This window comes from Ruegeria meonggei, from assembly GCF_042768335.1.
Lineage (GTDB): Bacteria > Pseudomonadota > Alphaproteobacteria > Rhodobacterales > Rhodobacteraceae > Ruegeria > Ruegeria meonggei.
On the sequence record NZ_JAXHBT010000001.1, the window covers coordinates 2937672 to 2993625 of the forward strand.

At 57.6% G+C, this 55954-nt stretch carries 57 protein-coding genes (1 of these 57 running past the window's edge); 19 read left to right on the forward strand and 38 right to left on the reverse strand.

The features are described from left to right. Positions 1-152: 152 nt before the first annotated feature. A complete protein-coding gene (locus tag SJY13_RS14500; protein ID WP_377191746.1) occupies positions 153-758 on the forward strand; it encodes a hypothetical protein in 606 nt (201 codons plus the stop codon). A gap of 573 nt (positions 759-1331) precedes the next feature. Then, on the forward strand, positions 1332-1913 hold the full coding sequence (locus SJY13_RS14505; protein ID WP_377191748.1) for a hypothetical protein: 582 nt from the start codon (positions 1332-1334) through the stop codon (positions 1911-1913). 242 nt (positions 1914-2155) lie between these two features. On the opposite strand, the gene SJY13_RS14510 is transcribed toward SJY13_RS14505, so the two are convergent. After that, positions 2156-2401: a helix-turn-helix transcriptional regulator gene (locus SJY13_RS14510; protein WP_377191750.1), complete on the reverse strand. Its 246-nt coding sequence runs from the start codon at positions 2399-2401 to the stop codon at positions 2156-2158. Between the two features lie 649 nt (positions 2402-3050). On the opposite strand from SJY13_RS14510, the gene SJY13_RS14515 reads away from it, so the two are divergent. Beyond that, entirely contained in the window at positions 3051-3233 is a 183-nt protein-coding gene (locus SJY13_RS14515) for a hypothetical protein (RefSeq protein ID WP_085822406.1), read from the forward strand. 32 nt (positions 3234-3265) lie between these two features. On the opposite strand, the gene SJY13_RS14520 is transcribed toward SJY13_RS14515, so the two are convergent. From SJY13_RS14520 to SJY13_RS14590, 15 genes are all read right to left on the reverse strand, one after another. Next, positions 3266-3961, reverse strand: coding sequence for an RraA family protein (locus SJY13_RS14520; RefSeq protein ID WP_377191752.1), 696 nt, complete (start codon positions 3959-3961; stop codon positions 3266-3268). Then, on the reverse strand, positions 3958-4653 hold the full coding sequence (locus SJY13_RS14525) for an alpha/beta fold hydrolase (protein ID WP_377191754.1): 696 nt from the start codon (positions 4651-4653) through the stop codon (positions 3958-3960). Before SJY13_RS14525 ends, SJY13_RS14520 begins: the two co-directional genes overlap by 4 nt. Then, positions 4650-5774 (reverse strand): cobalamin-independent methionine synthase II family protein, encoded by a 1125-nt coding sequence (locus SJY13_RS14530; protein ID WP_377191756.1) that lies wholly within the window; start codon positions 5772-5774, stop codon positions 4650-4652. Before SJY13_RS14530 ends, SJY13_RS14525 begins: the two co-directional genes overlap by 4 nt. Before the next feature lie 9 nt (positions 5775-5783). Beyond that, entirely contained in the window at positions 5784-6386 is a 603-nt protein-coding gene (locus tag SJY13_RS14535; protein ID WP_085822410.1) for a class I SAM-dependent DNA methyltransferase, read from the reverse strand. Further along, positions 6383-7342 carry a cupin gene (locus SJY13_RS14540; RefSeq protein ID WP_377191758.1) on the reverse strand — a complete coding sequence of 320 codons (960 nt, stop codon included), beginning with the start codon at positions 7340-7342 and terminating at the stop codon, positions 6383-6385. Before SJY13_RS14540 ends, SJY13_RS14535 begins: the two co-directional genes overlap by 4 nt. A 154-nt stretch (positions 7343-7496) precedes the next feature. Next, a complete protein-coding gene (locus tag SJY13_RS14545) occupies positions 7497-8486 on the reverse strand; it encodes a nuclear transport factor 2 family protein (RefSeq protein ID WP_377191760.1) in 990 nt (329 codons plus the stop codon). Continuing rightward, positions 8483-9526 (reverse strand): LacI family DNA-binding transcriptional regulator, encoded by a 1044-nt coding sequence (locus SJY13_RS14550; RefSeq protein ID WP_377191762.1) that lies wholly within the window; start codon positions 9524-9526, stop codon positions 8483-8485. The genes SJY13_RS14545 and SJY13_RS14550 overlap by 4 nt, the downstream gene beginning before the upstream one ends. Next, complete coding sequence (locus SJY13_RS14555; protein WP_377191764.1) at positions 9526-10290, reverse strand: SDR family NAD(P)-dependent oxidoreductase; 765 nt, start codon at positions 10288-10290, stop codon at positions 9526-9528. The genes SJY13_RS14550 and SJY13_RS14555 overlap by 1 nt, the downstream gene beginning before the upstream one ends. After that, positions 10290-11342, reverse strand: coding sequence for an ester cyclase (locus tag SJY13_RS14560; RefSeq protein WP_377191766.1), 1053 nt, complete (start codon positions 11340-11342; stop codon positions 10290-10292). Before SJY13_RS14560 ends, SJY13_RS14555 begins: the two co-directional genes overlap by 1 nt. Next, the gene (hisD, locus tag SJY13_RS14565; protein WP_377191768.1) at positions 11339-12670 is read right to left on the reverse strand and encodes a histidinol dehydrogenase; all 1332 of its coding nucleotides are present in this window, start codon (positions 12668-12670) and stop codon (positions 11339-11341) included. Before hisD ends, SJY13_RS14560 begins: the two co-directional genes overlap by 4 nt. Positions 12671-12674: 4 nt before the next feature. Then, positions 12675-13211 (reverse strand): ester cyclase, encoded by a 537-nt coding sequence (locus SJY13_RS14570; RefSeq protein WP_377191770.1) that lies wholly within the window; start codon positions 13209-13211, stop codon positions 12675-12677. A gap of 4 nt (positions 13212-13215) precedes the next feature. Next, the gene (locus SJY13_RS14575) at positions 13216-14370 is read right to left on the reverse strand and encodes a carbohydrate ABC transporter permease (protein WP_377191772.1); all 1155 of its coding nucleotides are present in this window, start codon (positions 14368-14370) and stop codon (positions 13216-13218) included. A gap of 1 nt (position 14371) precedes the next feature. Then, positions 14372-15349: a carbohydrate ABC transporter permease gene (locus SJY13_RS14580; protein ID WP_377191774.1), complete on the reverse strand. Its 978-nt coding sequence runs from the start codon at positions 15347-15349 to the stop codon at positions 14372-14374. Positions 15350-15460: 111 nt separating this feature from the next. Then, positions 15461-16672: an ABC transporter substrate-binding protein gene (locus tag SJY13_RS14585; RefSeq protein WP_377191776.1), complete on the reverse strand. Its 1212-nt coding sequence runs from the start codon at positions 16670-16672 to the stop codon at positions 15461-15463. Between the two features lie 74 nt (positions 16673-16746). Then, positions 16747-17793, reverse strand: coding sequence for an ABC transporter ATP-binding protein (locus SJY13_RS14590; RefSeq protein WP_377191778.1), 1047 nt, complete (start codon positions 17791-17793; stop codon positions 16747-16749). 159 nt (positions 17794-17952) lie between these two features. Here SJY13_RS14590 and SJY13_RS14595 point away from each other — a divergent pair, with 159 nt between their 5' ends. After that, positions 17953-18957, forward strand: a complete 1005-nt coding sequence (locus SJY13_RS14595; RefSeq protein ID WP_377193661.1) for a nuclear transport factor 2 family protein — start codon at positions 17953-17955, stop codon at positions 18955-18957. 27 nt (positions 18958-18984) lie between these two features. Here the strand turns inward: SJY13_RS14595 and SJY13_RS14600 are convergent, their stop codons facing one another. The 12 genes from SJY13_RS14600 to SJY13_RS14655 form a co-directional block, all read right to left on the reverse strand. Next, on the reverse strand, positions 18985-19965 hold the full coding sequence (locus SJY13_RS14600; RefSeq protein WP_377191780.1) for a hypothetical protein: 981 nt from the start codon (positions 19963-19965) through the stop codon (positions 18985-18987). Positions 19966-20073: 108 nt separating this feature from the next. Then, positions 20074-20526 carry an SRPBCC family protein gene (locus SJY13_RS14605; protein ID WP_085822422.1) on the reverse strand — a complete coding sequence of 151 codons (453 nt, stop codon included), beginning with the start codon at positions 20524-20526 and terminating at the stop codon, positions 20074-20076. 106 nt (positions 20527-20632) lie between these two features. After that, a complete protein-coding gene (locus tag SJY13_RS14610; RefSeq protein WP_377191782.1) occupies positions 20633-21445 on the reverse strand; it encodes an XdhC family protein in 813 nt (270 codons plus the stop codon). Between the two features lie 12 nt (positions 21446-21457). Beyond that, positions 21458-22597 carry a vWA domain-containing protein gene (locus tag SJY13_RS14615; protein ID WP_377191784.1) on the reverse strand — a complete coding sequence of 380 codons (1140 nt, stop codon included), beginning with the start codon at positions 22595-22597 and terminating at the stop codon, positions 21458-21460. 47 nt (positions 22598-22644) lie between these two features. After that, on the reverse strand, positions 22645-23511 hold the full coding sequence (locus SJY13_RS14620) for an AAA family ATPase (RefSeq protein ID WP_377191786.1): 867 nt from the start codon (positions 23509-23511) through the stop codon (positions 22645-22647). Between the two features lie 105 nt (positions 23512-23616). Next, positions 23617-26034, reverse strand: coding sequence for an aerobic carbon-monoxide dehydrogenase large subunit (locus SJY13_RS14625; protein WP_377191788.1), 2418 nt, complete (start codon positions 26032-26034; stop codon positions 23617-23619). Further along, the gene (locus SJY13_RS14630; RefSeq protein WP_085822426.1) at positions 26031-26564 is read right to left on the reverse strand and encodes a (2Fe-2S)-binding protein; all 534 of its coding nucleotides are present in this window, start codon (positions 26562-26564) and stop codon (positions 26031-26033) included. The genes SJY13_RS14625 and SJY13_RS14630 overlap by 4 nt, the downstream gene beginning before the upstream one ends. A 15-nt stretch (positions 26565-26579) precedes the next feature. Next, a complete protein-coding gene (locus SJY13_RS14635) occupies positions 26580-27413 on the reverse strand; it encodes an FAD binding domain-containing protein (RefSeq protein WP_377191790.1) in 834 nt (277 codons plus the stop codon). A gap of 139 nt (positions 27414-27552) precedes the next feature. Further along, entirely contained in the window at positions 27553-28644 is a 1092-nt protein-coding gene (locus tag SJY13_RS14640; protein WP_377191792.1) for an MHYT domain-containing protein, read from the reverse strand. A 101-nt stretch (positions 28645-28745) separates the two neighbouring features. Beyond that, the gene (locus tag SJY13_RS14645; RefSeq protein ID WP_377191794.1) at positions 28746-29750 is read right to left on the reverse strand and encodes an ABC transporter substrate-binding protein; all 1005 of its coding nucleotides are present in this window, start codon (positions 29748-29750) and stop codon (positions 28746-28748) included. Beyond that, the gene (locus tag SJY13_RS14650; protein ID WP_377191796.1) at positions 29729-31096 is read right to left on the reverse strand and encodes a sensor histidine kinase; all 1368 of its coding nucleotides are present in this window, start codon (positions 31094-31096) and stop codon (positions 29729-29731) included. The genes SJY13_RS14645 and SJY13_RS14650 overlap by 22 nt, the downstream gene beginning before the upstream one ends. Beyond that, positions 31086-31754: a response regulator transcription factor gene (locus SJY13_RS14655; RefSeq protein ID WP_377191798.1), complete on the reverse strand. Its 669-nt coding sequence runs from the start codon at positions 31752-31754 to the stop codon at positions 31086-31088. Before SJY13_RS14655 ends, SJY13_RS14650 begins: the two co-directional genes overlap by 11 nt. A gap of 108 nt (positions 31755-31862) precedes the next feature. On the opposite strand from SJY13_RS14655, the gene SJY13_RS14660 reads away from it, so the two are divergent. The 5 genes from SJY13_RS14660 (at position 31863) to SJY13_RS14680 (ending at position 36859) form a co-directional block, all read left to right on the forward strand. Continuing rightward, the gene (locus SJY13_RS14660; RefSeq protein WP_085822432.1) at positions 31863-32843 is read left to right on the forward strand and encodes a Bug family tripartite tricarboxylate transporter substrate binding protein; all 981 of its coding nucleotides are present in this window, start codon (positions 31863-31865) and stop codon (positions 32841-32843) included. 67 nt (positions 32844-32910) lie between these two features. Next, complete coding sequence (locus SJY13_RS14665) at positions 32911-33393, forward strand: tripartite tricarboxylate transporter TctB family protein (RefSeq protein ID WP_377191800.1); 483 nt, start codon at positions 32911-32913, stop codon at positions 33391-33393. A 1-nt stretch (position 33394) separates the two neighbouring features. Continuing rightward, the gene (locus tag SJY13_RS14670) at positions 33395-34906 is read left to right on the forward strand and encodes a tripartite tricarboxylate transporter permease (RefSeq protein ID WP_085822434.1); all 1512 of its coding nucleotides are present in this window, start codon (positions 33395-33397) and stop codon (positions 34904-34906) included. Next, entirely contained in the window at positions 34896-36083 is a 1188-nt protein-coding gene (locus SJY13_RS14675) for a CaiB/BaiF CoA transferase family protein (RefSeq protein WP_377191802.1), read from the forward strand. The genes SJY13_RS14670 and SJY13_RS14675 overlap by 11 nt, the downstream gene beginning before the upstream one ends. Beyond that, complete coding sequence (locus SJY13_RS14680; RefSeq protein WP_377191804.1) at positions 36080-36859, forward strand: citryl-CoA lyase; 780 nt, start codon at positions 36080-36082, stop codon at positions 36857-36859. The genes SJY13_RS14675 and SJY13_RS14680 overlap by 4 nt, the downstream gene beginning before the upstream one ends. 36 nt (positions 36860-36895) lie before the next feature. Here the strand turns inward: SJY13_RS14680 and SJY13_RS14685 are convergent, their stop codons facing one another. From SJY13_RS14685 to SJY13_RS14695, 3 genes are read right to left on the reverse strand one after another with little or no spacing between them, the layout of a single operon-like run. Beyond that, on the reverse strand, positions 36896-38404 hold the full coding sequence (locus SJY13_RS14685; RefSeq protein WP_377191806.1) for a heme biosynthesis protein HemY: 1509 nt from the start codon (positions 38402-38404) through the stop codon (positions 36896-36898). A gap of 10 nt (positions 38405-38414) precedes the next feature. Further along, the gene (locus tag SJY13_RS14690) at positions 38415-39905 is read right to left on the reverse strand and encodes a COG4223 family protein (protein WP_377191808.1); all 1491 of its coding nucleotides are present in this window, start codon (positions 39903-39905) and stop codon (positions 38415-38417) included. 54 nt (positions 39906-39959) lie between these two features. Then, entirely contained in the window at positions 39960-40673 is a 714-nt protein-coding gene (locus tag SJY13_RS14695) for a uroporphyrinogen-III synthase (RefSeq protein WP_377191810.1), read from the reverse strand. 97 nt (positions 40674-40770) lie between these two features. On the opposite strand from SJY13_RS14695, the gene tsaD reads away from it, so the two are divergent. From tsaD to SJY13_RS14720, 5 genes are all read left to right on the forward strand, one after another. Next, a complete protein-coding gene (gene tsaD, locus SJY13_RS14700; protein WP_377191812.1) occupies positions 40771-41868 on the forward strand; it encodes a tRNA (adenosine(37)-N6)-threonylcarbamoyltransferase complex transferase subunit TsaD in 1098 nt (365 codons plus the stop codon). Further along, complete coding sequence (locus tag SJY13_RS14705) at positions 41865-42827, forward strand: NAD(P)H-dependent glycerol-3-phosphate dehydrogenase (protein WP_377191814.1); 963 nt, start codon at positions 41865-41867, stop codon at positions 42825-42827. Before tsaD ends, SJY13_RS14705 begins: the two co-directional genes overlap by 4 nt. A gap of 1 nt (position 42828) precedes the next feature. Further along, a complete protein-coding gene (locus SJY13_RS14710; protein ID WP_377191816.1) occupies positions 42829-43098 on the forward strand; it encodes a YciI family protein in 270 nt (89 codons plus the stop codon). Continuing rightward, a complete protein-coding gene (locus SJY13_RS14715; RefSeq protein ID WP_377191818.1) occupies positions 43098-43520 on the forward strand; it encodes an EVE domain-containing protein in 423 nt (140 codons plus the stop codon). The genes SJY13_RS14710 and SJY13_RS14715 overlap by 1 nt, the downstream gene beginning before the upstream one ends. Positions 43521-43682: 162 nt before the next feature. Then, a complete protein-coding gene (locus SJY13_RS14720) occupies positions 43683-44867 on the forward strand; it encodes a hypothetical protein (RefSeq protein ID WP_377191820.1) in 1185 nt (394 codons plus the stop codon). A gap of 224 nt (positions 44868-45091) precedes the next feature. Here the strand turns inward: SJY13_RS14720 and SJY13_RS14725 are convergent, their stop codons facing one another. Continuing rightward, positions 45092-45433, reverse strand: a complete 342-nt coding sequence (locus tag SJY13_RS14725) for a DUF2853 family protein (RefSeq protein ID WP_085822444.1) — start codon at positions 45431-45433, stop codon at positions 45092-45094. A 187-nt stretch (positions 45434-45620) separates the two neighbouring features. Between SJY13_RS14725 and SJY13_RS14730 the strand changes: the two genes are divergently transcribed. Then, on the forward strand, positions 45621-46268 hold the full coding sequence (locus SJY13_RS14730; protein WP_377191822.1) for a DUF899 family protein: 648 nt from the start codon (positions 45621-45623) through the stop codon (positions 46266-46268). Positions 46269-46326: 58 nt separating this feature from the next. On the opposite strand, the gene ahcY is transcribed toward SJY13_RS14730, so the two are convergent. Next, positions 46327-47715 (reverse strand): adenosylhomocysteinase, encoded by a 1389-nt coding sequence (gene ahcY, locus SJY13_RS14735; RefSeq protein WP_377193663.1) that lies wholly within the window; start codon positions 47713-47715, stop codon positions 46327-46329. Positions 47716-47816: 101 nt separating this feature from the next. Beyond that, a complete protein-coding gene (locus SJY13_RS14740; RefSeq protein WP_377191824.1) occupies positions 47817-48131 on the reverse strand; it encodes a hypothetical protein in 315 nt (104 codons plus the stop codon). A gap of 205 nt (positions 48132-48336) precedes the next feature. Here SJY13_RS14740 and SJY13_RS14745 point away from each other — a divergent pair, with 205 nt between their 5' ends. Next, the gene (locus SJY13_RS14745; protein ID WP_377193665.1) at positions 48337-48930 is read left to right on the forward strand and encodes an HD domain-containing protein; all 594 of its coding nucleotides are present in this window, start codon (positions 48337-48339) and stop codon (positions 48928-48930) included. Here the strand turns inward: SJY13_RS14745 and SJY13_RS14750 are convergent. Both SJY13_RS14750 and SJY13_RS14755 read right to left on the reverse strand, forming a co-directional pair. Then, on the reverse strand, positions 48927-49298 hold the full coding sequence (locus SJY13_RS14750; RefSeq protein WP_377191826.1) for a VOC family protein: 372 nt from the start codon (positions 49296-49298) through the stop codon (positions 48927-48929). The two genes, SJY13_RS14745 and SJY13_RS14750, sit on opposite strands and share 4 nt — an antisense overlap. A 426-nt stretch (positions 49299-49724) precedes the next feature. Further along, entirely contained in the window at positions 49725-50444 is a 720-nt protein-coding gene (locus SJY13_RS14755; RefSeq protein ID WP_377191828.1) for an NYN domain-containing protein, read from the reverse strand. Between the two features lie 268 nt (positions 50445-50712). On the opposite strand from SJY13_RS14755, the gene SJY13_RS14760 reads away from it, so the two are divergent. Continuing rightward, on the forward strand, positions 50713-51897 hold the full coding sequence (locus SJY13_RS14760) for a formylglycine-generating enzyme family protein (protein ID WP_377191830.1): 1185 nt from the start codon (positions 50713-50715) through the stop codon (positions 51895-51897). Between the two features lie 109 nt (positions 51898-52006). Here SJY13_RS14760 and SJY13_RS14765 read toward each other — a convergent pair whose 3' ends face one another. Continuing rightward, positions 52007-52561, reverse strand: a complete 555-nt coding sequence (locus SJY13_RS14765) for an ActR/PrrA/RegA family redox response regulator transcription factor (RefSeq protein ID WP_377191832.1) — start codon at positions 52559-52561, stop codon at positions 52007-52009. 87 nt (positions 52562-52648) lie between these two features. Further along, entirely contained in the window at positions 52649-53269 is a 621-nt protein-coding gene (locus tag SJY13_RS14770; RefSeq protein WP_377191834.1) for an SCO family protein, read from the reverse strand. Between the two features lie 92 nt (positions 53270-53361). Here SJY13_RS14770 and regB point away from each other — a divergent pair, with 92 nt between their 5' ends. Next, a complete protein-coding gene (gene regB, locus SJY13_RS14775) occupies positions 53362-54759 on the forward strand; it encodes a sensor histidine kinase RegB (RefSeq protein WP_377191836.1) in 1398 nt (465 codons plus the stop codon). Positions 54760-54823: 64 nt separating this feature from the next. Continuing rightward, positions 54824-55954, forward strand: the 5' portion of a protein-coding gene (locus SJY13_RS14780) for a PAS-domain containing protein (RefSeq protein WP_377191838.1). The gene runs 378 nt beyond the window's last position; only the first 1131 of its 1509 coding nucleotides appear in the window; its start codon is at positions 54824-54826; its stop codon lies beyond the right edge, outside the window.

A 55954-nucleotide genomic window follows, 5' to 3' on the forward strand; every position in this document is an offset into this window, starting at 1 on the left:
CCATTTCTTTCATTGGGTGGGGACATGATCAATTATTTTAAGTACATGAAGGCACTATCTGATGAGATGAAAGTGTTTGGTGGCCCGGAGGCGCAGTCAAGCTGGGTGACTATGGTGAAATTCAGAAGAAGGAATGGGTTCGCAAGGGGAACGTGTTTGATGACTTGGGCCTCCCAACTGGTGATCTCTTAAAAACCTCAGTCGCAAAGCGGGATCTGGTAGAAGTCGGAGGAGTAGTCTCAAAGGCGCAACATGCGCAGGCGAGCGGTGAAGCAGCAGGTAATAGAATTGAGCTCGAGATCCAGTTTAGTTCCAAGGGCAATCTCTATCTATATGCTGCAGACACAAAAACAACCACGCTGACAAACTTGAGAAAGCTTGGAGCGCATCTTTCGGATCATCAAGATTGGAAGCGTAGTTTTCGCTTTGTCTATCAGATTGAAAAGGCCAAAGAATTTACTGTTCTAGTTGGAAATCAAAAGACTGCAAGAGTGGTCGCCTCACTGGATGCGAGCACTTTTCCAATCACAAACAACATAGCAGAAATCCTAGCTGGTGGTCATTGGGAGTCCAGCTCCGACTTTCCAGTCAATTTCGTTGGTTCGTCCGGTAATTTTGCCATGAAGTTGGGCTATGTGAAGGCACCTTTGATTCCTTATTCCAAGGGCGGGATCCGCACCGCCAAATTCTTTGAGGGGAATAAATCTGGGGAGAGAATTGAAGTAGAGGAAGTGGATCCATGCGAGGTCTTCGCGTAATGGAGCAGTGGCAAAGTGATTTAGTAGATAGCTTCAAGCCGCCCCGAAAATTCATAAGCACCCTCGCTGAAAGAGGGCTTCTACCTGACTGGCACACAACTCAACTCCAATCTGAAGAAGACTGGGCAAGACAATTTCATCGCAACTTTTCCGCATCTGGATGGCCAGACGAGATCAAGTACGCATTTGTTGCAACCTTGGACCACTCACTTGATTTGGCGAGTACCTGCTCCGTCGACATCGATGGCCAAGAACAGACATGCGTTTTTCTCGCCGCGAATACTGGAAATTTGCTGCAGCAAGTTCGAGCTCTGCAGAACGTTGTGGCAGTACCCAGCCCTGCTCCCGAAAGGCAAGGCAACATGAGCATTACGCACAGCTCACTACGCGAGGGATTAGCCTACTTCCATACGATGTGTTGGGAATAAGCTGCAACTGGTTACATGCCAACTGATACCCTTGGAGGCGGGCCTCCAACGGAGGTCGATAACTTTGCGTTGCGTTTCATTTTGTACCACGAGATTGCTCACTTTTTTAGAAGAGAGATATGGAAAAGGCACAGGTACATGGGACTTGGACGATATTCAAAAAGAAGTCGAAGAAGAGAGATATACGGATCAAGCGGCTTTTAGCATGTCGTATCTCGAGGTGCGGCAACACCCGAAACTAATACCCGTGGTATTTTCCGGGATCGCTCTGGCGTTCAGTCTTTTGACAATAAGAGAGTTTGCTAGAAGTCGTGGTACGTCAAATACAACTAGCCGCTTCGAATTTCTTCAGAAGTGGATAGAAGGCGCTGCGGCTAAGGATAACCTACCGCCAGAATACCTCGAGATGCCGAAGCTGATCTGGACTGCAACATCCGCCTTAATCCAAAACGCTTCTGACTTTACATCGCCTGTTCCAGCACTTTTACTAAATGCGTGTAGATCGAACAGGACAAATTGGTCAGATGTTTCTGGGCAGTTACTTCTGTGGCGCACTTTTGGGGATGCCGAATTGCTGATCGCCGAAGTCGGCGCCTTCTTCAACAGTCTTGAAGAGTTTAATCAGCAACTACAATCTAGCGCGCAGAAAGAAGAGTTACGCAAATTCCTGATATCTGATTTGGAAGACTTAGAGCCAAACCTTGGACTTGCAGTTGCATTAGCATGATCCCCAGCATCAAACACCATAACGTTCTGATCCGCCGACAATCCATATGATGAGGCGAGCGCTGTGCCAGGCTGCAACCGTCATGATGAACCGAGGACGCTCGACATGGTTGCGAATAGGCACGGGCTTTGGGCAGGCGACCCAGTGCATAGCGGATAGCCTTTGTCAACGGTGGGTGAAGACCGACGGCGACCCGAACTGTGCACGTCCGAGCCGCCAAGTTCCAAATGGAGCATCAGTGGTTACTCTCGAGCGAGTAAGCGCTCTTCAAGCCAATCCAGCACTTCACCTTCAACCCATCCCACCCGGTTTGAGCCCAGCTGTACCCGCTTGGGGAATTTGCCTTCTTTCTCCAGTCTGGCGATGTGTTGGGGCGAATACAAAACCAACTCTTTGAGCGCCTTCTTCGATAGTATCCTCATCACGATAACTCCTTTGATAAGGAGCATCGCGATGCCCCGGTTGCGGTTGCCCGGTTCCAGGTTCATCAAGAATAGCTATAGATTGCCGATCTGACGAGGTTCTTGTATGTTTCTTCAGGACCCGAAATGGCCCGAATTTGGGTCATCGTTCTGCACTCGAACCTCCTAATAAATGTGTGCCTGGGGGTATCGTTTGGAGTATCAGGAAAAACCACATAGCATTTTAGGGATTGTTATCAATTTAGTACGTAAAAAAATTGAGTCCTCTCCTGGCACCAAATCCCCGACAAGATTTTCTACACTTACGGTATCAGCGATTGATATCGGTTGTCTGCGTTTCCTGTGCAACTGTGTCAGGGGGTGCGTCGGATCAAGACCATCCTGCGGCAGAACGGCTTTTTGACTTTGCGATTTCCGCCCGCCTAGCTCCATTCGGCTGGCCCGGGATAGTGACGCTACGTCGCGAAAAAGCAAATGACACGTCAGGAAGTTTACGTAAACGTCAGCTGGGTAACATTTTTTTGACTGACCGGTTAAAAATGACGCGAATTGCCGGATTCTTCCCCCTAACCACACCGTTCGTCTTGCCTAAATGCGCCATGTCGCTGCGGGCCACCACTCACGGATGACTGATCCTGGAGCCCTCTCCCAAAGAGTTCGGATCGGGCCCGCAGTGACACATTGATGGAAGCTATAGTGTTGAAGGAAATTGACGATGCCAATCAAATCAATTCTCAATCGCTTCAAGGCGACCAAAGCTGACCGCCGTTTTGCAGCCGGTAATCAAAAGACGTCCACGGGACGCAAAGGTCCGATGATCGAAAAAGCGGAACTGACTGCCCTGTTTCAAACCGTTCTTGAGGAAAAACGCGACGACCATCCGGTACGACGCAAGTAACCCTAGACACGCGGGAACCTGAAAGTGAGCATTCAGACCCGCGATTTTTCAAACATCTCCCAAGCCTCCTCAAAGGCCGCAAAATCAAAACCGGGCTGCGACGCCGCGTCCAAAACGATGCGCTCTGTGCTCAGCAGTTTTTGAATCGCTGCCTCCAGCTGGTTGATGAGGTCTTTGGGTATCACCAGCGCCCCATGTCGGTCCGCGTGGATCAGATCGCCCGGGTTTACCGTCAGGCCAAAGACCGAAACCGGCGTATCAATCTCGCGCACATGGACAAAGCCATGGCTGGGTCCGACGGACCCGGCGACAACCGGAAAGCCCTGCGGCAGGTCGCCCAGATCGCGCATGACACCGTTGGTCAATGCGCCCGCCATGCCAAACCCCTTGTGAACGGTTGTGTTGATCTCGCCCCAATAGGCGCCGATGCAATTGGGGAAATCGACATCTTCGATCACCGCAACCGAGGGCGCGGGACCGTCTGCCATATACTTGTAATAGGCCATGCGACGCGCCTTGATGATCTCGGGTGGCTCGGCCGGGGGGTGAACCGCAGCAATCTTTGCGGTGCGGGCATACCCGACGATGGCGGGCTCGGACGGGGCAGAGCACAGCATTGTGCCGCGCGTAAAAGCATTGAACCCGCGTTTGCCTTGCGCAACCTCAATGGCGTTGCAGATCGTGGGCGTGTCGACCTTGCGCAACAGGGTCAGAAGGGACGGTGTCATGAGACCTCCAGCCAGCGGATCAATGCCGCGTTTGTTGTGTTGGGTTGTTCCAGGGTGGGCAGGTGCCCGGCATGGTCAATGATGCTGAGCACGCTGTGGGGCAGAAGGCCGTGTATAAGCTCGTGTCGTTCGACCGGACATAACGTGTCTTCGCGGCCGCACAGAACCAAAGTGGGACCAGCATAAGCAGCAAGCGTTTGCGTCTGATCGGGGCGTTCCATCAGGGCCTGGGATTGGCGCAGGAATACTTCGGCACCAAGATCTGTCGCCATTTGCATGCACAGATCCAGAATAGCCCCAAGATGTGGGCCATCCGCCAGATAGTTCGGCTTCATCTCATCCCGCATCACCTGACGCAGCCCCCCCGCGCGTACGGCCGCCATCTGCGGCGCGCGCCGCGCTTTGACTTCCGCCCGTTCAGCCAGCGGATTGGTGTCCATCAGGGCCAGCCTCTCGACACGGTTGGGTGCTTGCCGAACGACCTCCATCGCCACAATCCCGCCCATCGACAATCCGGCCAACGCAAAGACCGGAGGCGCCGTTTGCAGCAAATCAGAGGCCATTTCCTGAACATTGTCAGGGCCTGACAAAGGGAAGGTCATGATCGGGCGGGCACCCGACAAGGCATCAATCTGCGGCCCGAACAGCCGGGCATCACACATCATTCCGGGCAGAAGAACCAGAGGCGTCATTGGGCAGCCAGTTGCGCGCCCTCAGCCAGCGAGGACAGTTTGGCATAGGCAATATCCGGGTCGACCGCACCAAAGCCCGCAAAAGTGCCAAAGCCACAATCGCTGCCCGCTATCACCCGGTCGGCGCCGACGATATCGGTGAACCGGGTGATCCGCTGTGCAACAAGTTCGGGGTGTTCAACGAAATTGGTCGTGGTGTCGACAACGCCTGGAACCAGAACTTTGTCCTCCGGGATCTCGTGCTTGCGGTCCCGGAAGACCGCCCATTCATGGGCATGGCGCGGGTTTGATGTTTCAAACAGTACATAGCGGGAATTTGTTGCCATCAGCGTGCTGAACACCTTGTCCATGGCGATATCGCAGCAATGGGGCCCTTCATAGTTGCCCCAGCAGATATGCACCCGAACCCGGTCTTGTGGCACATTCTGCAGCGCGTGGTTCAGAGCCTCGACATGCATGTTGGCAACGCGCAGAAATTCTTCGTCGGACAGATCGGAAAATAACATATGTCGCGACAGGGCAAGATCGGGGCAATCCAGTTGCAGGTCCAGCCCGGCTGCTACGATCGCCTCGTATTCCGCCTTCATCGCGTCGGCCAGCGCAGCCAGATAGGCCTCGCGGGTTGGATAAAATGCGTTCTGCAGGAACAGGGAAATCACGCCAGGCGACGCCGCATTCATGAACCCGCGCGTGGCCCCATGTTCCGCCATTGCCGCCTTGAGGTTGGCTATGTCGGACTCAAGTTCACCCTGACCTTTTGGGCGAACTTCGCCGGTGCATTGCGGGCGCGCATATTGCGGCGTGCCGCCTTCGTCGGCCAGACGTTTCAAAAAGCCAGGGAACATCTTCAGATCGGCAGGGGCATTGCGCGGGCTGTCCCCCGAAAAACCAGTATAGCGGTCCTTGACGTAGGTGGCATAAGAAATCTTCGAGGTCTCGCCATCGCTGACGATATCAATGCCCGCTGCGACCTGTTTGCGAACGGTCTCGGACACGGCTGTTGTCATACAGGTGTCGAAAGCCGCTTGGTCAAAGGGCTCGTCCCGTTCACGGGCAAAGATGAAATCCACCACGTCCTGCGTGCGCGGCAGAGACCCTACATGTGTTGTCTTTACGGGCATGGTGCCTCCTTAAGTCTTTCGTGCCATCAGAACAGTATGGCTTTGTGTTTCGGGATCCTGGGCCAGAAATCCCGTCATGATCATCCCGTTTTCTTCCAGGCAGGCGGCGTAGGCCGCAGGTGAGAGAGAGGCGTGATACACCTGCTCGTCACCGACGGTGCCTTGTTCCACACCCGCGCTTGGGCCTACGGTCAACATCAGCATGCCGCCCTGCCGCAAGTGGCGCGCAATTCGGGCGATGCAGGCTTTTTGTTCATCCGCCGTCAGGTGGAAAAAGCTGTTCCAGGCGATGATCCCGTCGAAGGTCTGATCCAGATCGAATTCGCGCATATCCGCCTGACGCCAATCGCCGTCTGGCCAGCGGGTCCGCGCGATATTGAGCATGGCTTCGGAGAAATCGACACCGGTGACGATAAACCCTTCGGCCTTGAACCATCGAGCAATGGGTTCGCCTGTCCCGCACCCCAAATCCAGAAGGTGATCACCGGGTTTCAGGCTGGCCGTGAAGCGCGCCAGCCAGCGCGCTTCGAACAGGACCCGAGAGCGCTGTGCGTCATAGGCAGCAGCCTGCCGTTCATAAACAGCGCGGGTATCGTCGGGATCGACGGTCATCCGGCCCAGGTCGCCCCAGCCGCGTCATCAGTGGCGATGATCCGGTACAGCCCAGCCTGACCCGTCATCGACGGCGCGACGCTGTAGGTCTCGCCCGGCAGAACCAGAGCGGTGTCGCCACCGGACAAGATCGCCTCGTAACCATCGACAGAGATGCGCCAATATCCGCTGGCTGGCATCAGAACCACAGGTTTTTCGGCACCGATTGGGTCCACCACGGCGGAACCGCGGGTCAGGAAATCAACTTCGAATCCCGGTTTGTCGCGGATCACGCCTGCCTCTCCGATCACTTGCGCAGGTTTAGTCGCGCCCAGCGCCATCAGGTCCCAGTAACGGGCCACGTATTTTCCAACGACGCTTTCGACCGGAACTTCGGGGAAGGTCTTCAGCTCTTCTTCAGTCAGCACAGGCATCGGACGCACGTTATGCGGCAGCTCCTGTCCTTTTTTCGAATTGTACAGCACGCCATTGTCACCCAGCATCAGCCCATGCGCCTGCGCGTCCTCGATGACCTGAGGCGCCCATGTCACGCCACCGCCGGCATCGTCGCCGCCCAGGATCGCCATGATCATCCCATAGTCCTGGCCCACGTTTTCGAACCCGCGGAAGATACCGGTGGGAATGTTGAAGATATCGCCTTCCTCGGCAATGAACTCACCCGCCGTGCCATAGCGGCCCCAGAAGAACCGCCAGCGGCCCTTGGCGACAAAGAACACCTCGGCCGTGGTGTGGCTGTGCAATGAGTTGCGGCAATTCGGCGGCTGGCCTGCGGCGCCAATGTTAAAGCCGATCTTGTCGGTGATATGGACGTGCTGGTCGGGTGATTCAGACACCCCGCCGCCAATGATGGTAAAGTTCTCTTTCTGGTCACTGCCCGGCGTATGGGCGTCGATAAAGGCGGTCTTGCAAGGTCTAAGTTCGCCGTAGCGGACAATGCGTTGTTGAATGGTGCTCATGGAAATCTCCTTACGGGTTGATGGTGCAACAGGGGGTATCAACCCGTTGCCCCTGGAGGCCTGTTGTTCAGCCGCCTAGCCCGCAAGGAGGCGCGGTGACAATGATATCGCCGCGCGCCCTCGCTGGAATTAAGGTGTTCAGGCACCTGAGGCATCACACATCCCCGGCTTTCAGAATTAGCTGTTTCCAGATCGCGGTTTCATCAAACAGGGTCCATTCCCGGCGCAACCTGATATCGCCGCCGATCAGCTCACCCCATTCGGCGTGGCTGATGCCCAGAACATAAAGCTCGGCCCCTGTTGGCACGCCAAACGCCCCCCAACCGTCATGGGTTCCGTGCAGGCTCCAGCGAATGGCAGATCGGGGCGGCATGTTCGGATCATCGCGCCCGATCTGGTGATGGATGGTGAAGGTGGCGCTGGGCATTGCCGCACGCAGCGACATCCAGAACCGGTCAACCGGATCGCGACCATGACCGGACGCGCCGCCGGGGTATTCGGTCTGAACCGCGCGATCATATGCGCGCTCGACCGCACCCATATCCGCGCCCATCATTCTGGTCAGCAGATCAGCGTGGCGCTGTCCCCATTCATTGTCATTGCCGCGCCCAACATAAGGCCCGGGTAGGTCATTGTCGGGGGTCAGCGGCTTAACGCAGTGGTCCGGACCGCCTTCGCGGGCTATCAGATCGCGGGTGAATTCTTTTGGATCCCAGCCCATTTGACGGACCACGGCGCTGTTGTCTCGGATCAGCCATTCGTCATCAATGGCGTTATTGCGGGCATGGCAGTCGGCCAGAATACGATAACAAAGCTTTGCGCCCGTGGCTTTGCCGAACAGACCATCACCAAGATGGGTGGCGGTCGACATGATGCGGTGGCTGGACAACATCCCGTCCTCGGGCGTGCCGGACCAGATCACATCCTCGCCCAGCAGGGTTCGGTCGGGAAACTCGGCCAGTGTTGCCATCGTGGCCCCGATCACACCCTGGTTTCCGGTCGAGACGCTGCCCGGCATCCGCACAACGATGTCGGGCGCATAGTATTCATGCAGAGTTGAAATTCCCCGGTCTTCCCAGATCTCTTTGGTGATCCCGATTATATAGTCGGGAAAATCCCGGAATTTAGGATCAAAGCCCTTCATGTGTTTGTCCTTTGTGGTGTCCACCCCTTGGGCAACCGGGCCGAAGTCCGCACGACCAGCGGCCCATCAATGGCTACTTTCCGCGGTTTGGCCGTGGCCGGGGTATCGATATGTTCAAAAAGCGCGGCAACGGTTTCGGCCACCATCAGGTTCGCCCGTTGCCGGATCGTTGTCAGGTTATAGGCCGGCCACCCGGCGGGCGGTACGTCGTCATAACCCACTACCGAAACATCCTCGGGGATGCGCAGGCCCAGCTCGAACCGGATCACATCCATGACCGCAAATGCCATGTGGTCATTGGCGACAAACACCGCATCGGGCCTGTCATCCGGGGTTACATCAAACACCCGGCGCGCAGCGGCACGGGTGTCTTCGGTGTGAAACTCGCCAACATCGTGACGGAACAGGTCCTGGCCAGCCTCGCCCAGTGCAGCCCGGAACCCGGCCTCGCGGTCGCGCTGGGTCGATGCCCCCTGCCAGCCGGCGATATAGGCGATCTGTCGATGCCCACCGGCCACCAAGAACTCGGCCACTTTTCGGCCCCCAGCATAGTTGTCGGACGTGACCGTGGTGATGCCGTCCATATCCTGGCTGCGGTTGAAAAGAACGACAGGAACACCCGCCTGCTGACAGCGCATCGCAATGTCCGACGACATCGGCACCGAAGCCAGAATGACGCCGTCTACTTGGTAGTCGAGGATTTCCTCCATCACGTCGTCGATATTTCCGGCCGACCGCGAGGCCATGAAGATCAGCACGTGATAGCCCTGTTCCTGCAGGGCGTTGGACAGTTTCTCAAGCGCTTCGGGATAAAAGTAATTGTCCAGATATCCGACCACCAGACCAATTATCCGGCTTTTGCCCGACACCATCGCGCGGGCCAGAACATTTGGGCGATAGCCCAGCTGGGTAGCGGCTTTGCGCACCTTGTCTTCGGTCTTTTTGCTGACCGATGCGCCCGGGGTAAACACCCGGCTGACTGCCGATTGGCTGACACCCGCCAGCTGTGCAACCTGAAGGGATGTGACTTTCTCGGCCATCAGTCTGCCGTCCACCCCCCGTCAATCAACATCGAGGTGCCGGTCACAAGCGCCGAGGCATCCGAGGCCAGATAGCGGACCGCACCCATGATGTCTTCGACCTCGCCCACGCGGTCCAGCTTGATCTTGTCCATGATCCAGGCGGCCCGTTCCGGGTTGTCGAACGTGGACTGGGTCAAAGGGGTGCGGATGAAAGTCGGGCAAACCGTGTTGATGCGGATCCCCTGTTTGCCCCATTCGATCGCCATGGCTTTCACCATGCCTTCCAGCCCGTGTTTGGTCGCGCAATAAAGCGCCCGGTCGACCCCACCCACATGGCCCATCTGGCTTGAGATATGAATGATCGAGCCGCGCTTGCCCGCCATGATCAGAGCCTTGGCCGCATAGGCGGACAGAAAGTAGGCCGCGCGCAGGTTGATATCTGTAACCGCGTCGAAATCTTCGGGCTTGGTTTCAATGGCGGGGCTGTGGCGCGCGGTGCCCGCGGAATTCACCACAACGTCAAAGACGCGCCCGTCGAACAGAGAACGCATTGCCCCAAGATCGCCCTGATCAACGACCTGCGCCTCGGTCGACCAGCCCTGCGCCTGCAGCGCAGCAACCGTTTCCTGCAGCCGATCCGCCCCACGTGCCATGCAAACGACATGGGCCCCGGCCTCGGCCAGAGCTACGGCGCAACCCTGCCCGATGCCCGAAGACGCGCCGGTAACCAGCGCGGTTTTGCCGGTCAGGGAAAACGAAGGGGTGCGGGGTAGGTCAGTCATCAGCTCATTCCATCCGGTATTTCAATACGGCCCATGTTGCGGGCCTTATTGAATTCTCGCAGACGGGCGAAAACGTCAACGCCCAGTTGCGCATAGGCATCCAGAAGATCAACCAGCACCCAGTTCTCGCGGATTTTGCCGCTTTCCACCCGCCAGAAATCAAGACTGCGCATGGTGATACGCTTGCCCGATGGCGCGATACCCATCCACCCATCATGGGTGACGGACTGGATCATGTCCGGCCAGCCAGTCACGCCCGCATAATCGCCGTCGCCAAAGAAGTGATAGGTGATGTCTTCGACATATTGCCCCCGATCCGGCATTCCGTTCAGGAACGGAATCTGATGCCAGTTGCGAAATCCCGAAATGCCACGCCCGGTGCCGATTCCCGAGGGGCCGTACCAATTCATCCGGGGGTGCCAGAACCGCTCTAGTTCCATCACCTTTGGCCCCCCTTGCGCGGGGTGCTTTTTCAAATGCTCAAGCATGTCGATAATGTGCTGACAGGTTGCCTGCCCCCGGGCCGCATCATAAGGACCCAGCACCAGCCCGTCTTGCGTCGCCGGGCCTGGCACATGCCATTCCCGCCCAAGACTTGGTGCCATCGGCCACGCACCCGCCTGCATCATCACCTCTGGGATGTCCCATAGGGCCTGCATCTCAACCACCTGGTCATTTTCGAACCGGTAGAATTCGTGAAACCGCATGGTAACCTGATGGCCGGTCGGCGGGATATCCAACCAGGGACCGGTGAAGGTGCCGGTGTAATAGCCACCGCACCCGACCCAATCGGCCCCGTGTTCATCGGGGCCGGCCATCACGATATAATCCCGGCGCTCAAGATCCGGCCAAGCGGTCAGCAACCCTGCGTAAGCGGTGTCAAAATGCATCTTACTGCCGACGCTGTCCCCAAACGGGTAACACAGGCGAAACACGGCATCCGGGGCGCTGATCTCTGCCAATGCTGCGCACACACTATCCTTATCAAAGTCATACATCGCAGCCCGAAGCGGCACCATCAGAGACTTGTGATGGGTGTGCCTGTCGGTCATTCAGCGGCGTCCCGATAGGGTGCCGGTGCGCCGTAGGGCACATTGATCCCGCCATAGCGACGAACCCGGATATTGCACTGCTCGGCATGGCCGACGAAGCCTTCCAGCAGACACAGGCGTGATCCGTATTCACCAATCAGCGTCGCCGCCTCATCGGTCAACACCTTCTGATAGCTGTGCGTCTTCAGATACTTACCGACCCAAAGCCCACCGGTATAGCGACCCGCTTTCTTCGTCGGCAAGGTGTGGTTGGTGCCGATCACCTTGTCGCCGTTTGACACGTTGGTCCGCGCACCAAGGAACAGAGCGCCATAGCAAGTCATGTTCTCAAGGAACCAGTCGTCGCGATCAGTCATCACCTGGACATGCTCGGATGCGATGTCATCGGCCATCTGCAGCATCTCGTCGTAGGTGTCGCAGACAATCACCTCACCATATTCGTCCCAAGAGACTTTCGCGGTGCCCGCGGTTGGCAGAATACCCAGCAGCCGGTCGACCTCGGACAATGTGTCTTCGGCCAACTTGCGCGAGTTGGTCAACAGCACGCAGGGGCTGTTATAGCCATGCTCGGCCTGACCCAGCAGATCGGTTGCACACAGCTCGGCATCGGCGGCGGTTTCATCGGCGATCACCATGGTCTCGGTCGGGCCGGCAAAAAGGTCGATACCCACACGTCCAAACAGCTGGCGCTTGGCTTCGGCAACAAAGGCGTTGCCCGGACCCACCAACATGTGCACCGGATCAATCGTTTCAGTCCCCAGCGCCATGGCACCGATGGCCTGAATGCCGCCCATCACATAGATCTCATGCGCGCCACCCAGATGCATGGCAGCAATCACCGCTGCATTGGGTTTGCCGTTAAACGGCGGCGTACAGGCGATGATGCGCGGAACCCCGGCGACCGAGGCTGTCGCCACCGACATATGCGCCGAGGCCACCATCGGGAACTTACCACCGGGGACATAGCAGCCTACGGACTGAACCGGGATGTTCTTGTGGCCCAGGATCACGCCCGGCAAGGTCTCGACCTCAATATCCAGCATCGAATCCCGCTGGGCCTGTGCAAAATTGCGCACCTGTTCCTGGGCGAATTTGATGTCGGCCAGTTCGCGGTCGGTAAGCTGGCTGATCAGATCGTCAATCTCAACCTGCGACAGCCGGAAAGACGCCGGTGAATACTTGTCGAAATTTTCGCTCATCGCTCGCACCGCGGCGTCTCCGCGGGTTTCGATATCTTTCAGCGCATCTTCTACCACAGCGCGGGTTTTGGCGTCGTCTTGCGCCCGGTCCGCGTCGGATTTGCCGCGTTTGAGATACTCAATAGCCATTGTCTTAACCCTCAGTTTGCGGATGGGGCGGCGTTTTCTCACCCCGGTCATAGGTTTCCCAGCCTTCTCCGTTGAACAGATCGACGCCCAGCTGAGCGGCAACTTGGGCGAAATCGACATTCACCCAATTGTCGACGATCTTGCCATCGACCACTTTCCAAAAATCCATATAGCGGATCTCGACCCGCTTGCCTGTGGGTGCGATACCCAGAAACTCACCTGAATGCGTGGCCTCCTGCCGGCCAAAGGCGGCGGCCCACTCGCCCATATACAGACGTGCCTCATCGATGCAGGTCTTGTCAGAGAACGCAGCCTGAAACGGGCGCTGCCAGTTCTCTTGAAACTCTTTCAGGCCGGTCTTGGTGCCGCAGCCCTGATTGCCCAGCCACCGGAACCCGTCCGAGAAGAACTCGCCGATGTCATCAATGCGGTGGTCGTTCAGACCGTCGACCATGGTTTCAATCACGCGGCGTGTGTCGTCCGTTTTGGAAATGTCCGTGTCGCGGGTCAGAACCGCTTGTTCCGGGCGGGAACCCTTCATTTCATTATCCTTTTACTGCACCTGCGGTCAGGCCGCTGACGATTTGGCGTTGGAAGATCATCACAAGAAAGAACAGCGGAGCGGTGATGGACACCGCAGCGGCCACTGCGACCACCTGGTCAGTTGTCGTGGTTTCACGGTTGAACATGCCGACGATGGCTGGAACCATGGTCTGGTTCTGCGCATCCAGCAGTAACGAAGTGACGAGGATGTCATTATAGGCCAGCAGAAAACTGAAAAGCCCGGTGGTGATCACTCCAGGCCACATCACCGGCATGATCACGCGCCGGAAGGCCTGAAAATGGTTGCACCCATCAACGCGGGCAGCCTCATCCAGTTCGGCCGGGATGTTCTGGAAGAACGAGCGTAGCATCCAGATCGTGAATGGCTGGTTGATGGCCACAAGAACGGCGATCACAGCGAACGGCTTGCCATACAGCGTCGGCGCATTGTCTCCCAGTATCGGGCGCAGCCATTCGGCTGAGCTGATGAAAACCGGCAGATACCCGGCCACCAGCACCGAATGCGGCAGCGCGCGAAAGACCAGCGCCACGATCAGAATCCAGAATGCCAGTGTCGATCCCGACCGTGCCAACCCGTACCCTGCCAACGTGCCCACGGTCAGAGACACTGTCACAACCCCGGCGGTCACAATCAGCGAGTTCTTGAAGTTGTTCGAGAACCCGCGGTCGATCCAGACCGTCTTGTAATGCTCGGTCGTCAGGCCCAGCACATCGCGGCCCAGCGGGCCTGCGATCGGGTTCAGCACGCCCAAAACGGCGGGCAGAATTACAAAGAACACCAGCAGGAACCCAACAAACGCTGCCAGCAGACCAATGATCCAGCCAAACCATTGCTGCCCTGGTTTTGTATAGGAACGGATCATCGTGGGCAGCTTTTTGGTGACCAGCATTGCCGCAGCCCAAATCACCACGATGCCCAGAATGATATCCAGCAGCGACAGCCCATTACCAGTTGCCAGCGTTGCAGGGCCAAAGATCACGCTCAGCGCGTTACTGTCATAAGCGTCGACCGGAGATTTAAAGCTCATCACCACGATCCAGAAGATCGGGAAGGCCGCGACCAGGCACCAGAAGGCGAGAAAGATGTTCGAGGTCAGCCGCAGGCTGAACGGTTGGCGAAGCGCGCGTGAGGACATGTCAGTGACCTCCTTTATGATCACGCCAGGTCCGGCGCAGCGGGAAGATAAGCAAGGCGATGATGCCGATCATGGTCAGCATGGCGCTGGCCGAGGCCCGGCTGATCGAGCGGTTTCCGGCCTGATCCGGCACGAGGAAATCATAGGTCAGCCATTGCAGTGAGATGACGTAGCCCTGGCTTGAGAAACCGACAATCTCTTCGAAAGTACGGAACGCGTCCATCAGGTGAATCATCGACACAAAGATGATCAGCGGCATCAGATGGGGGATGACAATATACTTCAATCGCTGCCAACGGGTTGCGCCATCAATCACGGCGCTTTCCAGGCTGTCCTGATTGACTGTTTGCAACCCGGCATAGAACACGATGGCCGCAAAAGGGGCCACATGCCACACGCGATACAGCATCATCAGAACCTCGATTGTCCAGGCCTGCGCAAATAGCGCGATGTCGCGTTGCAGCCACCATTCCAGCGTGGCGGTCAGGATGCCATCGCCCCGAAACAGCCAGTTGATCGACAACACACCGATCAGGGGCGTGATGATAAACGGCAAGAGCGAGATAAAGATGACAGGACCCTTGATCCTTTGCGTGGCATTGTTGATCAGAACCGCAATCCCAAGCCCACATCCGATAACCAGAGGCAGCGTGATAAGTGTGAAGGTCAGTGTGAACCGCAGCGCCTTCCAGAAGTTGATGGTGGACAGCACATTCCAGCTGCCGTCGCTGATCGCCCGCCATGCGCGCTCGGGTTCCAGCACGTTGCGATAGCTTTGCAAACCGACATATTCGGTCCGGGTGATGATCTTGCCATCGTCATCCAGCTTCGGTTGTGACACCTGTTCGGTCACGCAAGTCTGGGTCAGAAAGCCGGGGGTGCAGGTCTCAATTTCGACCGTCTCATAGATCGGCTGCGTGATGTAGAAGCTTTGCTTGAACACGCTGACCAGTGGAAACGCGATAAAGAGAAGCATCATAAAGACAGAGGGGCCAACAAAGGTGGCAAATGTCCGGAAATTCATGGCTCTGCCTTTCTCATGGTTCTCGAGGAATAGGGGCGAGAGGGCCGGAACCCTCTCGCAATTGGATCAGTTGCTGATCAGGCCAGCTTCTTTCGCGGCGGTGATGTAATCCGCCTCGATATCAGCCAGCGTGGTTTGTGCATCCTTGGCACCGGTCAGGTAATCGGCCAGCCCGTTGCCCAGCGCGGTATGCATGATGCCCATCGGACCCGAGGCGGGATACGCCTTGGCGCCCCCTTCAGCCGAGGCCGCGGCCCCTGCAGCCAGATCGCCCGGCGTGTAGGCCGTGCTTAGCCAAACAGCGACATCGTTATTCGCGCTGATGGTGTCGGCATCCATGCCTTCCAGTGCTACACGGAAGGCGGCAACGGCCTCTTCATCGCTCATGTTCGTGGCCAAAACGATGCCATCCCACCAGATTGTGGTTGCGGGTACGGCTGACCCCATCGGGGCCGCGGCCATGGTGACCTTGCCGACCACCTGGCTTTCGGCCTCATCATTCATTGCGGCCGCACGGCTGGCCCACAGGTTCGCCATAGCGATCTTGCCTTGCTGGAACTGTTGCTGAACATAAGTGGAATCCGAGACCAGATATTCCGGATCCATAAATTCGGTCATGGCTTTCATCATCTCAAGCGCAGCGACGCCCTGATCATTGTTGATCGCAGGCATGTTTCCGTCACCAAAGAAGGACCCGCCTTCGCCCAGATACATGTTGATGAATTCCTGACCCAGGTTCCAGCCGGTCTTGAACGTGCCGCCGATCGGGTAGTCCATGACGCCAGCCTCTTTGATCTGAGCTGCGGCTGCCAGAACGTCGCCATAGGTTTTGGGTTCGTCGATCCCCAGATCAGCCAGTACATCGTTGCGGTACATCAGGTGCTGGGCATTCACCATCATGGCGACGGCCATAACCTTGCCGTCCACCTTGATCAGTTGGTTTGGCAGCAGGTTCTGGCCGTACTTCTCGACCAGATCGTCCAGAGGACGGACGGAGCCGGCATTCAACAAGGGCACCAGCGTGGCGTTCGACACGCCGCCGATCTGATACAGGGCCGGATCGGCCGCAAAAGCCTCGGGCTGCTTTTCGCGGAATTCCTGATCCAGCGACGCGCTGAAATTGCCGCATTCAGCCATCGCGTCCGTGACGGCCTTCCAGGCCTCGAAACCCGCAGACAGCGATTTCAACGGGACGTCGTTTTCAAAGGAACAGGCTGCCCATGCGCCACTGGCAGCGATGGACATGGCGCCAGCCATGAGGATTGATCTAAGTTTCATAGGTTTCTCCCTGTCAGGATCGGTCCGTCGTCGACATCCGGACCGGTGTTATGCCCTTATGGGCTGTTGTGGGGTCAGCCCCCGATCCGTGCACCACTTCCAGCTTCGAAGAGATGACAGATGTCTTTTGGCACTGAGAACGAGACCGGCTCGCCAATTTCGGCTCGGAACGTTTTGTCGGCCTTGACCGAAACCAGCGCACCACCCACCCGGACCGAGATCATGGTTGCATCGCCCAGCAGTTCCAGCGTGTAGATCGGTGCGGTGATCTGGCCGCCGGCATCCGCAAGGCTGGCATCTTCGGCCCGAAAGCCCAGCGTCATTGGCCCGTCAGCTGCATCAACCGGAATCTCGGCATGGTCGGCGCGGAACACGCCTCCGCTGACTTCACCTTCCATCAGGTTCATCGCAGGCGAGCCGATAAAGCCCGCCACAAAGGTATTCGCGGGACAGTCGTAGATTTCAGTCGGGCTTCCGACCTGCTGCACCACGCCTTGTTTCATGACGACAACGCGATCCGCCAGGGTCATGGCTTCGATCTGGTCATGCGTCACATAGATCGTGGTCACCGCCAGTTCATGGCTGAGGTTCTTGATCTGCGCCCGGGTCGAAACCCGCAGTTTCGCATCCAGATTCGACAGCGGTTCATCCATCAAGAACACGTTCGGCTCGCGCACGATGGCGCGGGCCAATGCCACACGCTGCCGCTGACCACCCGACAGTTCCGCCGGTTTGCGGTGCAGGAAATCGTCCAGCTCAACCATAGCGCTGGCGCGGCGCACCTTTTCGTCATGGGTATCGGGGTCAATACCGCGCACTTTCAGCGGGAAGCGGATGTTTTCATAGACATTCATGTTGGGGTAGAGCGCATAGCTTTGGAAGACCATCGCCACGTCCCGGTCCTTGGGCTCCAGATCGTTGACCACCTTGCCGTCAATCAGAATATTGCCCTCGGTCGCGTCTTCCAGACCGGCAATCATGCGCATCGTGGTGGTCTTGCCGCAGCCCGACGGACCTAACAGAACCAGAAATTCCCGGTCCGCGATGGTCAGGTCGAAATTGTGGACCCCGACAAAGGAACCCCATCGTTTACCGACATTGCGCAATTGAATTTCCGCCATGATGCCCCCTGAAAGGATTCGCTTTGCATACGTTTGCAAAACTGTATTCTCCAGTTATCATTTCTGGCAAGACTTTTTTGCATACGTATGCAAAAAAACACCGTAACCCGCGATTTTCAATCGTTAGAATCCGACACAACCATTCAGAAAAGCAGTAAGATAGTGAACTTTCAGAAAGAAAAAACGCTGGTGTCCTCGTTCTTTGAGGCCCTTGATGCAACGTCCGATTCGGACTTGCCAGACGTCCTGCGGCAATTCTGCGCGCAGGATTTACACTGGCGTGGGTTCCATCCGTTCAACGAGATTACCGGCACCCGCGCAGTGGCAGACAGGTTCTGGCAGCCGCTGAAAAACAGCCTGACCCGTATGAAGCGTCGGCAGGATATCTTTTTCGCCGGAACCAATTCTCTGGACCCGGTCGCGGATGTCTGGGTGGTGTCGATGGGGCATCTGATGGGGTTGTTCGACCATCCGTGGCTTGGCATCCGCCCCACTGGCAAGATGGCCTTTCTGCGCTATTGCGAGTTCCATCGGGTCTCACAGGGCAAGATCGCCGAGACCGCAATGTATTTCGATATTCCGCATTTGATGGTGCAGGCCGGGCAAAACCCCTTTCCACCCCAAACCGCTGCCCATCTGGTGCAACCCGGGCCGCGCACCCATGACGGCATTCTGACCAAAGACCAACCGATAGAAGAGGGTCGCAAAACACTCAGCACGATCAATGCCATGATCTCTGACCTTGGGCAGTGGAACAGCGACCTGCCGTTAGAGGATGAGTTGGCCCGCACCTGGCATGACGACATGATCTGGTGGGGCCCAGAGGGGATCGGCGCAACCTACACGATCGACCGATATGCCCAACAGCACTCTGGCCCGTTTCGCGCGGCCTTCGCCGAACGCTCGGGGACCAGCCATATCTGCCGTCTGGCCGAGGGGCAGTATGGCGGGTTCTTCGGCTGGCCAAATTTCACTGCCGTCCCGACCGGTGGGTTCATGGGGATGCCCGCCACCGGCAAGCCAGGTGAGTTCCGGGTGATCGACATCTATCGCCGTGCGGGTGACAAGCTGGCCGAGAACTGGATTTTCATCGACTTGCTGCATTTCTGGCGCCAACAGGGGGTCGATATTCTGGCGCGTACAACCGGGATTGAAGCATCCTGAGCTGAGCAGTCCCTTATCCGCAGCAAATCACGACCGCGTGGCCAGTTCGGTCATTTCCTGATGCCGAAGAGCCGCCTGCGCTTTCACCCGTTTGACAAATGCGGGCGGCAGGGCAGGCCCTTTCGCAGCCTGATAGGTGCCACAGGTGTCATCTCCGATCAGCTGGGCGTATTTAGCCCAGGTCCGAAAGGCAAAAACATCGCGCAGGCTGATCCGCGGCTTGGTATTGCTTTGGGTTTGCGGCGGTGGCAGCTTCAGGCGATCAAAATAGGTCTGCTCAACCTCTTGCCATTCGGCCGTTGGGGTAAGCGCTGATTGATCCTCGCCCTCGGTGTATTTGAACTCGGGATACTCCATCCCGTATTCCGAACATCCGTGCGAAATCGTTGAGTGGACGCCCGTTATCCCCGCCTCAGCCAGGTTCTGCTGAAACGCGGCAAGACAGGTCTTTGCCTCGGGCAGGCTTTCGCAATAGATATAGGCTTTGTACGGAAACTTGATGCCATCGCGCAGCTCGATCATGCACTTGCGTGCATTGTCGCCAGGCAGATCCAGCGCGAGTAGCAGGAAATAGGTCTGAAACATCGCCTCAAGATTCTCGGGCAGGATTTGGACCTTATAACAATCGTAGCACAGGCCCGGTATGACGCTGGTTTCCTTGAAGAACTTCAACTTCTCGCCGCAATAGGTCGGCTGCCCATTGATGGTCATGACTTGGCCGGAAAACACCTGCCCAATCGGCACGGCCTGTCCGATCCGCGCGGATTTCAGGATCGACAGCCACTGCACATAGGCGGCAGCGTTTTTGCCTGTGTTCAAATACAGGGACTGCCAATCGACGGGCAGCGACGCGCCGATTTTGGCCTGCGCCGTCCCAAAAGCACCAAGGGGTTTGCCCGGTGGTCCGGATAGGTCCAACAGCGTGACCAAACGCCGGATGGACGCCAGATCATCCGGCTTGATCGCCAACCAACCTTCGAGTTTTTCCAACTGAACTTGGTTTTTCACCCTGGCCTCCTGCTATAGGATGCGAGTGTGATCGCGCTGATTTCGGGCGACGTCAACTCGATTGCGCCGCGATCAGCAGGCCGGGCAAGCTGCCCGACCTTTTTCTGGTCAGGACACTGATTGTTCCGATACGATTTCACCAAAGCGGGTGAAAAACTTGCCCGACAGCTTTTTCGCTGTCCCCGCGATCAGGCGGCTGCCCAATTGCGCGATCTTACCACCAACATCGACCTTGGCTGTATAGGCCAGAACCGTTTCGTCCCCGTCTTCGGTCAGCGTAACCTCAGCCCCGCCTTTTGCGAAACCAGCCGCGCCGCCCTTGCCTTCGCCGGTCAGGGAAAACCCACCTGGCGCGTTTGATTTGTCCAGCGTGACTTCACCAGCGAATTTGGCTTTGACCGGGCCGATTTTCAGAACAACCTTGGCTTCAAGATCTTCAGGAGAATTCTGGATCAGCTCCTCACAGCCCGGAATACACTCCTGCAGGATTTCAGGGTTGTTCAGGGCCTCGTATACGACAGCGCGGGGCGCCGTAATGCGGATTTCGTCACTGAGTTCCATTCATGATTCCTTTGTTCAACAACATCTTGGATAGACCAAAAGCGCAGTTTCTGCTGCCTCTTCCGGGGTTTGAGCCGGTCGCGCGGGCCAAAGGGCCTTCAGGCGGTTAAGCACGTTTCTCATCATCAGAAGCCTCCCTCGTCTTGTCCCTATTTCGCCACTGCACGATTTCCGCCATGATCGACAGGGCGATTTCGTGCGGGTCAATCGCTTGGATATCCAGACCCGCCGGAGATTTAAGCTGCGCCGCACGCGCCGGATCCATCCCCTGCGCAACAAGTTTATCCGTCAGCATATCAGCCTTTCGCCGACTGGCTACCATGGAAACACGCATTGCATCCGTTTCCAGGGCGGCTTTCAGCGCTGTGGCGTCCCCGCTACCCTGCGAGGCGACGACGACAAAATCCCGCATATCGATCCCGATTTCGGCGATGGTTTCGGGGGTAAATCGCCGGACATCCGCGTCGATCTCAGCGCCTTTAGTCACGCAAACCCGAAACCCGGCCAATACGCCATGCGCCGCCAAAGCGATCGCAATCTGCAACTCACCAAAGATCACCAACCGAGGGGCGTGTTGATAAGGCTCGACCAACAGATCAACCGTACCGCCCGAGGGGCATCCGCTTTTGAAGGTTTGTACACCGTCAGGATCGGTCATGTTCACCACCTTTTCCGAAGGTTTGACCCGGATCATCCGAGGCGCCCCTATGGCCAGCGCCTCTTGGGCTGAGCGCTGCACGGCGCGCTGTACGCACGCGCCGCCGAGATGCCCCAGAATGCGCCCGTCTTTTGTGATCGCAGCCTTGCCCCCCGCCTTGGCCGAGGTGGCATCCGCCGTGCGCAACACCGTGGCGACACAGAACGCCTCTCCGGTGCTGCGCAGTTGTTCGATGGTGTCGAAAATATCAAAACTTGCCATATCGAGCTCCTGTCACAGCCTTCGGAACTGCGGTTCCAACGCCGCCAGCGCGTCCAACGTGTTGGCGGGCAGATGCGCATCCAGATAGGGTTCAGCCGCCTGCATAGCGGCCGCAATAGGTTGATAGTCGCGCCATCCCTTCAGCGGGTTCAGCCAAACGATGCGCCGTGCCTTGCGACGAATGCGCCCCAACACCTCGCCCAGCGCCTGCGGGCCCTGGCTGCAATAGCCATCCGACAGGATCAGCACGATGGTCCGCCCATTCAGCGCTCGCGTACCGTATCCGTTTACGAAAGTGTTCAGGCTGCCCGAGATATCTGTGCCGCCCCCAAACCCCTCGGCCATCAGCGACAACCGACCTGCAGCCCGCAAACTGTCATGATCACGCAGCGCATCGGTTACCCGCATCAACCGGGTGTGAAACAAATAAGCATCCGCCTCGGTTCCGCTGCCGATCAGACCTTTGAGGAAGGCCAGAAACACCCGGGAATAGACGGTCATCGAGCCGCTAACATCACACAAAGCCACGATCCGCATCGGACGCGGCGGACGCGCCCGTCGATACAGATCCATCGGCTCGCCCCCGCGCGCAAGGCTGGCCCTCTGTATCCGTCGCATGTCCAGCGCCGGGCCGCGCAGCGCCTGTTTCCGCCGCCGCGACCGGCGATCCCGAATGGCCCGTGCCAATTTCGATGCAGCCGCTTCCGCCTGTTTCAGAGCCTCTTCATCCATCAATTCCCGCAGATCTCGGCGCGACAGGTTGGCCGTACGGGTTGCAATCAGCTGCCCGTCCATCCCTTCGGCCTCCCCGTCGCTGGGATCAGAAGTGGTGGCCTGATCTGTTCCGGGTTGCGTGTCGTCTATGCCCCGATCTTGCTGTTGCCAGATCATGGGTTTGGCGGATTGCACCCGCACATGCGCGGTCTGTGCCATGCCAGAGCGCTGCTTGCCCGCGTTGAACCAATAGGCGTCGAACAACGCATCAAAGCGGCGCCAATCTTCGGCATCTCCGGCCAACACCGCACATAATGCTCGCCGCACCTGCTGCGCTTCCGTCGCCTCAACCGCCGACATAGCGGCCAGAGCATCCCCGGTTTCCCGTGGTCCCACACGCATGCCATTCATCCGCAGATGCGCAATAAACCCCGACATGCGGTCCGCAATGCCTGTCGCACGAGAAGGGAATCGGGTAACCTGCATCACGCCACCTTCCCAATCAACCGGTCCATCACTTCGGGCGGGGCGGCATCATGATCCGCGGCGGTTTTCAACAGGCATACCAGCGTCGCCTGCACCTCGTTGCGGGATTTGGCCAGATCGTTCACCCCCAGACCGGACAACGCCGCCGCCCAATCCAGCATCTCGGCAATACCCGGAGTTTTCTCAAGCTCTTCCTTGCGCAGAGCTTGAACCACACCAACAATCTGCCGGGCCAACTGTTCCTCTAGCCCCGGCATCCGGGCTCGTAGAATGATCAACTCCGTCTCTTGCGACGGATAGTCAAGGAAACTGTACAAACACCGCCGGCGCAAGGCGTCCGACAAATCTCGCGTTCCGTTTGCCGTCAGGATCACAATTGGACGCACGCGCGCTTTTATGGTTCCCAGTTCAGGGATTGTGATCTGAAAGTCAGACAAGATTTCCAGCAGATAGGCCTCAAACTCCTCATCCGCACGATCAATCTCATCGATCAACAGAACAGGTGGATCCTCAGCTGAAATAGCCTCTAACAATGGCCGTTTCAGCAGATACTCATCCGTAAACAGCTGCGCCTCGCGGGTCCCTCCCTGCGCTTCGCTGGCCCGAATGGCCAGCAACTGCCGCTGATAGTTCCACTCATATATGGCGTGGCTGGCATCCAGCCCCTCATAACATTGCAGCCGGATCAGCCGCGTTTCGCGCCAAGCAGCCACAGCCTTGGCAACCTCGGTCTTACCCACGCCCGCCGGGCCCTCAAGCAGCAAGGGACGCCCCAGCTCCTGTGCCAAATGCAAGGCCATCGCCAACCGGTCATCGGCAACATAGCCCTGCGCAGCCAGTCCTTTGTGCACATCACTCAAAGTCAAAACCAGGATCCCATCTTCATCTGGCTAAAAGTATCCCGGGGGAGGTTCGGAGGGGGCAGCGCCCCCTCCGTTCGGTCGGACCGGCGTCAGCCGGTTCGAAACCGATTACCCGTGCATCCCCAGGCCGTTTGCAATCCTCCAAATCCGCCAATGATCATGTGGCATGTGGCTCTGAACCAACCCAAAGGGCCGAAACGCATCATGAACCGCGTTGGAAAACGCTGGCACGCCCCCCACATTCGGGCTTTCACCAACTCCCTTGGCACCAATCGGATGATGCGGAGACGGCGTCACCGTGTGATCTGTGATGTAATTCGGCGTCTCCCACGCGGTGGGTATGAAGAAATCCATCAGCGTTGCGGTCTTGACGTTGCCCATCTCGTCATAGGCAATCTCCTGACCCATCGCGATGGCCAGTGCCTCGGTCACGCCACCGTGGACTTGCCCTTCGATGATCATCGGGTTGATCCGCGTGCCACAATCATCCAGCGCATAGAACTTGCGAACGTCCCATTCGCCGGTATCCACGTCGATCTCCATGACACAGATATAGGCCCCAAACGGATAAGTCATATTTGGTGGATCATAATAGCTGACGGCCTCCAATCCGGGCTCCAACCCCGGTATCGCCTGATTATAGGCGGCGAAGGCAATCTCCTTCATGGTCTTGAACCGCTCCGGCGCGCCTTTGACAGCAAAGCGATCCACGTCCCATTCGACATCGTCGTCGTGCACCTCCAACAGATAGGCCGCAATCATCTGCGCCTTGGCGCGGATTTTCCGCGCAGCCATTGCTGTAGCAGCCCCCGCGACCGGAGTAGACCGCGACCCATAGGTCCCGAGACCGTACGGCGCGGTGTCGGTGTCGCCCTCCTCCAGCGTGATGTCGTCGGCGGGCAGACCGATCTCGCTGGCGATGATCTGGGCAAAGGTCGTGGCATGGCCCTGACCCTGGCTGATCGTGCCCAGCCGGGCGATGGCCGATCCGGTCGGATGAATGCGGATTTCGCAGCTATCAAACATACCCAGCCCAAGGATATCGCAGTTTTTTACGGGCCCGGCACCGACGATTTCGGTGAAATGCGTCAGACCGATACCCAGCAACTTGCGTGTTTTACCAGCCTTGAAATCCTCGATCTGCTGTGCCTGTTCCGCGCGCAAACCTTCATAGTCCACAGCCTTCAGCGCCTTGTCCCAGGCTGTATGATAATCGCCCGAGTCATACTCCCAGCCTAGCGCCGACTGATAGGGAAATTGATCCGCCTTGATAAAGTTGATCCGGCGCAGCTCGGCCGCATCCATGTTCAGCTTGATGGCCAGAACCTCGATCATCCGTTCTATGAAATACGCGGCTTCGGTCACCCGGAAGGAACAGCGATAGGCCACCCCACCCGGCGCCTTGTTGGTATAGACACCGTCAACTGCCAGATAAGCGGTGGGGATGTCATAAGAGCCGGTGCAGATATTCATGAAGCCCGCCGGGAACTTGGTCGGGTCGGCACACGCGTCGAAGCCGCCGTGATCCGCCGTCGTGTGACACCACAGTCCGGTGATCTTGCCATCCTTGGTGGCGGCGATTTTGCCTTGCATCCAGTAGTCGCGGGCAAAGGCGGTGGACATCAGGTTCTCCATCCGGTTCTCGACCCATTTCACCGGCCGTCCGGTTACAATTGAGGCCACAACCGAGCAGACATAGCCCGCGTAAGCTCCAACCTTATTGCCGAACCCACCGCCAATATCGGGGCTGATGACACGGATATTATGCTCGGCAATGCCCGAGATCAGCGAGACAACTGTTCGGATCGCATGCGGGGCCTGGAATGTGCCATGCAGCGTCAACTTGCCGGTCACCTTGTCCATTGACGCGACACAGCCGCAGGTTTCCAACGGGCAGGGATGGGTGCGGTGGTAATAAATCATCTCTTCGGCCACGACATCGGCCTCTGCCAAAATGGCTTCGGTCGCATCCTTATCGCCCTGTTCCCAGGTGAAGATGTGATTGTGATGCTTGCGCGGGCCGTGCGCACCTTCGGTCTGACCTTCCAGATCTTCGCGCAGGACGACATCCGATTTCAATGCCTCAAACGGGTCAGTCAGAACCGGCAGTTCCTCATAATCGACCTCGACCAGTTCCGCCGCATCCGCTGCGATGTACCGGTCTTCGGCAACGACATAGGCCACTTCCTGGCCCTGGAACAGGACCTTGCCGTCGGCCAGTACCATCTGTTTGTCACCAGCCAACGTGGGCATCCAGTGCAGGCCCAGTGGTGATAAGTCTTCGGCGGTCAGCACTGCTACAACACCGGGCACGGCAAGCGCCGCGTCTTTGTTCACATTAACGACGCGCGCATGGGCATAGGGCGAGCGGACAAAAGCACCAAACAGCATCCCATCCAACTTGATGTCGTCAACGTAATTGCCCTTGCCTTGGGTAAAGCGCACATCCTCGACGCGTTTGCGCGAGCTGCCCATACCCTTGAGGTTGGCGGCGCGTTCTTCGGGGGTAAGAGTCTGGTCGTTCATTCCGCCGCCTCCACTTTTGTTTGCCCTACCGCTTCGCGACTTGAGGGCTGATTTTGGGCGTTCAGCATGTCAGCCGAGGCTGAGATCGCTTTGACGATGTTCTGATACCCGGTGCAGCGGCACAGATTTCCGGCCATGCCAAAGCGAATGTCTTCTTCAGACGGATTTGGGTTTTCCTGCAGCAACCTGTGCGCGCGGGTGATCATACCTGGCGTGCAGAAGCCACATTGCAACCCATGATGTTCACGGAACATTTCCTGCAGCACACCCAGACTGCCATCGTCATTGGTCAACCCTTCGACGGTGGTAACATCCGCGCCGTTCACCTGCGCCACAAAGGTGGTACAGGATTTCACCGACTTGCCATCGATATCGACCGTGCAGGCGCCGCAATGACTGGTTTCACACCCGATATGCGGCCCGGTGATCTTCAGATCTTCTCGCAGAAAGTGAATAAGCAATGTGCGCGGCTCGGCCAGACCTTCGACCTGTTTGCCGTTCACGGTGAGTTTTACGTGCATTTTTGACATGGTTGATCCTCCCCCTCAGCTCGCGCGGCTTTGCGCGCGGGCAATGGCGCGGCGCAACATCACGGCTGCCACGTGCTTCTTGAACTCGACGGGGCCACGGTTGTCTTCGACCGGGTCGATCGCGTCGAGCATAGCTGCAACACAGGCGTCGACATTCCCTGCCGCCAGTGCGGCGCTGGCCGCATCAGACCAGATGGGCGTATCCGCCAGATTGGTCATCGCAACGGAGGCCTGCCCATTGCCGACCATCACCGCCGCCGCAGCGGTGGCATAATCGCCGATCTTGCGTTTTTGCTTTTCATAGGCCTGACCCACACCTGCGCCGGGCACCGGGATCGAGATGCGCGTCAGAATTTCCTCATCATCACGGGCGGTGAAATACGCGGCTTCGTAAAAGTCGCGCGCGGCGACGTTGCGGTTGCCGTCCGGGCCGGACAAATCAAACGTCGCGTTCAGGCACTGCATCAACCCCGGCATGTCATTGCCCGGATCCCCATTGGCCACGTTGCCACCAACAGTTCCCATATAGCGCACCTGAGGGTCCGCGATCTGCAAGGCGGCCTCGCGGATCAGAGGAACAGCAGACGCCAGCCCATCATGTGTAATCAGTTCGTGTTGCGTGACCATCGCGCCCAGCGAGACTGTGTCAGCACCAACTTCGATGCCCTTGAGCTCATCAATCGCCTGTAGATCTACGAGATGGCCCATCTCGGCCATGCGCAACTTCATCATCGGGATCAGGCTGTGCCCGCCCGCAATCACGCGCGCCTCGTCTCCGTGTTGCTGTAAAATGCCAATGGCCGAGGCGATATCGCCCGGCCGGTGATACTCAAAACCGGCTGGTATCATGTTTTCCTCCCTGGGTCCGGACGTTATGCCTTGGGGGACCTGGGGACAGAAAAGCGGCTGCGGCCTTATGCGTTCCAGTTAACGGAAACGGGGCGCGCGGCTTGTTTCACGAGATGCGAATAAGCTGCACGAGATGCGATCACAGGCCCAGCGCGTCGCGAATATCATTCAGGCGGGATCGGCTGACGGGGATCTTTTTCAACGCCTCGACCCCGTCGAAATAGCAAGTGCCGTTGTCCTTGTGCCGCTCAAAGCTTGAGATGTGTTTGGGGTTCACCAGATAGCTGCGATGCGCCCGCAAAAAACCGTCTGCTGCCAGGCGGGATTCAGCCTCGGTGATCGACCAAGGGCAAAACAGCTTTTCCGCGCCCATGTAAAGGACGGTGTAGTGCCCCTCGGCCCGGATCGCGGCCACTCGGGCGGGTTCGGTAAAAAACGTCTGGCCTTCGCGCTCAAACGGGACACCGGCGCGCAGGACGGCGGGTTCAGGGGTTGGGTCCGACGCATCACGCACCGTTGGGTGTTCTGGTTCGATAAAGGTGATCCCGGTCAAAAGGAAGGCGCCGCAGATCAGGAACACCGACACGGTGACGCCCATCGCCAGCACCTGATTGTTCAGCGCGGGCCCGGTCCCTGCAGCATTGTCGCTGGCGACGAAATCAGTCAGGCCGGTGGCCACAAAATGCATGGTAAAGACCGCAAGGCCGAAACACGCCGTTCCCAGAAGAATGTTGCGCTGAGTGCGATTGTCATAGGCAACCCAGATCGCCAGCACGGACAAAGCGACCGAGGCCAGCGTTGCAATTACCACATCCCAGGCGTTGTAGACGGGCCGGCACAGCTCCATCCCCGCCATGCCGACATAGTGCATCACCACGATCCCCAGACCGACGATCACACCCGCGCCAACAATGGTCTGCATTGTGCGGGGGCGGAAATGGAGCAAGAGCAGCGCCAAACCCACCATCAGAATCGCAACCAGAGCCGAAATCAGTGTAATCAGCGCGTCGTAGTAAAACAGGATCGGCAGTTGCAGGCCCAACATGGCCACGAAATGCATCGACCAGATACCACCGCCCAGAATGACCGCCGCCAGAGCCACAACAGATTTGCGCCGCTGCGGCCCAAGCTTGGAGGCACCATGCGTCAGATAAAGACCGGTAAAGCCCGCCATCAGCGCAACGGCCAAAGACGCCGCCACCAGCCAGGCGTTATGCGAATAGTCCAGCATTTCGGTTTTCGCGCCCTCCCCGACGCGAGGGCGACGTTAGCAAACGGATTTGATTGGGACAATTGGCCAGCGATCACAGATCCGGTTTGGCTGGCAGTTCCCTATTGAATAACGGCGTTTTCCCAGGCCGACAGAAACTTTTGGCGTTTCAGCCCGTCCAAGAAGGTCAGGAGGGCTGGGTTCAGGCCAATCGTCTCTCTCTCGGTCATATCGGTGTCGGACCGCAAAAAGGGCAGCGGTGAATGGCCTTCCGGCGTCGCAGGGTTTTGCGAGACCAGAAACCGAATGAACTGTTCCGCCGCCTCAGGCGCTTGTGTCACCTTAGAGATCATGGCTGTGCGCATCATGATGGTTTGAAAATCGGAGGGAAAGATCACCTCCAACGCGTCTTTGCCCTCGGTCCGAACCTCCGCATAGCTGCCCAGCACGTTATAGGCGACATAGATCGTCCCATCCGCAAGGTCGTTGATCATTTCACCCGAACAGCAATAGAGCCGGACATCTAGACCGCCTATCACCTCCATTAGTCGCCAATAGGTTTCCGAGGCGCGCGCGTCCTGCGTGGCAAACAGATACCCCAGGCCGGATTGGCGCACGTCATAGGTTCCAATCTTGCCGCGAAACTCTTCCGGACGCTTGCGTAACGCTTCGATCAATCCCTGCCGGGTCTGTGGGATCGGCTGTCCTTCAAACGCAGCGCGGTTGATCACGATGGTTGCGGGCTCAAACGTGAAGGCAAACAGGCTATGGTGCCACTGGGCCCAGCTTGGCACCTGAACATCCTCTACCGGCAACGCAAACCCATCATTGGCCAGCTTCAGCTGTAGGTCCATCGCGCTGGAGATGACGACGTCAAACGCCTTGGGCGTGGCACGGACGCGTCGGTTTATGTCGGCGGTACCCGAGACGAGGTATTCGATACCGATACTGGGGTATTGGGCAACAAAGCTTTCGATCAGGGGGGCAAACAACACCGTATCGGTGCTCGAGATCACACGCAGATGCGCGCCTTCGGCCCCTTCGTTAAAGATCAACCGGTCCTCCCAGTCATCCGCTGCTCCGACCAGCGGGAACAGGATCAGGATCAAAGCGATAAGATAACGCATGCGCCGCCCTTTTGCTGATTGGTCAGGACAAGGGATCCGCCATGCGCCGTTGCGACATCCTGAGCGATCGTCAGCCCCAGACCCGACCCAATGGTACCGGTTGCGTTTTGGCCCCGTTCAAAGCGGCGTGTCAGCATATCAATCTCGTCCGGCGGAAATCCAGGACCCGAGTCGCTGACCGTGATCTGAATGCCTGGCGTGGTGTTAACGTCAATCTCAACCGTGCTGTCCGCCGGAGCGTATTTCAGCGCATTGTCTATCATGTTGCGCACAGCGTTTTGAATCAGGATTGGGTCCCCTGAATAAGGAACCGATGGCTCACCGGTCAGCGACAGAGACAGCTCTTTCATCTCGGCAATTGGCGTCAGGCGCTGCACCAGTTCGCGGGTCAAGTCCACCAGGTCGATCTCTTCGCGTTCCAGATGATCGGCCCGAAAGGTGATCATAGCATGGTCCAGCAACTGCCCCGCCGCGCGCGAGCTTTCGTCAATAGCGCGCACCATGGCACGCAGCGCCTCGCGGTTTTCCTTGCGTTCAACCCGGTGCAGGGTCGTCTCGGCATATGACCGGACCGTCGCCAATGGTGTGCGCACCCGGTGGGCCGCTTCAGCAATAAAATCCTCGGACTGGCTGAGCGACTGGTCCAGCCGCCCCATCAGTGAATTCAGCGACAACACCAGCGGTGCCATTTCCTTGGGCACTGGCTTTTTGAACGGGCTCAGGTCCTGCGGCCCCCGGCGCGTGACCGACATGGTCAACCGGTTGAGTTGCCCGAACGTCGTCGACGCGACCCAGAACGACAACGCTGCGGTCAGAAGAAAAAAGCCCAACCCCAGATAGGCCGCATTGCGCGAGATTTGGTCTAGCGTGTCCGACAGTGCATCCTGTGTTTGACCCAAAGCCACCGCGATCTCGGTCTGTTTTCCCAGCCCGACAAGGGTGCGCCTTGCGCTGACTTGCCGGATACGTTCGCCTCGGACCTCGCCAGTGTGGAAGGTCCATTGCTCTTCCTCGGGGCCGTCTGAAAGCTGCAGGTCGTCATAGCCGGACATAAACGCCCCGTCCTGAAAGATGGCATAAAACACTCGGTCGTCTGACGGTGTGCTGAGCATCGAAAAGGCGGCATAGGGTATATCAACCTCTAACACGCCTTCCCGCAGCGCGGCCGCGTCCAGGATCGAAGCAACCGAGGCCACCAGAATATTGTCCTGCCCTTGCTGGGCCACCTTTGCCGCATAGCTGCGGACGGTGAAAAACAACAGGATGGCAAGGACAGCCGCGCCGCCGATCAGGGCCAGAACCAGACGGTTGCGCAAAGACCCTGATACTGTCGGACTAGGTACCATGGTCCAACCTGTACCCCAGCCCGCGCAACGTTGTGATTTTCAGATCGGACTTTTCCAAATGCTTGCGCAAGCGGCCGACATAGACCTCGATCGCGTTGTCCGAGACATTGTCGTCATAGGAAAACAGCCTGTCCGCCAGCTTTTGTTTCGAAAACACCTGACCCGGAGCGTTGATGAACAGCTCGATCATCCGTAATTCCCGATTGCGCAAGGAAACGGTATCGCCACCCACGGTCAGATGCCCGGCCACCGGATCAAAAACGATGCCGCCAATCTCGATGGTTGATTTCGAACTGCCCGACTTGCGGCGCAATACAGCGCGGCAGCGGGCCTCCAGCTCAGCGTGGTCAAAGGGTTTTGTGACGTAATCATCCGCGCCCAGATCCAGCGAACCGATTCGGTCCGATACCTGGCTGCGGGCGGTCAAAACGATGACGGGCGTGTCCAAACCCCCCGCACGGTGACGTTTTAGGAATTTACGACCGTCCCCGTCGGGCAGCATGATATCCAGCAGGATAAGGTCATAATCTTCGGTTTCGACAAAGGCGGTTGCGTCTTCCAGATTTGCTGCATGATCAACCACATGGCCGTCCAGGCGCATACGGGAACTGACCGCGTTCGCGAGGTCCAGATTGTCTTCTACAAGCAGAAACTTCATGGGCAGCAGACAGTATTTTCGCGCATGACAGGTTGATGTCAGGTTGATGTGTTTAGGTCCAGAATAATCTGAGCCGCCCTGCGGCCAGTTGTCAAATGGGAGGACATAATGACAACATTGAAACTGGGCCGCCGTGCCCTGATCGCAGCCGTGGCTGCAATTGGTCTGACCGGGCCTGCCTTGGCCGAAGACCAGGTTGTAGACAGCATCCACTTTCTGATCCCGGGCGGCGCTGGCGGCGGCTGGGACGGCACAGCCCGCGGCACGGGCGAGGCCCTGACCAATGCCGGTCTGGTTGGCACCGCATCCTACGAAAACATGTCGGGTGGCGGCGGCGGCAAGGCCATCGGGTTCCTGATCGAAAACGCCGACAGCAATCATGGTACTTTGATGGTGAATTCGACACCAATCGTCATCCGCTCGCTTACCGGTGTGTTCCCGCATAACTTCCGCGACCTGACGCTGGTATCAGGCACGATTGGAGATTACGCCGCGATTGTCGTGGGCAAAGACAGCCCCATTAATTCGATGGATGATCTTCTGGCCGCCTTTGACGCGGACCCATCCGCTACCGCCATTGGCGGCGGCTCGGTTCCCGGTGGCATGGACCATCTGGTTGCGGCCATGGTCATGGAAGCTGCTGGTAAGGACGCGCTTGGCGTCAAGTACATCCCTTATGACGCAGGCGGCAAAGCCATGGCGGCGTTGCTGTCCGGTGAGATCGCGGCCTTGTCGACGGGTTTTTCAGAAGCGGTTGATCTGTCCAACGCGGGCGAGGTCAAGATCATTGGCGTTACCTCGGACGAACGTGTTGACGCGGCACCAGACGCCATGACCATGAAAGAGCAAGGGATCGACACCACCTTTGTGAACTGGCGCGGTTTCTTTGCAGCCCCCGGCCTGCCCGAGGACAAACTGGCGACCTATCAGGCGGCGATCGCCAAAATGTACGACACGCCCGAGTGGGAAGAAGTACGCGCGCGCAATGGTTGGGTAAACATCCACAACTCGGGTGACGACTTCTCGACCTTCCTGGAACAGCAGGAACAGCAGATCAGCGACCTGATGAAAAAGCTGGGTTTCCTGTAATCCCTGTCCGGCAGAGCGGTGCGCCGCTCTGCCAGTCCAAACTGAATTCAAAAAAGGAGGGCGACTTATGGCGCTTGACCGCTGGATCGCGCTCATCATGCTGGGTGTTTGCCTGGCATATGGCTACGCCGCATGGTTTACGATGGATGGCAGCCTGCCCCCCTTCATGCAACGCAACCCAATCTGGCCCAGCACCTTCCCCAAAGTGCTGTCCATCCTCGGGATTATCGCCACAACGATCATCCTGCTGGGGTTTGAGAAATCTGAAATCAAAGAGGCCGATATCGATTATCGCCGCCTCGGCGAGTACCACCTTGGCCAGGCGCTTATGCTGTTGGCGCTGATGGTCATCTACGCTCTGTGTCTGCGGCCCGTCGGGTTCCTGATCTCAACAACCGCCTTCCTTGTTCTGGGTTCGTTTATCCTGGGCGAACGGAAATGGCACATCATGCTGCCTGTCGCCCTCATCGCGACGGGCTCTGTCTGGTACCTTGTCCAGGAAGTTCTTGGAATTTACATGCGCCCCCTGCCGGGCATTTTCGGAGGCTGATATGCTCGAAGGACTTCTGATCGGCCTGCAAACTGCATTTTCCATTCAAAACCTGCTGATGGTCGTCGCTGGATGCCTGATCGGCACATTCATTGGAATGTTGCCGGGTCTGGGGCCGATGTCGATCATCGCAATCATGATCCCGGTCGCCATTTCGATGGGCGACCCGTCCGCCGCACTGATCCTGCTGGCCGGGGTGTATTATGGCGCAATCTTTGGCGGCTCAACCTCGTCTATTCTGTTGAACGCGCCGGGGGTCGCCGGCACCGTAGCCTCCAGTTTCGACGGCTATCCAATGGCAAGGCAAGGCAAGGCCGGCAAAGCGCTGACCATCGCTGCAATTGCCAGTTTTGCAGGCGGAACGCTGGGGGCCGTGTTGTTGATGGTCTTTGCGCCGGCCCTGTCCTCGGTCGCACTGCTGTTCCATTCGGCGGAGTACTTCGCCCTTATGGTGGTCGGCTTGTCAGCCATCGCGGCGTTTGCCGGGTCGGGTCAGGTTGCCAAGGCGATGATCATGACCATTCTGGGGTTGATCATGGCCACGGTGGGCGAGGGTGCGTTGTTCAATCTGCCACGCTTTACCATGGGCATCATGGATCTACAGTCGGGCTTTGGCTTTATCACCCTTGCCATGGCGATGTTCGCCCTGCCTGAAGCTCTGTTTTTGGTCCTCAAGCCCAAGAACCTGCAAGGTGACGATGGTGAGATTAAAGACCTGCGCATCACCAGAGCCGAAGCCAGGGCCATTGCCCCAGTGATCGGACGTCAATCTATCCAAGGGTTCTTTATCGGCGTCCTGCCCGGCGCAGGCGCGACAATTGCCAGCTTTTTGGGCTATGCGATCGAACGCAATATCGCCCCAAAAGAAGAGCAGGAAGAGTTCGGAAAAGGCTCGATCAAAGGTCTCGCCGCGCCCGAAACTGCAAACAACGCGGCCTGTACCGGTTCGTTTGTACCGCTGCTGACATTGGGCATTCCGGGATCGGGCACGACAGCCATCCTGCTGGGTGCCCTGATCGCGCTGAACGTGACACCGGGCCCACGGCTAATGCTGGATGAGCCACAGATATTCTGGGCGGTGATCATGTCGATGTTTATCGGTAATCTGGTTCTGTTGATCCTGAACCTGCCGCTGATCCCCTATATCGCCAAGGTTTTGTCAGTGCCCCGGAACTACCTGATCCCGTTCATTTTGTTCTTCACCCTGATGGGGGCCTATATCGGCCAGAACAATGCGACCGAGTTGTTGTTGCTGGTTGGGTTCGGCATCTGCGCCACTGCGCTGAAGTTTGCCGACTACCCGCTGGCTCCACTGCTGATCGGCTTCATTCTGGGCGGCATGATGGAGGACAACTTTTCCCGCTCGATGCAGCTCTATGATGGTATCGCCTTTATCTGGGAACGTCCGATGACATTGGGGCTTTTGGTCATCGCCGCACTGCTGATCCTGTTGCCCAGCTACCGCGCGCGGCGCGCACGGGCGCGTGCGGCAGGCGTGGCTGATGGCGACTGACCCGCTTGCAGGCGTTCGGGTTCTTGACCTGACAAACGTTCTGGCGGGCCCGTATTGTTGTTATCAGCTGGCCCTCATAGGCGCAGACGTCATCAAGGTCGAACGCCCGGACGGCGGCGATCTGGCCCGCGTTCTGGGTGCCGATCCTGACCGCAACGCCGCCGGTATGGGCATCAGCTTTCTGGCGCAAAACGCCGAGAAACGCTCTGTCACGCTAAATATGAAATCTGAACGGGGCAAAATACTGCTGAAACAGTTGGTGCAGACAGCCGATGTTCTGGTCGAAAACTTCCGGCCCGGGGTAATGGATCGTCTGGGGTTGGGATATCAGGCGCTGAAGGCCGAGAACCCCAACCTGATTTACTGCGCCATCAGCGGCTTTGGGCAGGACGGACCCCGCAAGGATGACCCGGCCTATGATCAGATCGTTCAGGGGATCAGCGGCGTCATGTCGATCACCGGTTCGGCTGATACCGCGCCTTACCGGGTTGGATACCCAGCAGCGGACACGATCGGTGGTATGACCGCAGCCTTTGCCGTTGCCGCGGCGCTGAACGCAAACCCGCGTGGTGCGTTTCTGGACGTGGCCATGTCCGAGGCTGTGATTTCCACCATGGGCTGGGTGGTGTCGAATTTTCTGGTCGGTGATGTGCAACCGGGTGCCCACGGCAATGAAAACACAACATCAGCACCATCTGGCACCTTTGCCACTGCCGACAGCCCGATCAACATCGCCGCTAACCGGGATGAGCAATGGCAGGCCCTTGCGCGACACCTTGGCCGCGCTGACCTGCTGCACCATCCCGATTACGCCAGCCGCGAAACCCGCAAACAGAACCGCCACGTCCTGCGCGCAGAGTTAGAGACCGTTCTGCGCACGCGTCCCGCCGATGTTTGGGTGCAGGAATTAAACGCACTGGGCGTTCCAACCGGACCAGTTTTTTCGGTCCCCGATGCTTTGGCAGATGAACAGTTGTCCGGACGCGGCCTGATCGGAGCACTGTCGGTCCGGGGCGAAGACCTCCGCCTGGCAGGCAGCCCCGTCGTTGTGAACGGCAGCCGCAAAATGCCACAGGTATCACCGCCTGATCTGGGGGCGGACAATGTCTCGATCTGGTCAGAGCTTGGCCTGTCCAAGGTCGAAATCGATGCGTTGAAAAAGGAGGGCGTCATATGAGCGATGTTGCCGACTGGTGGACTACAGCCATCATCGACATGGAGCCCGGTCGGATTGATCTGCGCGGAGAGCCCATTCAGGACCTGATCGGTGCGCTCAGCTTTGCTGAAATGATCTGGTTCATGGTGCGCGGAGACAGACCATCGCCCTCGCAGGCCCACCTGTTCGAAGCCGCCCTTGTCGCAGCCGTGGATCACGGCCCGCAGGCCCCTTCCATCGCCACTGCGCGGATGGCCGTAACCTGCGGATTACCCTTGAACAATGCGATGGCCAGCGCGGTGAACATGCTGGGTGACATCCATGGCGGCGCGGGTCAGCAGGCGGTGACGCTCTATCATTTCGTTGATTCCCATTCCGAGAGTTTGGACGTTGCGCTGAACCAATGGGTCACGGTTCACGGAAAAATCCTGCCGGGCTTTGGGCACAGGTTTCATACCCCGACCGATCCAAGGGCACCGCGCCTTATGGAATTGGTTGACACCGCTGTCGCACAGGGTGCGTGCGATGGCCGTTTCGCGACCATCGCGCAAAGGATCGAGACAGAGCTGGCGCACCGGGTGGGCAAACCGGTTCCGATGAACATCGACGGAGCGACCGCGGTGATTTACGCCGAACTGGGATTTGCTGCACCGCTCGCGCGCGGTTTGTTCTGTCTGTCCCGGTCCGTCGGAATACTCGCCCATGCCTGGGAACAGATGCAGCAGGGCGGGCGCAACAAGGGGCCGACCCCACCCAAATACCGCTGGACTTACAAGCCGGATGCCGACCAGCACTAGCCTTTTCGATACGACAGCGCCCCGGCTTTAACTTCGCTAGGCTTGTTTTTCGACCACGGGCTCGACATCGGGGCGAACAGGCTCAACCTCCAATTCGATGACCTCGGAGTCCACCGTTTCCGCGACCTCTTCCATGTCAGGCTCAGGGGCTGGATCAGCCTTGTCTTCCAGCGCACCCACGATCAACGGCAGCATGTGAACACCAGTGGCCGAGGCAATCTCGGGCGTTTGCGGTGTTTGCCAACTGAGCGTATCAAAGCTGTGGCAATTCTGACAGACCGGGCCCCATTCGGCCTGGATATCGTGGCAATTGTCGCAGACCCATTGCGGCCCGCGTGGTGCATTCAGCGCCTTAGCCAGCCAGCCTTGAACCACCGCGTCCGTCGACCCCTCGCCGCGTTCAATTGCAGCCATCAAGGTGTAAGCCCGGGCATCCGCCTGCTTTTCAACAACATCACCCAGCGCGCGACGCGCTTCGGGAAAGTCTTCGGCAACGATGCTCAGTTCGGCCAAAATCAACCTAGTTTCCGGGTTTTCGGGATGAATACGAGTCAACGCGGTAAAGCGCTTGATGCGCTCGACGGGGGTTTCATCCGGCGCAATCTCGGCAAAGGCGTGGGCCAGATCAGGGTGGGGTTGAACCTCCCACGCTTTTTTCAGGATCTTGGTCGCGGCGCGCGGTTTGCCTTTTTCGATATAGGCCCGCGCGGCCATCGCAGCGGCGGGGACAAGATCGGGGGACAGGCGGTTGGCCTCAATCGCGTGTTCCTGCTGTTCGACCGTGGCGCTTTCATCCAGAATATCCTTGGCTTCGGACAGGGCCAGAACCGCGTCGCGTCGTTTGAATACATCGCGTGGCAGATGACCGGCCTTCAGCTTGGCCGTCAGGGTCGAGCGCGCGCCAACCCAATCCTGCGCCTTGGTCTGCAGACCCAGCAAAATATCCTGCGTTTCGGCATGGCGCGGTTTGATCGCCAAAGCTTTTTCAGCCAGTTTACGGGCGGTGTCGTCATCGCCCTCGGCCAGTTTCTGTTTCATGATACCGCGCACGCCGACAAAGCGGGTGGCATTGTTCGTGACCAGTTTCTTGTAGGTATCAGACGCCTTTTTGGTGTCGCCATTCATCTCAGCCGCCTGAGCCACCAGCAAGTTGGTCAGTTCTGGCTTGTTCAACAGTTTCTCGGCCTTGGTAGCCTTGGTCATTGCCACACGCCCCTCGCCCGAGGCCAGCGCCATGATCCCATCGGCCAGCGCTTGATAACCGCGCTGTTCGCGGCTGCGGTCGAAATAGCGCGACAGGGCCGTTTCATCGCCGTTGAGAAACTTCAGCGTAGCAATCAGCAGGGTCAGCAGCTTGAAGAGTACCCAGATCGCCACAACCATCACACCCAGCGCGATCACCGATTGCAGTGGTCCAAGCGTGTATTCCACGCCCCCAACGGTGATCTGCACGCCCCCGCTGGTTTCCATCAGGAACATGGCGCCCATGGCCAGCAGGCCGATAATCGCTACAAAAACAAGAATCTTAAACAATGACCACAGCATGGCAGGTCCTTCAGTTCGAGTTTACGCTGGATTGAAGCGTATTAGCAGCATCGACGGCAGCCACACGCGTCTGAGCCGCCTGCTCCCAATCGGCCAGAGCAGCCTGCGCCGCATCGGGCAGGGATTTGAGTTCACTCAGCGCCGCCGACACTTTGCCATCCGCCAAAGCAGCCTGCGCGCGGGACAGGACCGCGTCCGGGCTATCGCCGTCCTGCGGCGTGACCGAGCGTGCGCCGGTCTGGCGCTGTAAAAAGGCCACAAGCCCGGTACTCTTGTCCGCGTCACGCGCATCCGCCAGCGCAGTACGGGCTGCGGGCGCAAAGGACGCCCGTAAAGCGGCAAGGGTTTCAACGCCCTTTTCCGCAGGAGCTGACAGAGCCTCGGGCACAGTCACACCGCCAGCTGTAAGCTCACCTACCAAATCGTTATAGGGCTGGCCTGAATCCAGCTGGCCATGGACCTGAGACAGGATCGCTGCATTGGTTGCAGCCTGTGCCTTGGCCGCTGCTTGAGATTCCAGCGCCTGCGCGTCCGAGACCATTTTTTCGACCTCAGCCCGCTGCGCGGCCAGTGAGTCCTGCAGTTTCTTCAGCTCGGCCTCAAAGGCGGCGGATACTTCGGGTGTCGCCCCTTGGGTCAACGCACCGCTTTCCAGATCGTTGACGCGGCTGGCCAGAGGGTCGACCTTGCCTGCCAGCCCATCGAGGCTGGATTTGACCGTCTCCAATTCCGAGGTGAGCGGCGCGACCTGATCCGACAGCGCCGAAAGCTTTGTATTCAGATCCGTGGTGTCCGACAGCGAATTCTTCAGGCTTTCAATTTGAGTGGATTGATCATTGAGTTTCGTCTCTAGCGCCGCCAGCGTATCCGTTTCGCCCTTGGTGAACAGACCCGCGTTGCCCGCCGCAAATCCGATTGCTGCGGCAATTGCACCGCCGATCAAAGCGGGTACGAACCCGCCCCGTTTTTCTTGTCGGGGTTCGGCGGGCTTGTCTTCGACGGGAACCGGGGCGGCTTCGGCTTCGGCTTCGGCTTCGGCTTCGGCTTCGGCTTCGGCTTCGGCTTCGGCTTCGGCTTCGGCTTCGGCTTCGGCTTCGGCTTCGGCTTCGGCTTCGGCTTCGGCTTCGGCTTCGGCTTCGGCTTCGGCTTCGGCTTCGGCTTCGGCTTCGGCTTCGGCTTCGGCTTCGGCTTCGGCTTCGGCTTCGGCTTCGGCTTCGGCTTCGGCTTCGGCTTCGGCTTCGGCTTCGGCTTCGGCTTCGGCTTCGGCTTCGGCTTCGGCTTCGGCTTCGGCTTCGGCTTCGGCTTCGGCTTCGGCTTCGGCTTCGGCTTCGGCTTCGGCTTCGGCTTCGGCTTCGGCTTCGGCTTCGGCTTCGGAAAGCACCTCTTCTACCTGCTCGGGCAGGTCAAGCAGCGCATCTTCTGCAGTGGAAACAGGGTCGATCTCGCCCTCTGACTTGGGGTCTTCCACCGGCTTTTGATCGGTTTTCTTTTTGCCAGCCAACGCAACGTTCCCCTTATCGAATCCAAAAACACAAGAATAACAGACTAGACCAAGTTAGTCGGTGGCCTCGTCGCCCTCAACCCGCATCGCATGTTTCACAAGCTTTTTAACGGCTTTCCGCATTTTCTTGGGTGTCGGCGCTTTGGTAATCTTCAGGCGTACATAGTCTATGGAATAAAGGGATTCGGCTGTGGCATCGCTGATAGCGGCCAACCATAGGGGCGCAGAACCAACCCAGATGTCGGCAAAATGTCGCGCCGTTCGAGGTGAAAACAAAGGCGCAATTATCGATGTTTCGCCACCTGCTGCCACCGTTGCCTCGGATGTCAGCGGTAACAGGTGCTGTTGATAAACGGGCTGTTCGCGGGTCGTCAGCCCCGACTCGGTCAATCGTTCAGCGATATTACCCCGGCTGTGTTCGCCCCGCAGGTGCAACAGTGGGCTATCGGGCCTGTCCTTGAGAAGAAACGCCACCAGCTCTTCGGCTGTGGCCCCTACCATCTGCGCGTTCCACCCTACCCCCTTGGCCGTACCGGTGGTGGCAGGCCCCACGCAGAACGCCGGCAAATCCCGCGCCACATCCAGAGAGGCTGCGGCATTCACTGCATTTGCAGAAGTAAAGATCAGACCACGCACCCCTGCAGTATCCACCTGAACGGACAGCGGTCTGATTTCCAGAATCGGGGAATAGATGACCTGAACCCGGGACCTGATGCGGGTCGGCAGCTGCGCGACAAACCTCTCAGAGGCGGCGCGAGGGCGGGTCATCAACAAATACAACAGGCGGCGCCTTCGGCCTTGGGATTGTTTGCATCTGCGCAGGGTGATACCCCGCTTGGACATCATGATGCAACGGATCAGGCCAATGGTGCAAACACTTACAGTACTCGGGTTGGAAAGCAGCTGTGACGACACCGCCGCCGCAGTCGTGCGCCAGCCCGACGGCGAACAGGCAAGGATTCTGTCATCAATCGTGCATGGTCAGACTGAATTGCACAGCGCCTTTGGCGGGGTTGTCCCGGAAATCGCGGCGCGGGCCCATGCCGAGAAACTGGATATCTGCGTCGTTCAGGCGCTTGACGACGCGGGCCTGAACCTGTCCGATATGGACGCTATTGCCGTGACCGCCGGTCCGGGCCTGATTGGCGGCGTCCTGTCGGGAGTAATGTGCGCCAAAGGGCTAAGCGCCGCAACCGGCCTGCCCCTGATCGGGGTCAACCATCTGGCCGGGCACGCGCTAACGCCACGCCTGACCGACGGGATCGCCTTTCCTTACCTGATGCTGCTGGTGTCGGGCGGGCATTGCCAATACCTGATCGTGCACGGGCCTGAAAAATTCACCCGCCTTGGCGGTACAATTGACGACGCCCCGGGCGAGGCCTTCGACAAGACCGCCCGCCTGTTGGGTCTGCCGCAACCCGGCGGCCCCTCGGTCGAGGCCGAGGCGCGGCTGGGCGATCCCAAACGGTTCCGCTTTCCCCGGCCTCTCCTGGATCGGCCGGGGTGTGATTTGTCCTTTTCGGGGCTCAAGACCGCTTTGATGCGTATGCGTGATCAGATTGTCGCTGAAAAAGGCGGCCTGACCCGTCAGGACCGCGCTGATCTTTGCGCCGGGTTTCAGCAGGCCATTGTCGACACATTGGCCGAGAAAACCCGCCGTGCGATTGACCTGTACCTGTCGGAAGAGCCCTCGGACCCGGTCATTGCCGTCGCTGGTGGTGTGGCCGCAAATTCCGCTATACGCGCCGCGTTAGAGACTGTTTGTGAGGAAAACGGCGCACGTTTCACTGCGCCTCCACTTGGCTTGTGTACCGACAATGCCGCCATGATCGCGTATGCCGGGATCGAACGGTTTCGGACCGGCGCAAGGGCTGGGCTGGACCTGACCGCGCGCCCCCGCTGGCCGCTGGACCAGACCAGCCCTGCCATGCTGGGCAGCGGCAAGAAAGGCGCCAAAGCATGAGTATTTCGGTATTGGGATCAGGCGCGTTTGGCACCGCATTGGCGATCTCGCTGGCCGGAAACGGACCGGTGACTCTGTGGTCGCGGGATACGAAACAGGCGCAATTGATGCAGGAAAACCGCGAGAATGCGGCACGTCTGCCAAACATAGGCCTACCGGACAGAATAGCGGTGACGTCAGATATCACGCTGGCCGCACAAAGCGACATCCTGCTGGTTTCCGTACCGATGCAAAAACTGCGCGGTGCCTTGCGGGACTACTCCGCTGTGCTGGCCGGAAAGACGCTGGTCGCATGCTGCAAAGGGATTGAACTGTCGACCGGCCTTGGGCCCATCTCGGTGATCCGCAAGACGGTCCCGGATGTGCACCCCGCCCTTCTGACCGGGCCGAGCTTTGCCGACGACATCGCGCGTGGGCTTCCCACCGCCCTGACGCTGGCCTGCAAAGATGATGTGCTGAACCAAAAGCTGCAGCACGACCTGAGCACAGCCAATTTGCGCCTGTATCGCACAACTGATGTGATCGGGGCCGAACTGGGCGGTGCATTGAAAAATGTCATGGCCATCGGTTGCGGTGCCTGTATCGGTGAAGGCATGGGCGAAAGCGCCCGCGCTGCACTGATGACACGAGGCTTTGCCGAGATGCAACGCTTTGCCCTGATGCGCGGTGCCCGGCCTGACACTCTGATGGGGCTTTCGGGGATGGGCGATCTGGTTCTGACCTGTTCATCCGCGCTGTCCAGAAACTATCGCTATGGTCTGGCACTGGGGCGGCAGGATGACTTTGACACAAACACCACCGTCGAGGGCGTTGCAACAGCACACGCCCTGACCGAGATTGCGGCCGCCGAAAACCTGGACATGCCCATCAGTACAACGGTGGCGGAACTCAGCAGCGGCGCATACAGTGTGGCCGAAGCCATGCGCTGGCTGCTCAACCGACCCCTCAAGGAGGAATAGAATGCTGATCGCCCTCATCGCTCGTGACAAGGACGGCGCCCTGCAAACCCGGATGGACAATCGCGCGGCCCATCTTGCGTATATCGAGGAAACCGGCGTCGTGGCGCAGGCCGGTCCCCTGCTGGACGGTGACGCCATGATCGGATCGCTGATCATCCTCGAGGTCGAAGATATGACTGGCGCACAGGCCTGGGCCGACAATGACCCCTATGCCAAGGCCGGGCTGTTTCAGTCGGTCGATCTGATTGCCTGGAAGAAGGTCATCGGCTGATGGCGTATTGGCTGTTCAAATCCGAACCCTCAACCTGGAGCTGGGATCACCAGGTCGCCAAGGGCGAGCTGGGCGAAGAATGGGATGGTGTGCGCAATTATCAGGCACGCAACTTCATGCGCCAGATGCAAGTCGGTGACCGGGGGTTCTTTTACCATTCACAAAAGGACAAGGCGATTGTCGGCATAGTCGAGGTCTGCGCCCTGGCCCATCCTGACAGCACCACCGATGATGAGCGTTGGGAATGCGTGGATATCAGGGCGATACGACCTTTTACGACGCCGGTCACCCTGGAACAGATCAAGGCCGAGGAACGTCTGGATCAGATGGTTCTGGTGAAGAACTCGCGCCTGTCGGTTCAGCCAGTCAGCGATGTGGAATGGCAGCTGGTGTGCGCCCTCGGTCAGACACAGGCAGACTGACGCACAAACCTGTTGCGACCCCAATCCTTCTCAATCCTGCGGTAAAATGCTATACAAGGCGCGCTTCGCCCGGCGGGATACTTTAGATTACGAGTTTTGTGATCCCGTCGTTCTTTTGGTGTTGTCGGATTATTGATCGTTTCTGTTTGAGAGTTTGAGCCCATGTCTGACGAAAAAGGCAGCACTGGGAATTTCGACAAAGGTGTCTCTGCGCAGATATCCAAAAGCTGGGAGGCGCGGCTGGAAGAGGCGCGCAATCAACGGGCTTTAGCCCTCGCTCAAAACACGCAGCCCGCCAAGCAAGAAGAGCCCTCAGATCGCGCATCCGTCGCCGTTCAGGACGACCCTGTAAAGACTGACGTTGAACCCACGCCGCTGGTGGCGAAACCACCTCTGTTCAAAAGCCAGAACAAACACCGGACCGACCAAAACGGGCGCCGTCTATTCGCTGTTGTTTTGGCGTCAATGCTTGCCGGTGGCTTTCTGTATTGGGGAGGATCCAGCGTCATCTCGAACTGGAAAACTGCCGATGATTCAACTTGGGCGGATCAGAGCGCGCTTGCCGCGGTAGTTGTGATCGAGAATGAAGACCCTCAACCGGCTGAAACCGAGCTGTCGCAGGTCCCGGTGCCAGCCATAGACCAAACTGATCTGGCGACCGATCTCACCATGGCCATGACGCCCAATAGGCCCGACATTTTCAATCCGCCAGAAGACATACAGGCCCCAACGTTATCCGTGACCCCGACAGGCTTACCCCTCATGCACCCACCGAAATACCAATCACCTGTTCAGCCGCCAGTGCTACACGCGATTTCACTGCCGTTGGAAGAGCTGGTCCTGACTCCGGATAGCATCACGCAGTCAGCGTCGCAGCTTTACGATAAGTCACAGAATCCGGCACATTTTTTCGGCCCGTACCTACCGGACAATGCAACAGATTCGATTAGACCAACCAATGAAGAGGCCCCGACTGCACCAAAGACCAAAGCGGCCATTGATGTATCGCTGTTTGTGCCCGTTCAGGTTTCAGTCGAAACCAGCGAAAAGGCGATGCAGGTTTTGACTGATGGCAAAGCAAATGTTTCGGCGACAGCCCGAGTCGGGTATTCGGTCAGGGAAACTCAGGTACGCTACTATCATCCAAATGATGCTGAAATGGCCATTTCCGTGGCCGGCGCCCTAGGCGGCATTTCAAGGGATTTTACCAACGCAGGTCGCAAAACCAGACCAGGTCGTATTGAGGTTTACCTGGCAGGAAGAGGTGGTCGCGTAGCCAGCGAAGCAAGGGTGGAACAAACCCAGTTTGATCAGTTCGTCGAACGCCTGCTGAAAGAGCTTCAGTAACTCGGACTTATCGGAAAAAAGGGAAGGCCCTGACGAATTCAGAACCTTCCCTACCCCCGCGTGCTCCCTACTCACCACACGCGTCTGGATATCTTTGGCTCTGACCGTCCTGGTCACACTGGGACATTAGCCCATTTCCCGCACCCGGCACAAACACCAATTGCTTAAAATTGGATACGCCCGCCAGAGGACTGACGGGCGCCGCAAATTGGATTTGGCCCGGCTCAGCCGTAAATCGACTCTTTGCCGAAATGTTTGGTCAGCATGTAATAGACCACTGCGCGGTATTTGTTACGCTCGGACATGCCATAGGTTTCCAGCACCTTGTTGATCGCTTCCGAAAGCTCCGGACCATCCGACAGGCCCAGTTTCTTGATCAGGAAGTTGTTCTTGACCGTCTCAATCTCACCATCCTGGCTGGCCGCCACAGTTGAGGCGTCGGCGTCATAAATAGCCGGACCACAGCCGATGGTCACTTTGGTCAACAGATCCATATCGGCATCCATGCCGCATTTGGACTTCAGATCTTCTGCGTATTTGGCGATCAACTCGTCGCGTTTTCCCATAGTCATCTCCTCGTTGGTTTTTTAGATGTCCCCATGCATCGCAAACGGTAGCGATGTGAAGGCGATGCACAAAGGGAAAAATCGAATCCATTCCCCGTAAACACACCTCTGCAGTATCCCGGATAAATTGTTTTTTGTTGATTTTATATTTAACATGTGGGTTAAATAATGACACAAGGAGGTTCCCATGCCCGTATCCCTGCCCAACGAATCCGCAGAATACCGCACGGCCCGCAACGCGCTGCTGGCGGCCGAAGCCGATCTGAGATCCCGAGTAGAACAGGTGGCAGCACTGCGCCGGACACTGCCCAATGGTGGCAAGGTGCCGCAGGATTATGCGTTCCGCAGCCCCGAGAATGAGATTTACCCTATTTCCTCACTGTTTGGGTCCCATGACACATTGGCGATCTATTCTTTGATGTATGGTCCAGACGCGACCCAGCCCTGCCCGATGTGTTCCGCTTTTTTGGATGGTATGAACGGTCAGGTCGCGCATATCGGTCAAAAGATCTCGATTGCCGTTGTCGCCGAGAATACGCCCGAAAAGCTGGCACAGTTGAAACGACAAATGGGCTGGTCGGATCTGCCGCTTTTTTCGGCGCTCGGCACCGGGTATCAAAGCGACTACCTTGCGCAGTCTGAGGGTGGCGATCAGTTACCTATCCTCAATGTATTCCGGCGCGATCAGGGCGGCATCCACCATTTCTGGGCGTCCGAACTGTTCTTTGAACCCAGTGACTGGCACCCCCGGCATGTGGATGCCGCTTGGCCCCTGTGGAATATTCTGGACCTGACACCGCAGGGCCGTGGCGACTTTTTCCCAACACTGCGCTGAACCTAAAATGAAAACGGCGGCCGGATGGGCCGCCGTTTCTGATTTGAGGTGGAACACCTCAGTACCGGTAATGCTCGGGCTTGTAAGGACCTTCCGGTGCTACACCGATATAGGCGGCCTGGTCATTGTCCATCTTGGTCAGCTTCACGCCGATCCGGTCCAGATGCAGGCGGGCCACTTTCTCGTCCAGATGCTTGGGCAGGATGTAGACCTTGTTCTCGTACTGGTCACCCTTGGTAAACAGCTCGATCTGCGCCAGCACCTGGTTGGTGAAGGATGCCGACATCACAAACGACGGGTGGCCGGTGGCATTGCCGAGGTTCAGCAGACGACCTTCGGACAACAGGATGATGCGATTGCCCGAGGGCAGCTCGATCATATCGACCTGTTCCTTGATGTTGGTCCATTTGTGGTTCTTCAGGCTGGCCACTTGGATTTCGTTGTCGAAGTGACCGATATTGCCGACGATGGCCATGTCCTTCATCGCGCGCATATGCTCGATCCGGATCACGTCCTTGTTGCCGGTGGTGGTGATGAAGATATCCGCGCTAGCAACTTCGTCTTCCAGCAGCGTCACTTCAAACCCGTCCATTGCCGCCTGAAGCGCGCAGATCGGGTCGACCTCGGTCACCTTCACGCGGGCACCTGCCCCGCGCAGGGACGCGGCCGAACCTTTGCCCACGTCGCCATAGCCGCAGACCACGGCAACCTTACCGGCCATCATGGTGTCGGTGGCGCGGCGGATGCCGTCGACCAGCAATTCCTTACAGCCGTATTTGTTGTCGAATTTCGACTTGGTGACGCTGTCGTTGACGTTGATTGCCGGGAACGGCAGTTGGCCGTCATTCACCAGCTGATACAGGCGGTTCACGCCCGTCGTTGTTTCCTCGGACACGCCCTGAATCTGGTCGCGCATCTTGGTGAACCAGCCGGGCGAGGCCGCCAGACGCTTGGCGATCTGCTTCTTGATCACCTCTTCCTCTTCCGAGCCCGGCACAGGGATGATATCTTCACCCGCTTCGGCGCGCGCGCCCAGCAGGATATACAAGGTCGCGTCGCCGCCATCGTCCAGGATCAAGTTGGGGCCGTCCGCAAACATAAAGGACTTGTCCAGGTAGTCCCAATGCTCTTCCAGCGTCTGACCTTTGATGGCAAAGACCGGAACACCCGCTTCGGCAATCGCCGCCGCAGCATGGTCCTGGGTCGAGAAAATGTTGCACGACGCCCAGCGCACATCTGCGCCCAGTGCGACCAGCGTTTCGATCAGCACGGCAGTCTGGATGGTCATATGCAACGAGCCGACGATGCGGGCACCGCTCAGCGGCTTGCTTGCACCGTATTCGGTGCGCAGCGCCATAAGGCCCGGCATTTCGGTGTCGGCGATATCCAGTTCCTTGCGGCCAAACCCGGCCAGCGAAATGTCTTTGACGATATAGTCCCCGGCCATCAGGTGCTCCATTCCGGTAAATCACAGTCCCGGCTGCCCCTAGCATCACTTGGGGTCGGTAGCAACTTGGATGACCGTAAACAGATGTTCCGCCACTTAAATCAGCTGGGTTGACCCTTTGGTTCAATCTTCGGGATCGCTTCAAAAAAATCTGTGCCAACGGCGACAATACAACTAATGCCGTTCGCGCGGGTCACCAGAACAGTATAGCTTCCGGTTTCCTTCGAGGTCCAAACCTCCATGACAGCCTGTGCCCCACGCGTTTTCTGCAATCCGCCAAAGACCAGCTCTTCTGAATAGCTGCCTTGTAGCTTGGCGATCACATCTTCGCGCTCAGCACAACTTTGGGCAAAAGCGGGGGGGGCGGTGGCGGCCATTCCAAAGGCCAGAGAAATTCCAAACAGTCGCTTAAACATAGCGGGCTCCTTTCGATACGGGTTACGTTCCGAGAGGGGCACACTGGGAGGAGCATGCGCCCCCCTCAGCACAAATGTCGGTATCAACAGGTGTCGATGCAAAGCACGAATGCTCAAGAAAAAGTTGGCAGCTGTTGATATCGACAGGTACATCATAGCACAAAAACGCGAAACTTACGTGTTCGACTTCACAAGGCATGGCATAATGGCAACACAAGCAAGAGCATGGCAGAGGATGCTGTCGGGGCGCAGGCTGGACTTGCTGGACCCGACTCCGGTGGACATCGAAATCGAAGATATCGCCCACGGACTGGCCTTTGTGGCGCGCTGGAACGGCCAGACGGCGGGCGATTTCGCCTATTCCGTGGCCGAGCATTCCCTGCTGGTCGAAGAGCTTTTTGGCCGCATCGCGCCCAAAGCACCGATGAAATGGCGGCTGGCGGCCCTGTTACACGACGCCCCCGAATATGTGATCGGAGATATGATCTCTCCGGTAAAATCCGCCGTCGGCCCCGGTTACGGCGCGCTGGATGACCGGCTGACGGCTGCAATCCACATCCGGTTCGGCCTGCCCGCAGCGGTTCCTGCGACAGTAAAACGACAGATCAAAAAGGCCGACAAGATCAGCGCCTGGATGGAGGCCACACAGATTGCCGGGTTTTCCGACGGTGAGGCCACCAAGTTCTTTGGCCGCCCGGACATGTCGGTGATGGAAGGGCTGGAGATCCGGTTACGCCCGCCGGTTGAGGTGCGGCGGGCGTTTACCGACCGGCATCAGGTGCTATTAGCCCAGCTCTAACCAAACACGTAAAAGCACAGCTTGTTGCCATCCAGATCGCGGGCATAGGCCCCGTAAAAGCGATCCGGGACACGTTGGCCGGGCTCGCCCTCGTCGGTGGCACCAAGGCTGATGGCCTTGTCGTACAGGGCCTTAGCTTCATCCTTCGAGGCCGCCGAAAAGGCAATCATATTGCCGTTCCCAACCGCGCACTCATCTCCGTCATACGGTGTGCAAACAGCCAACATCGGTGCCGCAGGATCATTGCCGATAAAGACAATGCGCCCGGCATTGATCACAACTTTGGCACCCTTGTCAGAGAACAGGTTTGTATAAAAATCTGTCGCACGCTTCAAATCTGAAACGCCGATCGTCACATATCCGATCATGGGTCTATCCTGTTTTTTAGTGGGTTTAGATTTGACCCCGACACTCAGGCATACCCTGGCAAGTATCAAGTCACTAAACTGTTAGGCTGGGCAGGTGTAGGACCACCAACGAAAACTAAGGCCAGCCACTAACCGATTCCATCATTGGCAACCTGGACAAGGCGGTGATAGAGGGGTCAGAGATCAGACTTAAACCACCGGTTTTTGTAGGGCGGGCGCCTATGGATCGACACGTGGCGCTGATAGGCTTACTTTAGCAATTGGTGTTGATCCAATGTCCGTTCTGAGCCCAAACCGGTCCTTCACCGCACTTTGAGGCTTCGCTCGTGCAGCATGTCGAGATCTGCGAAAATAGGACATTCAGCACCGGATTGAAAATGGCTGATGAGCGGAAAATGCGGTCGGTCACATTGAAGCGAAATTTTCTCAGGGCTTCGGTTTTGGCTGGACGTAGCGAATGAAGAGGCTGTTGCCCTGTCTCTTTGTTTCGAAGTCTTTGATCGCGGCTACAAGATCGCTCAGTTTCGACTTTCCGTAAGTCCGAGCGTCGAAATCGGGATGCGCAGCGACTACAGACTGCCCTAGTTGTCCTAGGTGAAACCACTCGTCATCCTGTTGGATGCGAGCCATAGCATCTAGGAGTAACTTTGCAGCTTTTTGCGGCTGCTCCTTTGCCGAAGCCGATTTCTTAGCTTCATCTTCATCCGCTAAAAGGTTTTCGATAAAAATAAATCGGTTACACACGTTCCTAAGTGGTTCCGGAGTTTTTTTCTCTCCAATGCCAATTACCATTAAGCCATCCTCTCTGAGACGATTGGCTAAACTGGTAAAATCACTGTCAGAAGATACCAAAACAAAGCCGTCGAACCGACCTCCATGTAAGATGTCCATCGCATCAATCACTAGACCAATATCGGAAGCGTTCTTACCTGAGATATTTGCGGTCTGCTGGTGTGCAACAAGGCCCAGTGTCAGGATTTTCTCCGACCAGCTTTTCAGCCGACCGCTAGTCCAGTCGCCATAAACTCGTCTAAGTGCGGGCTCACCGATTGAAGCGACCTCCTTGAGGATTGCTTCCGCAAATTTGGCTGGCACGTTATCGGCATCAATCAGTGTAGCCAATAGCGGTTGAGAACGTTCGGTCATTTGGCCAGCACCATATCTTTTGCCATATAGTATTAACTTGTCTCTGCTTATCGAATTGCCGACGCGAAGACCAGAATACTTAAGAAACAGAAATCTAGAGGATAAGAAGAGACCACTCTGGGCTCACAGCAGACCTTCACTGCGGAGGGCATCGGTTGGAGGTAAGAGCCCATAGCAACATATACTTCAAAAAAGAGAATGTCGGCTTTTAAGCGCACCCCAATTTTCGTATGCGCAGAACAACCTGACCTAATTTTTGGAACATTTGATGTGTAACGCACTTGCTCTCTTGGGGCTGATAATTCTTTTAGTGTTTGGAGACGTTGCATCTGCTGAAGAAGTATATGTCACCGCGAACGGCGAAAGGGTGAACGCCCTCGACGTTTTTCAAGACTGTGATGTTTGCCCAGAAATGATCGTTCTACCGCTGGGTGAGATTCAAATGGGCACAACGGTCCGAGAGGCGAATGCTGCGCAGTTAAGCGGATATTTAACCATAAATACCTATTTAACCACGAAACTCGACCCATCTGACTACGAATTGAAGCTCAGACAGTCCTTTACCAACCTTGGCATCGATCCAGATCGACCTGAAGAGGGTCTAAGACAATATTATGCAAGTGGAAACGTCGTCCAACAGGATGACCCCCAGTATTCTGTCAATCCGTTTCTGCACGAAGTACCCCGCCATCTGGTTACTATTGATCTGCCTATCGCTATGGGACGCAACGAAGTTACGCGCGAAGAATGGGCTGCTTGCGTTGAAGACGGTGGCTGCGAGATGGGACAAAAGGACCTTCCGCGCTATAAATACTCTTCGTGTGAGAGCGCCGTGGATTGTACTCTAAATCCAGATACACGCGTTAGGTTTCGCCTTCCCAAGGGACCACATGCAACCCATCCACGCAGCCCAATGACTGGCATGACTTATTGTGAGATGCTTGATTACACGTCGTGGCTCAACAAAAAGGTGGGGGCAAATGTCTACAGGGTTCCGACCGAAGCGGAATGGGAATACGCAGCACGGGCTGGCACAACAACTAGGTATGCGCAAGGCGACACTCTGACATTAGAACAGGCCAACTTTCTAAACTACCGCTTCGAAGATGTGGATGGTGAACGTGTTTGGAAACTTGATTTTGGAAGTGCCAGAGAACTTTTGCCGGTAGACAATCTCAATGCTGCAAATGATTGGGGGCTCCGGCATATGTCCGGTAACGCCGGTGAATTCACAAGTTCTTGCGGAGAAGGACCGCATCGCGGTTTAGAAACGTCCAGTCAATACTTGGCAGTAGATACAGACCGTCCCGATTGTAAGCGTTCGATAAAGGGAGGTGCGTATGCCGGACATGCAGAGTTAGCAAGACCCGCCCGACGCGTTGCCATATCAAGTGATTACTGGGCGCCAGCGGTTGGGTTTCGTGTCGTCCGCGATTTAACCCCGGAGCAATAAAACTGCCTTTGGAGACGCCCGATACAGTGTCCGCTTTGTTCGCAAAGCCGACATAGGATGTGTCTTCTAAAGGCAATCAGAGTTCTGAACAAAACCCAATAAAATTTCGCTATCGCGGGCTGCGTTTCGCCAGTATCCGCTGCAACGTCCGGCGGTGCATGTTCAGACGCCGTGCAGTCTCGGACACGTTGCGGTCGCACAGCTCATAAATCCGCTGGATATGTTCCCAACGTACGCGATCCGCGCTCATGGGGTTTTCCGGCGGTGGGGGCAGTTCGTCGCCTTTGGCCAGCAGGGCGTTGGTGATGTCAGTGGCATCCGCGGGTTTGGACAGGTAGTCGGTCGCGCCGATCTTGACTGCAGCCACGGCCGTGGCAATGGCACCGTATCCGGTTAGAACCACAACCCGGCTGTCGGGGCGCTTTTCGCGCAGCACTTCGACCACATCCAGGCCGTTGCCGTCCTCAAGCCGCAGATCCACAACCGCAAAAGCGGGCGGGCGGGCGGTGGAGATAGCGCGGCCTGCAGCGACAGATCCTGCGGTTTCAACCTCGAACCCGCGTTTCTCCATGGCCTTGGCCAAACGTCTCAGAAACGGCTCGTCGTCATCCACCAAAAGCAGGGATTTATCAGGTCCGATATCAAGCTGAGAACTGTCTGCCATAGTTAGGTCTTTCCGCTATTTCATGCCTTTGGCTTAAACATGAGTAATAGCAGCGCCATTTCAAACGTCAAACCGATGTGATCGCGCCTAGATCTTGTCCAGGAAACACCCGACCTTGTCCGCCATCTGTTCCGAGGTGTCATTGCGGTCAAAGAATTCAATGAACCCCTCTTGCGGCGTCACCAGATAAGTAAAGGTCGAATGGTCGACCAGATAGAATTCGTCGTTGCTGTCATGGGCTTTGTAATAGGTCTTGTAAGCCTGGCTGGCGGCCTTGACCTGCGCGGGCGAGCCGGTCAGCGCGATGGTCTTGCCACCGAGATTGAAAGCATAGTCAGCCATCACCTCGGGCGTGTCGCGTTTGGGGTCGATCGAGATGAACAGAGGCGTCACTGATTGGCCACGCTCCGCCAGAATATCCACCGCCTCGGCATTGCGGGACATGTCAAAGGGGCAGACATCGGGACAGAAGGAATATCCGAAGTATACCAGCGTCGGTTCGGTGATCACATCGGTGTCCGTCACAGTCTCACCCGCGCCATTGATCAGTTCGAACGGCCCGCCAATTGCGGCGGTGCCCCCCGCGATCGTGCTAGAGCGGCACTGCGCGAACTGATCGTCCGAGCCCGCACCGCGTGTCAGCAGCCACATGGCCCCAAGGCCGATGGCCAGAACAACAGTTGCAAGGACGGCGTAAAGGCGGATCATGACATCTATCCTGCGATAAGAGGGGTTGTTGATCGTTTCGGCCGGGACACCTATCAAGATGATCAGCCGATGCAACAGGACATAGTCGAACGATGGCAGATTCCAACGTCACATTATGGCGCAGTCAGGAACACAGCAGCTGGATCCGGCTGCGCACGCTGATTTTGTTGCGTTGGGTGGCCATCATCGGCCAGATCACCGCCATCACCGTCGCGCAGCAGACCTATCACATTCAGCTGGATGCCACGCTGTGCTATCTGGCAATTGGTGTGTCGGTCATGGGCAACCTGACCGCGATCCTTCTGTTTCCGCGCAACAAACGCCTGACCGAGTTTGAGAACTTCCTGATGGTGTTGTTTGACCTGCTGCAACTGGCCATCCTGTTGTACCTGACCGGCGGCCTGAACAACCCGTTTGCTTTGTTGCTTTTGGGGCCAGTGACAATCTCGGCCAATGTGATGAGCACACGTTCGACCCTGATTGTGGGGGGCGTCGCGGTTATTCTGACCTCATTGCTGGCGAAGTTTCACTTGCCGCTGCGCACCGAATCCGGCCTGATCCTGCAGACCCCGGAATTGCTGGTGTTCGGTAACTGGGCCGCGGTTGTCATCGCCATCATTTTCATCGGTGCCTACTCTCACCGTGTCAGTTCCGAAGTCCGATCCATGTCCGAAGCGCTGGCAGCTACTCACATGGCGCTGGCGCGCGAACAGAAGCTGACTGATCTGGGCGGCGTTGTGGCCGCGGCCGCACATGAATTGGGCACCCCGTTGGCCACGATCAAGCTGACCAGCGCCGAGCTGATCGAGGAACTGGATGACTGGCCCGATCTGAAAGAAGACGCCGCCTTGATCCGCGAGCAAGCCAACCGGTGCCGCGATATTCTGCGCGACATGGGTCGGGCCGGCAAAGACGATCTGCACTTGCGGCAGGCCCCGCTGTCCTCGGTCGTGCATGAGGCCGCCGAGCCGCACATCCATCGCGGCAAATCCGTGCATTTTGCGGAAGGTCCGGCAGTTGACGGCGATGTGCAGCAACCCTCGATCCTGCGAAAACCCGAGATCATCCACGGCCTGCGCAACCTGATCCAGAACGCGGTGGATTTTGCCCGTGCCAATGTCTGGGTCGAGGCCGAATGGACCCCTGAAGTAATTACCATCTTCATCATGGATGACGGGCGCGGGTATCCGTCGCAGATGATTGGCCGGATCGGGGATCCGTTCATGCGGCATCGGCGGGTGGAAACCGAACGGCGGACACGCCCAGAATATGAGGGTATGGGTCTGGGCCTGTTCATCGCCAAGACCTTGCTGGAACGCAGCGGTGCCGAACTGAACTTTGCAAATGGCTCGGACCCGTACCAAACCCTGTCCAGCCATCAGGATCGCCTCGGCGCAATTGTGCAGGTGTCGTGGCCGCGCAACCTGGTGGATGCGCAACTCGGCGACACCGCGGTTCTCTCCGGTGCAAATCAGCGGATCCAGATCTGAATTAAGACCCCGTTAACCATTCCGGCCCATAGTCCGTCTTTGTGGTTTCAGTACCGGAGAACACATGGTCGACTGGATCATTTTGACCGCTATAAGCCTGGTGTCCGCCAGCCTGGCAGTGCAATGGCTTTTACCCCGTCAAAGGCAGCGTGGCGACAATTTCGGATTGTCCTCACCCGCATCCCTGTTCGATGCGGTGTTTCTGTTTGATGGCGACCGTCTGATCAGCCATTCGGATATCGCGCTGGAAGGGTTTGAATCTGTCCGCGACTGGCAGGATCTGCACCGCCTTTTGCACCGCGATTTCCCGACCTTTCCCGAAACACCCGAGCGTATTCGTAGCGAAGGGTATCTGGTCATTCCCGCCATCGACTGCACCGTTGAACGCGATGTTCTGTGTGAATGGATCGACGGGATCGTGCGGGTACAACTGCGCGAAAGCACGGATTGCCCGCCTCAAGGCCAGCGCGACGCCAACGACCCGATCCGCCTGGCGATGGAACAGGCGCCCTATCCTGTTTGGCTGCTGGATCACCAAAACGAAGTGCGCTGGTGCAATGCCGCCTATGTCTCGCTGGTGCGCAAGGTCCGGGATCAGGATACCGATCTGACTGCACCGCTGTTTCCCGTTGCGGATGACGACACGCGGCTGAGTGCAAAAACCCGCGTGTCGATTTCCTCTGACGGCAGCGACAACAGGCTCTGGTTTGACCTGACCGTGGTTGATCACCCCGAAGGGCATCTGTGTTATGCGGTAGATATTCATGCCATCGTCGCGGCGGAAACCGCCCAGCGTAAATTCGTTCAGACCATGACAAAGACCTTTGCCCAGCTGTCCATCGGACTGGCCATCTTTGACCGCAACCGGCAGTTGGCGCTGTTCAACCCAGCCTTGATCGACCTGACCACCCTGCCGCCGGATTTCCTGAGCTGTCGCCCCAGCCTGTCCAGTTTTTTTGACCGCTTACGCGATCAGCACATGATGCCGGAACCCAAGAATTACCGCAGCTGGCGCAGTCAGATGAACGATCTGCTTGAGGCGGCCGAAGACGGCAATTATCAGGAAACATGGTCGCTGCCTTCTGGCTCGGTCTATTCGGTCAGCGGTCGCCCGCACCCGGACGGGGCCGTCGCCTATCTGTTCGAAGACATCACAGCCGAGATTACGCTGACCCGCCGCTTCCGCTCGGAAATG

What these genes read in the sequence shown, in the direction of transcription:
- SJY13_RS14655 (WP_377191798.1), bottom strand. Translation starts at nt 31,754, where the DNA reads ATGAAGTTTCTGCTTGTAGAAGACAATCTGGACCTCGCGAACGCGGTC.
- SJY13_RS14740 (WP_377191824.1), bottom strand. Translation starts at nt 48,131, where the DNA reads ATGTTTAAGCGACTGTTTGGAATTTCTCTGGCCTTTGGAATGGCCGCC.
- regB (WP_377191836.1), top strand. Translation starts at nt 53,362, where the DNA reads ATGGCAGATTCCAACGTCACATTATGGCGCAGTCAGGAACACAGCAGC.
- SJY13_RS14715 (WP_377191818.1), top strand. Translation starts at nt 43,098, where the DNA reads ATGGCGTATTGGCTGTTCAAATCCGAACCCTCAACCTGGAGCTGGGAT.
- SJY13_RS14770 (WP_377191834.1), bottom strand. Translation starts at nt 53,269, where the DNA reads ATGATCCGCCTTTACGCCGTCCTTGCAACTGTTGTTCTGGCCATCGGC.
- SJY13_RS14575 (WP_377191772.1), bottom strand. Translation starts at nt 14,370, where the DNA reads ATGTCCTCACGCGCGCTTCGCCAACCGTTCAGCCTGCGGCTGACCTCG.
- SJY13_RS14545 (WP_377191760.1), bottom strand. Translation starts at nt 8,486, where the DNA reads ATGAAGGGCTTTGATCCTAAATTCCGGGATTTTCCCGACTATATAATC.
- SJY13_RS14560 (WP_377191766.1), bottom strand. Translation starts at nt 11,342, where the DNA reads ATGACCGACAGGCACACCCATCACAAGTCTCTGATGGTGCCGCTTCGG.
- SJY13_RS14665 (WP_377191800.1), top strand. Translation starts at nt 32,911, where the DNA reads ATGGCGCTTGACCGCTGGATCGCGCTCATCATGCTGGGTGTTTGCCTG.
- SJY13_RS14705 (WP_377191814.1), top strand. Translation starts at nt 41,865, where the DNA reads ATGAGTATTTCGGTATTGGGATCAGGCGCGTTTGGCACCGCATTGGCG.
- SJY13_RS14580 (WP_377191774.1), bottom strand. Translation starts at nt 15,349, where the DNA reads ATGATGCTTCTCTTTATCGCGTTTCCACTGGTCAGCGTGTTCAAGCAA.
- SJY13_RS14610 (WP_377191782.1), bottom strand. Translation starts at nt 21,445, where the DNA reads ATGGCAAGTTTTGATATTTTCGACACCATCGAACAACTGCGCAGCACC.
- SJY13_RS14645 (WP_377191794.1), bottom strand. Translation starts at nt 29,750, where the DNA reads ATGCGTTATCTTATCGCTTTGATCCTGATCCTGTTCCCGCTGGTCGGA.
- SJY13_RS14685 (WP_377191806.1), bottom strand. Translation starts at nt 38,404, where the DNA reads ATGCTGTGGTCATTGTTTAAGATTCTTGTTTTTGTAGCGATTATCGGC.
- SJY13_RS14635 (WP_377191790.1), bottom strand. Translation starts at nt 27,413, where the DNA reads ATGATACCAGCCGGTTTTGAGTATCACCGGCCGGGCGATATCGCCTCG.
- SJY13_RS14640 (WP_377191792.1), bottom strand. Translation starts at nt 28,644, where the DNA reads ATGCTGGACTATTCGCATAACGCCTGGCTGGTGGCGGCGTCTTTGGCC.
- SJY13_RS14765 (WP_377191832.1), bottom strand. Translation starts at nt 52,561, where the DNA reads ATGGCAGACAGTTCTCAGCTTGATATCGGACCTGATAAATCCCTGCTT.
- SJY13_RS14745 (WP_377193665.1), top strand. Translation starts at nt 48,337, where the DNA reads ATGGCAACACAAGCAAGAGCATGGCAGAGGATGCTGTCGGGGCGCAGG.
- SJY13_RS14750 (WP_377191826.1), bottom strand. Translation starts at nt 49,298, where the DNA reads ATGATCGGATATGTGACGATCGGCGTTTCAGATTTGAAGCGTGCGACA.
- SJY13_RS14615 (WP_377191784.1), bottom strand. Translation starts at nt 22,597, where the DNA reads ATGTCGGGGTTTATTGCGCATCTGCGGATGAATGGCATGCGTGTGGGA.
- SJY13_RS14520 (WP_377191752.1), bottom strand. Translation starts at nt 3,961, where the DNA reads ATGACACCGTCCCTTCTGACCCTGTTGCGCAAGGTCGACACGCCCACG.
- SJY13_RS14675 (WP_377191802.1), top strand. Translation starts at nt 34,896, where the DNA reads ATGGCGACTGACCCGCTTGCAGGCGTTCGGGTTCTTGACCTGACAAAC.
- SJY13_RS14540 (WP_377191758.1), bottom strand. Translation starts at nt 7,342, where the DNA reads ATGAGCACCATTCAACAACGCATTGTCCGCTACGGCGAACTTAGACCT.
- tsaD (WP_377191812.1), top strand. Translation starts at nt 40,771, where the DNA reads ATGGTGCAAACACTTACAGTACTCGGGTTGGAAAGCAGCTGTGACGAC.
- SJY13_RS14730 (WP_377191822.1), top strand. Translation starts at nt 45,621, where the DNA reads ATGCCCGTATCCCTGCCCAACGAATCCGCAGAATACCGCACGGCCCGC.
- SJY13_RS14590 (WP_377191778.1), bottom strand. Translation starts at nt 17,793, where the DNA reads ATGGCGGAAATTCAATTGCGCAATGTCGGTAAACGATGGGGTTCCTTT.
- SJY13_RS14510 (WP_377191750.1), bottom strand. Translation starts at nt 2,401, where the DNA reads ATGAACCTGGAACCGGGCAACCGCAACCGGGGCATCGCGATGCTCCTT.
- SJY13_RS14720 (WP_377191820.1), top strand. Translation starts at nt 43,683, where the DNA reads ATGTCTGACGAAAAAGGCAGCACTGGGAATTTCGACAAAGGTGTCTCT.
- hisD (WP_377191768.1), bottom strand. Translation starts at nt 12,670, where the DNA reads ATGGCTATTGAGTATCTCAAACGCGGCAAATCCGACGCGGACCGGGCG.
- SJY13_RS14570 (WP_377191770.1), bottom strand. Translation starts at nt 13,211, where the DNA reads ATGAAGGGTTCCCGCCCGGAACAAGCGGTTCTGACCCGCGACACGGAC.
- SJY13_RS14605 (WP_085822422.1), bottom strand. Translation starts at nt 20,526, where the DNA reads ATGGAACTCAGTGACGAAATCCGCATTACGGCGCCCCGCGCTGTCGTA.
- SJY13_RS14535 (WP_085822410.1), bottom strand. Translation starts at nt 6,386, where the DNA reads ATGACCGTCGATCCCGACGATACCCGCGCTGTTTATGAACGGCAGGCT.
- SJY13_RS14725 (WP_085822444.1), bottom strand. Translation starts at nt 45,433, where the DNA reads ATGGGAAAACGCGACGAGTTGATCGCCAAATACGCAGAAGATCTGAAG.
- SJY13_RS14550 (WP_377191762.1), bottom strand. Translation starts at nt 9,526, where the DNA reads ATGGCCGAGAAAGTCACATCCCTTCAGGTTGCACAGCTGGCGGGTGTC.
- SJY13_RS14515 (WP_085822406.1), top strand. Translation starts at nt 3,051, where the DNA reads ATGCCAATCAAATCAATTCTCAATCGCTTCAAGGCGACCAAAGCTGAC.
- SJY13_RS14670 (WP_085822434.1), top strand. Translation starts at nt 33,395, where the DNA reads ATGCTCGAAGGACTTCTGATCGGCCTGCAAACTGCATTTTCCATTCAA.
- SJY13_RS14755 (WP_377191828.1), bottom strand. Translation starts at nt 50,444, where the DNA reads ATGACCGAACGTTCTCAACCGCTATTGGCTACACTGATTGATGCCGAT.
- ahcY (WP_377193663.1), bottom strand. Translation starts at nt 47,715, where the DNA reads ATGGCCGGGGACTATATCGTCAAAGACATTTCGCTGGCCGGGTTTGGC.
- SJY13_RS14555 (WP_377191764.1), bottom strand. Translation starts at nt 10,290, where the DNA reads ATGACTGACCTACCCCGCACCCCTTCGTTTTCCCTGACCGGCAAAACC.
- SJY13_RS14530 (WP_377191756.1), bottom strand. Translation starts at nt 5,774, where the DNA reads ATGCCCGTAAAGACAACACATGTAGGGTCTCTGCCGCGCACGCAGGAC.
- SJY13_RS14710 (WP_377191816.1), top strand. Translation starts at nt 42,829, where the DNA reads ATGCTGATCGCCCTCATCGCTCGTGACAAGGACGGCGCCCTGCAAACC.
- SJY13_RS14625 (WP_377191788.1), bottom strand. Translation starts at nt 26,034, where the DNA reads ATGAACGACCAGACTCTTACCCCCGAAGAACGCGCCGCCAACCTCAAG.
- SJY13_RS14525 (WP_377191754.1), bottom strand. Translation starts at nt 4,653, where the DNA reads ATGACGCCTCTGGTTCTTCTGCCCGGAATGATGTGTGATGCCCGGCTG.
- SJY13_RS14695 (WP_377191810.1), bottom strand. Translation starts at nt 40,673, where the DNA reads ATGACCCGCCCTCGCGCCGCCTCTGAGAGGTTTGTCGCGCAGCTGCCG.
- SJY13_RS14660 (WP_085822432.1), top strand. Translation starts at nt 31,863, where the DNA reads ATGACAACATTGAAACTGGGCCGCCGTGCCCTGATCGCAGCCGTGGCT.
- SJY13_RS14585 (WP_377191776.1), bottom strand. Translation starts at nt 16,672, where the DNA reads ATGAAACTTAGATCAATCCTCATGGCTGGCGCCATGTCCATCGCTGCC.
- SJY13_RS14650 (WP_377191796.1), bottom strand. Translation starts at nt 31,096, where the DNA reads ATGGTACCTAGTCCGACAGTATCAGGGTCTTTGCGCAACCGTCTGGTT.
- SJY13_RS14760 (WP_377191830.1), top strand. Translation starts at nt 50,713, where the DNA reads ATGTGTAACGCACTTGCTCTCTTGGGGCTGATAATTCTTTTAGTGTTT.
- SJY13_RS14630 (WP_085822426.1), bottom strand. Translation starts at nt 26,564, where the DNA reads ATGTCAAAAATGCACGTAAAACTCACCGTGAACGGCAAACAGGTCGAA.
- SJY13_RS14680 (WP_377191804.1), top strand. Translation starts at nt 36,080, where the DNA reads ATGAGCGATGTTGCCGACTGGTGGACTACAGCCATCATCGACATGGAG.